Genomic DNA, 44913 nt, shown 5'->3' with positions numbered 1-44913 from the left:
CTTCTTCATTAATACACACCCCTCTCTTTTTCGGTTCTATTTTCCTGGGGCGCGCCGGGGGGGGGGGGCGGGGGGGGGGCCCGCGGGCCCGGCCCCCCGCCGCCGGCCGCGGCGGAGCGGACGCCCGCCGCGGATACTGCCTGACTGCTTACGGCTTACTGCTGCTTTGCTGCTGCGACTTGCGCGGCCACTTCGGCGGCGAAGTCGTCCTGGCGCTTCTCGATGCCTTCGCCGACGACGAACAGCGTGAACTTCTGCACGGCGGAATCCGCCGCCTTCAGCATCTGCTCGATCGACTGCTTGTCGTTCTTCACGAACGTCTGGTTCAGCAGCGACACTTCCTTCAGGTACTTCTGGACGCTACCGTCGACCATCTTCGCGACGATTTCAGCCGGCTTGCCCGATTCCGCAGCCTTCTGCTCGGCCACGCGGCGTTCCGTCTCGATCAGTTCCGCCGGCACGTCAGCCGACGACAGCGCGACCGGCTTCATTGCCGCGATGTGCATCGCGACGTCCTTGCCGACCTGCTCTTCCGCGCCCGTGTACTCGACGATCACGCCGATACGCGCGCCGTGCAGGTACGTTGCGATCTTGTTCGCGGTTTCGAAACGGACGAAACGGCGGATCGAGACGTTCTCGCCGATCTTGCCGATCAGTGCCAGACGGACTGCGTCGACCGTCGAGCCTTCGAGCGGCAGTGCCGACAGCGCAGCCACGTCAGCCGGGTTTTGCGTCGCGACGAGTTCTGCAACCGTCTTCGAGAATGCGAGGAAGTCGTCGTTCTTCGCGACGAAGTCGGTTTCGCAGTTCAGTTCGACCAGCGCGCCTGCGTTGCCGCCGACGAACGATGCGACGACGCCTTCTGCCGTCACGCGCGATGCCGCCTTGCTCGCCTTGTTGCCGAGCTTGACGCGCAGCAGCTCTTCAGCCTTGGCCAGATCGCCGTCAGCTTCCGTCAGCGCCTTCTTGCACTCCATCATCGGTGCGTCGGTCTTTGCGCGCAGTTCTGCCACCATGCTTGCGGTAATTGCCGCCATCATTCGCTCCTTGAGTCTGTATTCACAACGCCGCCCGCTTGGACGCGAACGGCCGAGATTCGTTTCCGGACCCGCGCCGATTCGGCGCGATCAGGCCCGGCGCACAAGCTTAAAAAAAGGGGGCCTGTTGAGAGCCCCCTTTTTGCGCCGGCTCGGGGCCAGTTACGCGTTTTCCTCGACGTACTCGTCGTCGCCGCGTGCGGCCTGGACCACTTCGTTGACCGCGTTCGCACGGCCTTCGAGGATCGCGTCGGCCACGCCTTCAGCGTACAGCGCGACTGCCTTGCTCGAGTCGTCGTTACCCGGGATCACGTAGTCCACACCTTCCGGCGAGTGGTTCGTATCGACCACGGCGATGACCGGCACGCCCAGCTTGTTCGCTTCCGTGACGGCAATCTTGTGGTAGCCGACGTCGATGACGAAGATCGCGTCCGGAATGCCGCCCATGTCCTTCACGCCGCCGATCGACTTCTGCAGCTTGGCGATTTCGCGTTCGAACAGCAGCGCTTCCTTCTTGCTCATCTTCTCGGTTTCGCCCGATTCGACGGCCGCTTCCATGTCCTTCAGGCGCTTGATCGATACCTTCAGCGTCTTGAAGTTGGTCATCATGCCGCCGAGCCAGCGTGCGTTGACGTACGGCATGCCCGCGCGCTGCGCTTCCTGGGCGATCGTGTCACGCGACTGGCGCTTCGTGCCGACGAACAGGATCGTGCCGCGGTTCGCTGCCAGCTGGCGCACGTACTTCTGTGCGTCCGTGAACATCGGCAGCGTCTTTTCGAGGTTGATGATGTGAATCTTGTTGCGGTGACCGAAAATGAACGGAGCCATCTTCGGGTTCCAGAAGCGCGTCTGGTGACCGAAGTGGACACCCGCTTCCAGCATTTGGCGCATCGTGACTGCCATGTAAATTCTCCACGAGGGTTGGGTCTTAAGCCGGCTGCCGTACCGCCGCGCGAACCCGCCCCGAAGGACCTTCGTTCCGCGCGGCCGGCACCCTGGTTGCGCCGGCTTGCGATTCGGCACGTGCGAAAATGCCCGTGCCGCAAGCCTTTCATCGCCATGCCGCCCCAGATCGGGGCATGTTCGGCATTTGGATGTCGACTTAGCCAAAGAGTATAGCACGCCGATTTGTCGGCTCTCAAGTCGCCCGCCACTTTCGCTTGCCGCGCGGCAGCCGGCCGGACAATCCGCGAAAACCCGCATCGGCACCGCCGGCAGGGGCTGCGAGGCCCGCCATAAGGTGCGATAATCCGTCAATTCACCGCATTCCAGGCATACCTCGATGGCTATTACGCTCAAAAACGAACACGACATCGCCGAGATGCGCGTCGCCTGCCGTCTCGCGAGCGAAGTGCTCGACTTCATCACGCCGCACGTCGTCGCGGGCATCACGACCGCCGAACTCGACCGGCTCTGTCACGAATTCATGCTCAACGAGCAGGGCACGATCCCCGCGCCGCTGAATTATCAGCCGCCCGGCTATCCGCCGTACCCGAAGGCCACCTGCATCTCGGTCAACGACGTGATCTGCCACGGCATTCCGGGCGAGAAGGTGATCAAGAACGGCGACGCGCTGAACATCGACATCACCGTGATCAAGAACGGCTACTTCGGCGACACCAGCCGGATGTTCATCGTCGGCGAGGGCTCGATCCTCGCGAAGCGTCTCGTGCAGACCACCTACGAATGCATGTGGCTCGGCATCGACCAGGTCAAGCCCGGTGCGCACCTCGGCGATATCGGCTACGCGATCCAGAAGCACGCGGAAGCGCAGGGCTACAGCGTCGTGCGCGAATACTGCGGCCACGGCATCGGCACGGTGTTCCACGAAGATCCGCAGGTCGTCCACTACGGCCGTCCGGGCACCGGCATCGAGCTGAAGGCCGGGATGATCTTCACGATCGAGCCGATGATCAACGCCGGCAAGCGCGACATTCGCACGATGCCCGACCAGTGGACGGTCAAGACGCGCGACCGCAGCCTGTCCGCGCAATGGGAGCACACGGTGCTCGTCACCGAGACGGGCTACGAGGTGCTGACCGTGTCCGCCGGTACGCCGGCACGCCCGGTGTTCGCACAACCGGCCGCCGCGGTCTGAGCGCCGTCGCGCCAGCCTGCCCTGCCCGCCCCTGACCTGAACGGCCACCCATGAGCGCTCACGCCGCCCCCTCGCCCGAAGCGCTGTCGCGGCGCGCCGAATTCAAGGCCGCCAAGGCCGACATGCTTGAGCGCTTTCGCAGCGCGACGAACGTCGCGTCGCTGATGCACGCGCTGTCGAAGCTCACCGACGAGGCGCTCAAGCGCGTATGGGACGACTGCGGGCTGCCCGCGACGCTCGCGCTCGTCGCCGTCGGCGGCTACGGGCGCGGCGAGCTCGCGCCCCACTCCGACGTCGACATCCTGGTGCTGCTGCCCGATACGCACGACCCGGCGCTCGACGCGCGCATCGAGCGCTTCATCGGGATGGCGTGGGATCTCGGCCTCGAGATCGGCAGCAGCGTGCGCACGGTCGCGCAATGCATCGAGGAAGCATCGCAGGACGTCACCGTGCAGACCTCGCTGCTCGAGGCGCGCCGCATCGTCGGCAGCACCGCGCTGTTCGAGCGCTTCACCGTGCGCTATCACGAGGCACTCGACGCGCGCGCGTTCTTCACCGCGAAGGTGCTCGAGATGCGCCAGCGCCACGCGAAGTTCCAGGACACGCCGTACAGCCTCGAGCCGAACGTGAAGGAAAGCCCCGGCGGGCTGCGCGACCTGCAGACGATCCTGTGGATCGCGCGCGCGGCCGGCTTCGGCAGCAGCTGGCGCGAGCTCGACACGCGCGGGCTCATCACCGAGCGCGAGGCGCGTGAGCTGCGCCGCAACGAAGGATTCCTGAAGACGCTGCGCGCACGGCTGCACGTGATCGCCGGCCGCCGCCAGGACATGCTCGTGTTCGACCTGCAGACGCAGGCCGCCGAGAGCTTCGGCTACCGGCCGACGCAGGCCAAGCGCGCGAGCGAGCAGTTGATGCGCCGCTACTACTGGGCCGCGAAAGCAGTCACGCAGCTCGCGACGATCCTGATCCAGAACATCGAGGCGCAGCTGTTCCCCGCGACGAGCGGCATCACGCGCGTGCTGTCGCCCGATCGCTTCGTCGAGAAGCAGGGCATGCTCGAGATCGTCGACGACGGCGTGTTCGAACGCCACCCCGACGCGATCCTCGAAGCGTTCCTGCTGTACGAAGCGACCCGCGGCGTGAAGGGCCTGTCCGCCCGCACGCTGCGCGCGCTGTACAACTCGCGCGAAATCATGAACAACACGTGGCGGCGCGATCCGCAGAACCGCCGCACGTTCATGCAGATCCTGCAGCAGCCCGAAGGCATCACGCATGCCTTCCGGCTGATGAACCAGACGAGCGTGCTCGGCCGCTACCTGCTGAATTTCCGCCGCATCGTCGGCCAGATGCAGCACGACCTGTATCACGTGTACACGGTCGACCAGCACATCCTGATGGTGTTGCGCAACATCCGCCGCTTCGCGGTGGCCGAGCACGCGCACGAGTACCCGTTCTGCAGCCAGCTGATCGGCAATTTCGAGCGCCCGTGGGTGCTGTATGTCGCCGCGCTGTTCCACGACATCGCGAAGGGCCGCGGCGGCGACCACTCGACGCTCGGGATGGCCGACGCACGGCGTTTCTGCCGCGAGCATGGGATCGCCGGCGACGACGCGGCGCTGATCGTGTGGCTCGTCCAGCATCATTTGACGATGAGCCAGGTCGCGCAGAAGCAGGACACGAGCGATCCGGAGGTGATCAAGCGCTTCGCCGAAGTCGTCGGCAACGAACGGTACCTCACCGCGCTCTACCTGCTGACGGTCGCCGATATCCGCGGCACCAGCCCGAAGGTATGGAACACGTGGAAGGGCAAGCTGCTCGAGGACCTGTACCGCATCACGCTCGCGGTGCTCGGCGGCGCCAAGCCCGACGCGCATTCGGAACTGAAATCGCGGCAGGAGCAGGCGCTGGCGCTGCTGCGCCTCGAGACCGTGCCCGACGACGCCCACCGTGCGCTGTGGGATCAGCTCGACGTCGGCTTCTTCCTGCGTCACGACGCGGCCGACATCGCATGGCAGACGCGCGTGCTGTACCGGCACGTGAACGCCGAGACCGCGATCGTCCGCGCACGGCCGTCGCCGATCGGCGACGCGCTGCAGGTGCTCGTGTACGTGAAGGACCGCCCCGACCTGTTCGCGGGCATCTGCGCGTACTTCGACCGCAACGGGCTATCGGTGCTCGATGCGCGCGTCAGCACGACGCGGCACGGCTATGCGCTCGACAACTTCATCGTCACGCAGACCGAACGCGACGTGCGCTATCGCGACATCGCGAATCTCGTCGAACAGCAGCTCGCGACGCGCCTTGCCGATACCGCGTCGCTGCCGGAGCCGTCCAAGGGTCGCCTGTCGCGGCTGTCCCGGACGTTTCCGATCACACCGCGCGTCGACCTCCGGGCCGACGAGCGCGGCCAGTACTACATCCTGTCCGTGTCCGCCAACGACCGGCCGGGCCTTCTCTATTCGATCGCGCGCGTACTGGCCGAGCATCAGGTCGGCGTCCACGCGGCGCGGATCAATACGCTCGGCGAACGCGTCGAGGACATCTTCCTGCTCGACGGTGCCGGCCTGTCCGACAACCGCCTGCAGATCCAGCTCGAAACCGAATTGCTGCGCGCGATCGCAGTCTGAATGAATCCCAGCGTTTATGCGCACCAAATTAACCGTCAAGAATCCGAAGCCGGCATCGCCGACCCGCGCCCCTGTCCGCTCCGGCAGCCTCGTTGCCCGCAAGGCGGTGCGCCCCGCCGCGCCGCCCGCGGCCGACAAGCCCTCGCGCCCGAAGAAGGCCGCGGCACCGGCAGCCGCCGGCGAACGCGCGTTCAAGCCGCGCGGCGCGGAGGGTCCGGGCGCGGATCGCGCTCCGGCGAAGCGCGCGCCGCGTGACGGCGGTGCCGAGCGCGGCTATCGCAGCGATGCGAAGCCGGGCGGCCGCGCCGAAGGCGGTGCGCGCGCGCCCTATCGCGACAAGGCCGCTGGCGAGGGTGCGAAGCGCAGCTTCGGCGAGCGCCGCGCACCGTCCGATCGCCCGGCGCGTCGCGGCGACGACGATGCACGCCCGCGCCGCGCAGGTGCCGAAGGCGGCGCACGCGCACCGTATCGCGACAAGGCCGCTGGCGAGGGTGCGAAGCGCAGCTTCGGCGAGCGCCGTACCCCGTCCGATCGCCCCGCCCGTCGCGGCGACGACGATGCGCGCCCGCGCCGCGCGGGTGCCGAAGGCGGTGCACGCGCGCCGTATCGCGACAAGGCTGCTGGCGAGGGCGAGAAGCGCAGCTTCGGCGAGCGCCGTACCCCGTCCGACCGCCCGGCGCGTCGCAGCGACGACGATGCCCGTCCGCGCCGCGCAGGTGCCGAAGGCGGTGCACGCGCGCCCTACCGCGACAAGGCCGCTGGCGAGGGTGCGAAGCGCAGCTTCGGCGAGCGCCGTACCCCGTCCGACCGCCCGGCGCGTCGCAGCGACGACGATGCACGTCCGCGCCGTACAGGCACCGAAGGCGGCGCACGTGCCCCCTATCGTGACAAGGCCGCTGGCGAGGGCGCGAAGCGCAGCTTCGGCGAGCGCCGTACCCCGTCCGACCGCCCGGCCCGTCGCGGCGACGACGATGCGCGCCCGCGCCGCGCGGGTGCCGAAGGCGGCGCACGCGCGCCCTATCGCGACAAGGCCGCCGGCTATGGCGAAAAGCGCAGCTTCGGCGAGCGCAGCGGCACCGAGCGCCGCTCGACCGGCACCGCGCCGAAAACCGCACAACCGGTCAAGCGCCGCGCCGCCGACATCGATCACGGGGACGAAACGGGCCTGATGCGCCTGTCGAAGCGCATGTCCGAGCTCGGACTGTGCTCGCGCCGCGAAGCCGACGAATGGATCGAAAAGGGCTGGGTGCTCGTCGACGGCGAACGCATCGATACGCTCGGCACCAAGGTCCGTCCCGACCAGAAGATCGAGATCGACGAGCGTGCGAGCGCCGCGCAGGCCGCGCAAGTGACGATCCTGCTGCACAAGCCGGTCGGCTATGTGTCGGGGCAGGCGGAAGACGGCTACGAGCCCGCGTCGGTGCTGATCACGCGCGCGAACCAGTGGAGCGGCGACCGTTCGCCGGTTCGCTTCTCGCCGCAGCACCTGCACGCGCTCGCGCCGGCCGGCCGGCTCGACATCGATTCGACCGGCCTGCTCGTGCTGACGCAGAACGGCCGGATCGCGAAGCAGCTGATCGGCGAGCAGTCGGACATCGACAAGGAGTATCTGGTACGCGTGCGCTTCGGCGAACGGCTGATCGACATCGATCAGCACTTCCCCGCGGAATCGCTCGCGAAGCTGCGCCACGGCCTCGAACTCGACGGCGTCGCGCTGAAGCCCGCGATGGTGAGCTGGCAGAACGGCGAACAGCTGCGTTTCGTGCTGCGTGAAGGCAAGAAGCGCCAGATCCGCCGGATGTGCGAACTGGTCGGTCTCGACGTGATCGGCCTGAAGCGCGTGCGGATGGGCCGCGTGATGCTCGGCGCGCTGCCGCAAGGGCAATGGCGCTACCTGTCGGCCGACGAGTCGTTCTGACAGCGGGCACGCGCTGCGTGCCACGCAATGCAAAGCCCGCGCAAGCGGGCTTTTTCATTTCCGGTACGACGACGGCGCGCAACATGGCGCACCGCCGCAAGCCGGTCAGTCGTCGGTCGGATCGAGCCCCGGGAACAGCACCTCGGTGAAGCCGAAGCGCGTGAAGTCGGTGATCCGCATCGGATACAGCTTGCCGATCAGGTGGTCGTATTCGTGCTGCACGACCCGCGCGTGAAAGCCTTCGGCGACGCGGTCGAGCTTCGCGCCGAACTGGTCGAAGCCGCTGTAGCGCACCTTCGCATAGCGGCTGACGACGCCGCGCATGCCCGGCACCGACAGGCAGCCTTCCCAGCCCTCTTCCATGTCCGGCGGCATGTACTCGAGCTTCGGGTTGATCAGCACGGTCTCGGGCACGGGCGGTGCGTCCGGATAGCGGTTGTTGCTGCCGAAGCCGAAGATGATGATCTGCAGGTCGATGCCGATCTGCGGCGCGGCAAGTCCCGCGCCGTTCGCGTGATGCATCGTCTCGAACATGTCCGCGACGATCTCGTGCAGTTCGGGGGTATCGAACCGCTCGACCGGCTTGGCGACTTCGAGCAGGCGCGGATCGCCCATCTTCAGGATCTCGCGAATCATGGCGTATTGCCCTCCAGGAGTTGGTGCAGTCCGTCTTCGTCCAGTACGGGGATGCCGAGTTCCTCGGCCTTCACGAGCTTGCTGCCGGCTTCCGCGCCCGCGACCACGTAATCCGTCTTCTTCGATACCGAGCCCGCGACTTTCGCGCCCGCCGCCTCGAGCATCTCCTTCGCCGCGTCGCGCGTGAGCGTCGGCAGCGTGCCCGTCAGCACGACCGTCTTGCCGGCCAGCACACCCTGCGGCGCCTTCGGCGCGGGCGGGCCTTCGGACCACGTGACCTTGCCGGGTGCGCGCAGTTGCTCGATCACGGTGCGGTTGTGCTCTTCCGCGAAAAACTGGTGGAGCGACTCGGCGACGATCGGCCCGACGTCGTTCACTTCGAGCAGCTCCTCGATCGACGCGTCCATGATCGGGTTCAGCGACCCGAAATGCTTCGCGAGATCCTTCGCGGTCGATTCGCCGACATGGCGGATCCCGAGCCCGTAGATGAAGCGCGCGAGCGTCGTGTGCTTCGCCTTCTCGAGCGAGTCGAGCAAATTCTGTGCGGACTTCTCGGCGAACCGGTCGAGTTCCGCGAGCGTCGCGAAACCGAGATTGAACAGGTCGGCCGGCGTGCGCACGAGATTCAGTTCGACGAGCTGATCGATGATCTTCTCGCCGAGCCCGTCGATGTCGAGCGCACGACGCTGCGCGAAGTGCCACAGCGCCTGCTTGCGCTGCGCCGGGCAGAACAGGCCGCCCGTGCAGCGCGCGATCGCCTCGTCCGGCAGACGCTCGATCTTCGAGCCGCATACCGGGCACTCGGTCGGCATCACGAACTCGGCCGCGTCGTCCGGCCGGCGGTCGAGCAACGCACCGACGACCTCGGGGATCACGTCGCCCGCGCGCCGCACGATCACGGTATCGCCGATCCGGATGTCCTTGCGGCGCACTTCGTCCTCGTTGTGCAGCGTCGCGTTGGTCACCGTCGCGCCGCCGACGAACACGGGTTCGAGCCGCGCGACCGGCGTGATCGCGCCCGTGCGGCCGACCTGCACGTCGATCGCGACGAGCTTCGTCAGCGCTTCCTGCGCGGGGAACTTGTGCGCGAGCGCGAAGCGTGGGGCGCGCGACACGAAGCCGAGGCGGTCCTGCTCGTCGCGCCGGTTCACCTTGTAGACGACGCCATCGATATCGTACGGCAGCGACTCGCGCTTCTCGCCGACCTTGCGGAAGAAGCCGAGCAAGCCCTCGGCGCCGTGCACGACCGCGCGCTCGCGATTCACCGGCAGGCCGAGCGACTCGTACCAGTCGAGCAGCGCGCTGTGCGTGTCCGGCGTCGGCATCCCGTCGAGCACGCCGATCCCGTACGCGAAGAACGACAGCGGACGCTGCGCGGTGATCTTCGGATCGAGCTGGCGCAGGCTGCCGGCCGCCGCGTTGCGCGGGTTCGCGAATTCGCGCTGCTCGGCCGCGCGCTGGCGTTCGTTCAGGCGTGCGAAATCGCGCTTGAACATCAGCACCTCGCCGCGTACGTCGAGCACGGCCGGCACGTGCGCGCCCTTCAGCTTCAGCGGGATCGAGCGGATCGTGCGGACGTTCTCCGTCACGTCCTCGCCCGTCGTGCCGTCGCCGCGCGTCGAGGCCTGCACGAACACGCCCTGCTCGTAGCGCAGCGAAATCGCGAGGCCGTCGAACTTCAGCTCGCACGCGTATTCGACCGGGGCCGTCACCGAGCCGGCGAGATCGGTCGTCTTGTCGAGCGCATCGGCGACGCGCTTGTCGAACGCAGCGATGTCCTCGTCCGCGAAGCCGTTGTTCAACGACAGCATCGGTGCGTCATGGACGACCGGCGTGAATCCGTTCGCCACTTCGCCGCCGACGCGCTGCGTCGGCGAATCGGGCGTCACGAGTTCGGGGTGAGCGGTTTCGAGTTGCTGCAGCTCGCCGAACAGCCGATCGTATTCGGCGTCGGGCAGATCCGGCTGGTCGAGCACGTAATAGGCGTAATTCGCCCGCTCGAGTTGGTCGCGCAACCACGCGGCACGCGCGTCGGGCTGGCTGGCTGGCGGTTCGGCTTGGGTTCGGGCCATGCTGGCGGCAGATTCGTTCTGAAAAATCGGATGTGCGATTATCTCAGTTTGACGCTGCGACGGGGGCATGCGATGCGTGCCGCGCAGCCCCGCTGCAGTGCACACAAGCGGCGTGTGTGCACTGCAGCGACGGGCGACGGCACCGAAGACCGCCGCCCGTGAAACGCGTTACTGGCTGAAGAGGCGGCGCGTGACCGGCGAACCGGCCGGGATGCCCGCTTCCTCGAGCTTCGCGTACAGCTTCATCAGTTGCTGGTCGATCGCGACGAGCGTCGATTCCGGCAGCGGCCGGCGCGAATCGTCGACGACCCGCGCACCGATCCGCTCGGACAGCGACTTCGCGTAATCGCACATCAGCCGGAACGGCAGGATGTCCTCTTCGGCGACCGGCACGTCGAGCACCAGCGTGATCATGTTGCCGCCCTTGTACGTGAGGTCGTCGCGCAGGAAGTTCGTGTCGCCGAACTGCAGCATGAACACCGGGTTCTGCTTCGCGTCGAGCTTCACGAAGCGCGTGCCGTCGCGCGACAGCAGCAGCCCGTCCTGGGAAGCGACGGCCTGCACGTAGTTCGCCGACCACGGCGCGCCGTCCGACATCACGTTGATCGACAACTGCGCGTCGCACTGCGCGGCAAAGCCGTCGAGCTCGCGCGCCATCGCGACCGTCTCCATCATGTCGGGGAATTCCGGGGCGCCGTCGATCGCGTCGGCGAACTGCTGGACGCCCGTCACGAACTCCGAGAATTCGAGCTCGTTCAGCGCGCCGCTGCGGTTCGCGAGCTGCGCGGCCGCGCGCAGCTCTTCATAGCGCACGCCGTTCTGCAGCAGCTCCCACTGGCCGCCCTCCGGCTTGCCTTCGATATGCACGGGCTTGCTGCCCGCCCGGCGCAGCCGCTGCGCGGCCGGCAGGATCTTGTCGCCCGGCAGCGGCCCGCCGAGGCGAATCGGCACGATGCAGTCGATCCGGCGGTCGACGATCGCGGGCGGCGCCGACGAGATCGTCGTCGCGGCCGGCAGCACGGGTTCGGCCGGTTCGTGCGAGGTATCGGCGGCCTGCGCTTCCTGCGCGGCGGCGACCGAACCTTCGTCGACGGACTGCTCGGCCGGCTCGGTCGATTCCGACGGCATGTCGACCCCGGTGGCCTCGGCCTGCAGATCGGCCGGCATGTCGGCCGGCGCCGCGCCACTCGCGGCCCCACCGAAGGTCGGCTCGACGCGCGCGGCTTCGGCCGGCGCGCTCGCGGCGGCCGCCGGTGCCGGCGCCGCGGGTTCGCGGCGCACGGGCTGGCGCACCGGCTCGATGAACGGCAGCTCATCGTCGCGCTCGGGGCGATTCATCGCCTCGGCCGCCTCTTCCGGCATCGGGCGCGGCATCCTGCGCCGCACCTTCGCGCCCTGCCACGCGTTGTAGACCACGACGCCGCCCACCACGACGGCGCCCGCGCCGATCAAACCGAGTGTCAACTCGTCCATGCACGCTCCATCAGCAATTCTTGTTCGTCGGACCCGCGAACGGGCGCCCATGCGCCGCGCGAACGCGGTCCGGTTTCGTCAAACGTCAATTCTGGGCAAAGCCCGCGGCGGTTTCCATGTCCACCGCGACGATCCGCGACACGCCCTGCTCCTGCATCGTCACGCCGATCAGTTGCTGCGCCATCTCCATCGCGATCTTGTTGTGCGAGATGAAGAGGAACTGCGTCTTGTCGGACATCGCGCGCACGAGATTCGCGAAACGCTCGGTGTTCGCGTCGTCGAGCGGCGCATCGACCTCGTCGAGCAGACAGAACGGTGCCGGGTTCAGCTGGAACATCGCGAACACCAGTGCGGTGGCGGTCAGCGCCTTCTCGCCGCCCGACAGCAGGTGGATGGTCGCGTTCTTCTTGCCCGGCGGCTGCGCCATCACCTGCACGCCCGCATCGAGGATCTCGTCGCCCGTCATGATCAGCTTCGCCTGGCCGCCGCCGAACAGGCGCGGGAACAGGTCGCTGAAGTGACGGTTGACCTCGTCGAAGGTGCCCTGCAGCAGCGTGCGGGTTTCCTGGTCGATCTTGTGGATCGCATCCTCGAGCGTCGTGATCGCGTCGGTCAGGTCGGCCGACTGCGCATCGAGGAATACCTTGCGCTCGCTCGCGGCCTTCAGTTCGTCGAGCGCGGCCATGTTCACCGGGCCCAGCGCGTTGATCGCGTTGTTCAGGCGCGTGACCTCGCCCTGCAGGTACGCCGGCTTCAGGTCCGGCGTCAGCTTCTCGCGCAGCGCTGCCTCGTCGACCTCGGCCGCCGTGAGCTGCTCGGCAAACTGCTCGACGGACAGGCGTGCGGCCTGCTCCTTCAGCTGCAGTTCGGTGATGCGGTCGCGCAGCGGCTGCAGCGAGCGCTCGGCGACGAGACGCTGCTCGTCCGATGCGCGCAGCTTCGCGGTCAGGTCGTCGAGTTCGATCCGCGCGGCCTGCAGCGCTTCTTCCTTCACGGCGCGAATTTCGAGCGCGTCCTGCAGGCCGGTGTGCGCGGTCTGCTCGTTGATCGTCTCGAGTTCGGCGCGCGCGTCTTCCAGCGACGCGGCAACGCGCTCGCTCTGCTCGTGCGCGACCTGGATGCTGCGCTTGAGCTCGTCGATCCGCGTGACCGCGTTGCGCGCGGCGAAGCGCGCGTCGTTCGCGCCGCGCTCGAGGTCGCGCGCTTCCTGGCGCGCCTGCGTCAGCGATTCGTCGAGCGCCTCGAACGCGAGCTGGTTGTCCTCGAAGCGCGCCTGCAGTTCCGCGAGTTCGCCGTCGAAGCGCTCGAAGTTCGCTTCCGATTCCGCGCGTAGTGCGCGCTGCTCGTCGATCTGCGCGCCGATTTCCTCGAGCTCCTCGCGGATCTGCGTGCTGCGCTGCGTGTAGCGTTCATGCGCCTGCGCGAGCTTCAGCACGTCCATCTGCAGCGCGTGCACGCGCTGCGTCGCGCGCTCGGCCTGCGCACGCACGTCGCCGAGCGCCTGGGTGGCCTGCGTGTGCGCGGCCTCCGCCCGCACGGCGGCCGTGCGGGCCTCGTCGGCGAGCAGCGCCTGCGCGCGCACCTGGCGCGTCAGGTTCTCGATTTCCTGCTGGCGGGCCAGCATCCCGGCCTGCTCCGAATCGGCCGCGTACAACTGCACACCGACACGCGTGACGATGTGGCCGGCCTTGACCACGAACGCGCCGCCTGCCGGCAGTTGCGCGCGCGCCGCGAGCGCCTGCGCGACGTCGTCGGCGACGTACACGTTGCCGAGCCAGTCGTTCAGCACCGCACGGATGCCCGCATCGTCGATGCGCACGAGCGACAGCACCGGGCGCAGCCCGGCCGCGGCGGCCGGCGGCTCACCGGCCGCGGGCGGCGCGTAGAACGCGAGCTTCGCGGGCGGCGCATCGGTCGCGAACGCCTTCACCCAGTCGAGATTCGACACTTCGAGCGCGGCAAGGCGCTCGCGCAGCACGGCCTCGAGCGCCGCTTCCCAGCCCGGTTCGACATGCAGCTTCTTCCACAGGCGCGGCAGCGCGCCGAGCTCGTGCTTGTCGAGCCACGGCTGGATCTTGCCTTCGGTCTGCACGTTCTCCTGCAGCTGCCTGAGTGCGGCGAGCCGCGCCTCGAGCTGGTGGATCTGCGCGCTTTCCGCCTGCACGCGCTCCTGCGCGGCACGGCGTTCGCCGTCGAGGCGCGGCAGCGCTTCCTGCGCATCGGCGAGACGCGCCTGTGCCTCGGCGAGGACCTCTTCCTGCTCGGCGAGCTGCATGCGCAGCTCCTCGAGCTGCGCCTCGTCCGGTGCGTCGAGCCCGCCCGCCTCGGACTTCAGGCGCTCATGGCGCTGCTGAAGCTGCTGGAGCTGCTGGTCGGCATTGCGCTGGTGCGCGGCCTCGAGCTTCAGCGACTGTTCCGTCTGCGCGATCCGCGCGCGCTCGTCGTTGAGCTGCGCCTGCGCATCGCGCCATTTCGCTTCGAGCGCCGGCAGCGCATCGTGTTTCGCGGCCGCGTTGTCTTCAGCGAGCGCGGCCTTCTCGTCGGCCATCGCGCGCGCCTCTTCGGCTTCCTCGAGCTCGTCCTGCGCCTTCTCGGCCTGCGCGCGCCATTGCTCACGCTGCGCGTTCAACGCGGCGATCTGCGCCTGCACCCGGTTGCGCGACTCGACGATGAACTTGATCTCGGCCTCGAGGCGGCTCACTTCGGCGTTCGCCTCGTAGAGCGCGCCCTGCGCGCCCTGCATCGCGTCGCTCGCCGAGTAATGCGCGACCCGCAGCGTCTCGAGCTGCGACTCGACCTCGCGCAGCCTGGCCGTCTGCGCCTCGAGGTCGATCTGCGCCTGCTCGATCGCGCGCTGCTGCTTCTGCTGCTCGCCCGCGGCCTCGTTCTTGCGCAGCAGCCACAACAGGCGCTGCTTCTCCTCGCCGTCGGCGACGAGCGCCTTGTACCTGGTCGCGACGACGGCCTGCGCCTCGAGCTTCTCGAGGTTCGCGCCGAGCTCGCGGACGATGTCCTCGACGCGCGTCAGGTTCTCGCGCGTGTCGTGCAGGCGGTTCTCGGTCTCGCGGCGGCGTTCCTTGTACTTCGACACGCCCGCGGCTTCCTCGAGGAACACGCGCAGCTCTTCCGGCTTCGCCTCGATGATCCGCGCGATCATGCCCTGCCCGATGATCGCGTACGCACGCGGGCCGAGGCCCGTGCCGAGGAAGATGTCCTGGATGTCGCGGCGGCGCGCCGGCAGGTTGTTGATGTAGTAGCTCGACGTGCCGTCGCGCGTCAGCACGCGCTTCACGGCGATCTCGCCGTACTGGCCCCACTGCCCGGCCGCGCGGCCGTCGGAGTTGTCGAAGATCAGCTCCACGCTTGCCCGGCTGCCGGGCTTGCGGGCGGTCGAGCCGTTGAAGATCACGTCCTGCATCGACTCGCCGCGCAGCTCGGACGCGCGCGACTCGCCGAGCACCCAGCGCACGGCATCGATGATGTTGGACTTGCCGCACCCGTTCGGGCCCACCACGCCGACAAGCTGGCCCGGAACCTGGAAATGCGTGGGATCGACAAAGGATTTGAAGCCAGCGAGTTTGATCGAGCTCAGACGCACGGCGGTATCGGATGTGAAGAAGGTGTGAAACGGACGGGGCCGCGACGCGCGGGGCCGGACGGCCCGTGCGCGCGATGCGCCCCGGAATTCAAAAGCGGGGCCGCGCGCATCCAGCGTTGGGCCCCGCAAACGGCTTCCATCATACCATCGCGCGTGCGCCGTCCCGCCCGCCGCCGGGTTTGCCCGATGCCGGCGCGGCACGATGGACCCGGCTCGACAGCAGCGTCGCCAGCACGATGCACGCACCGCCCGCCCATTCGCGCGCGCTCGGCAGTTCGTTCGCGAACACCCACGCGGACAGCGCGGTGATCACGATCTCGAACAGCATGATGATCGACGCGCGGTTCGCCGGCACGCGCGCGAGCCCGTATTGCACGAGCAGGTTATTCGCGGCCATCGTCATGCCGATCGCGACGATGATCAGTGCGGCCATGCCGAGCTGGCCGCCCGCCGGCGCGGCAGGCAGCCCCTCGAACAGCGACGCGGTCGCGCCGAACACCGCCGCGCCGCCGAACAGCGTCGCGGTGCGCATCTCGGCGCGCATCTGCGGCAACTCGCGGCTCGCCTTGATCACGAGCACGTTGCTCATCGCGAAACTGAGCCCGGCCGCGAGCCCGGCCCATTCGGCCGGGTTGGCCGGCAGCGGCACGCCGAGCTTCGGCGACCACAGCATCAGCATCGCGCCGCCGATCGACAGCGCCGCGAGCCCCGCGCCTGCCCAGGTCAGCCGCTCGCGCAGCAGGAAATGCGCGTAGATGGCGGTCCATGCCGGGGTCAGGTAGAACAGCAGCATCACGCGCAGCACTTCGCCGTGGATCGTGCCCCATACGAAGCCGAGGTTGGTCACGCCGGCCGTGATCGCGATGCCCGGCAGCACCCAGTGCCAGCGCAGCGTCGCGATCGTGCGGTGCCGCACGACGATCACGAGCAGGAACGCGACCGCGCTCGTCAGCGCGCTCGCCAGCGTGCCGGTGAGACCGAGCGATGCGAGGATCCGCAGCGGATACCAGATCAGGCCCCATACCGAGGCGCCGATCAGGATGGCCAGCGTCGGCAGGCTGCCGCGTACCGCGTTATTCATTTGCTTCGATACCCTTTATTCGACCGGCCCGGCCGCCGTTCCGGCGGGCCGTGACCGCATTGCGTCACGTTATAATCGTCCGCTGCGACCCGCGCGCCGTCGGCGCCCGCTCGCAGCCGCGCGGCACCTGCGCCGCCCTTTTCGCTCCAACCGGCCGCGATGGCCGCTTCGCCCGTGAACCCTCGACTCGACTCGCTCCAGCCCTATCCCTTCGAAAAGCTGCGCGCCCTGTTCAAGGACGTGACGCCCTCCGCCGGCCTGAAACCGATCAGCTTCGGCATCGGCGAGCCCAAGCACCCGACTCCGGCGCTGATCCGCGACGCCGTGGTGGCCGCGCTCGACGGCCTCGCGTCGTACCCGGCCACCGCCGGCTCGGACGCGCTGCGCACGTCGATCGCGCACTGGCTCGAACGCCGCTACGGGCTGTCGGCGATCGACCCGGCCAGCCAGGTGCTGCCCGTGTCGGGGTCGCGCGAGGCGCTGTTCTCGCTCGCGCAGACGGTGATCGACGCGCGCCCGGGCGCGGACGGCAAGAAGGCGATCGTACTCTGTCCGAATCCTTTCTATCAAATTTACGAAGGCGCGGCGCTCCTGGCCGGTGCCGAACCCTATTTCGCGAACAGCGACCCGGCGCGCAACTTCGCGTGCGACTACGCGGCCGTGCCCGATGAAGTCTGGGCGCGCACCCAGCTGCTGTACGTGTGCTCGCCGGGCAACCCGACGGGCGCCGTGCTGACGCTCGACGACTGGCGCGAACTGTTCGCGCTGTCCGACCGCCACGGATTCGTGATCGCGTCCGACGAGTGCTATTCGGAAATCTATTTCGACGAAGCGGCGCCGCCGCTCGGCGGCCTCGAGGCTGCGCACCGCCTCGGCCGCGGCTTCGAACGCCTCGTGATGCTGTCGAGCCTGTCGAAGCGCTCGAACGTGCCGGGCATGCGCTCGGGCTTCGTCGCCGGCGACGCCGCGCTGCTGAAGAAATTCCTGCTGTACCGCACGTACCACGGCGCGGCGCTGTCGCCGGTCTGGCAGCACGCGAGCATCGCCGCGTGGAACGACGAGGCGCACGTGCGCGAGAACCGCGCGCTGTACCTGCAGAAGTTCAACACGGTCACGCCGATGCTGGCCGACGTGATCGACGTGAAGCTGCCCGACGCCGCGTTCTACCTGTGGGCCAACGTCGCGCGCACCGGCCTGTCGGACACCGAGTTCGCCCGCCGCCTGTACGCCGACTATAATGTGACGGTTCTGCCCGGCTCGTACCTGGCGCGCGACGCGCACGGCACGAATCCGGGCCGCGATTTCATCCGGATCGCGCTCGTCGCGGGCACCCCCGAATGCGTCGAGGGCGCGCAACGCATCGTCGATTTCTGCCGGGCTCTCGCGCGGTAAGACGTCCATCCCGATCAATTCCATTCATCTCCTGCGAAAACGAACATGTCGCAACAACTTCAGCAAATCATCGATACCGCCTGGGACAACCGCGCCGAGCTGTCGCCGAAGGCCGCGCCCGCCGACGTCCGCGAAGCCGTCGCGCACGCGATCGAGCAGCTCGACAAAGGCGCGCTGCGCGTTGCCGAGAAGATCGACGGCAACTGGACCGTGCACCAGTGGCTGAAGAAGGCCGTGCTGCTGTCGTTCCGCCTGGAGGACAACGCCCCGATGCCCGCCGGCGGCTACTCGCAGTTCTACGACAAGGTGCCGTCGAAGTTCGCGAACTACACGGCTGAAGACTTCGCCGCGGGCGGCTTCCGCGTCGTGCCGCCGGCCATCGCGCGCCGCGGCTCGTTCATCGCGAAGAACGTCGTGCTGATGCCGTCGTACACCAACATCGGCGCGTACGTCGACGAAGGCACGATGGTCGACACGTGGGCCACGGTCGGTTCGTGCGCGCAGATCGGCAAGAACGTGCACCTGTCGGGTGGCGTCGGCATCGGCGGCGTGCTCGAGCCGCTGCAGGCGAACCCGGTCATCATCGAAGACAACTGCTTCATCGGCGCGCGCTCGGAAGTCGTCGAAGGCGTGATCGTCGAGGAGAACTCGGTGATCTCGATGGGCGTGTACCTCGGCCAGAGCACCAAGATCTACGATCGCGAAACGGGCGAAGTCAGCTACGGCCGCATCCCGGCCGGCTCGGTCGTCGTCGCCGGCAACCTGCCGTCGAAGGACGGCTCGCACAGCCTGTACTGCGCCGTGATCGTGAAGAAGGTCGACGCGAAGACCCGCGCGAAGGTCGGCCTGAACGAGCTGCTGCGAGGCGACTGATGGCCAAGCCGCGCACCGTGGTCGTCTACGGCATTCCGAACTGCGACACCGTGAAGAAGGCCCGCGTGTGGCTCGACGATCACGGCGTCGAGTTCGAGTTTCACGACTTCAAGAAGCTCGGCGTCAGCACACCGCTCGTCGAGGACTGGCTGAAGGACGTGTCGCTCGACGCGCTCGTGAACAAGCGCGGCACGACGTGGCGCGGCCTGGACGACGCCATGAAGGCGGCCGCGGAAACGAAGTCCGGCGCGGTCGCGCTGATGATCCACAAGCCGTCGGTCATCAAGCGTCCCGTGCTCGTCGTCAACGGCCGCGTGAAATCGCTCGGCTTCGTGGCCGACCAGTACGCGGCGCTGTTTGCCGCCTAGGGCCGCCCGCGCTGCGCCCGCGGGCGCAGCCCGACGTCTCGTCGCTGCCGGCCACCGCGCCGGCATTTTTTATCGAAAGTGGTCCGAACCATGTCCGCCACCCTAGCCCTTACCGAACAGCTGATCGCCCGCGCATCCGTCACGCCCGACGACCAGCATTGCCAGCAGATCATGACCGAGCGCCTCGTCGCGCTCGGCTTCGAATGCGAGACCATCGCGTCGCACGGCGTGACCAACCTGTGGGCCGTCAAGCGCGGCGCCGACGGCCGCGACGGCAAGCTGCTCGCATTCGCGGGCCACACCGACGTCGTGCCGACCGGTCCGCTCGAGCAGTGGACCTCGCCGCCGTTCATTCCCGCGCATCGCGACGGCAAGCTGTACGGCCGCGGCGCGGCCGACATGAAGACGTCGCTCGCGGCGTTCGTCGTCGCCTCCGAGGAATTCGTCGCGGCCCACCCCGGCCACCGCGGCGCGATCGCGTTCCTGATCACGAGCGACGAGGAAGGCCCGGCCACCGACGGCACCGTGAAGGTCGTCGAGTTGCTCGAAGCGCGCGGCGAACGCCTCGACTACTGCATCGTCGGCGAGCCCACCTCGACCGCCGAACTCGGCGACGTCGTGAAGAACGGCCGCCGCGGCTCGATGTCGGGCGAACTGATCGTCAAGGGCGTGCAGGGCCACATCGCTTACCCGCACCTCGCGAAGAACCCGATCCACCTGCTCGCGCCGGCACTTGCCGAGCTCGCCGCCGAACAGTGGGACGAAGGCAACGAATACTTCCCGCCGACCACCTGGCAGGTGTCGAACCTGCACGCGGGCACCGGCGCGACCAACGTGATTCCCGGCCACGCGGACCTGATGTTCAACTTCCGCTTTTCGACGGCGAGCACCGTCGAGGGCCTGCAGGCACGCGTGCATGCGATCCTCGACAAGCACGGCCTCGAATACACGCTGAAGTGGTCGGTGAGCGGCCTGCCGTTCCTCACGCCGCGCGGCGACCTGTCGAACGCGCTGGAGAACGCGATCCGCGCCGAGACCGGCCTCACGACCGAGCTGTCGACGACGGGCGGCACGTCCGACGGGCGCTTCATCGCGCGCATCTGCCCGCAGGTGATCGAGTTCGGCCCGCCGAACGGCAGCATCCACAAGATCGACGAGCACATCGACGTGCGCTTCGTCGACCCGCTGAAGAACGTGTACCGCCGCGTGCTCGAACAACTGATCGCCTGATGGAGCCTCGCATGACGACACCTTTTGCAACTGTTCGCGACCTGCTGCGCTATGCGGTCTCGCGCTTCTCGAAGGCGAAGCTCGCATTCGGCCATGGCTCGGACAACGCGTACGACGAAGCCGCCTACCTCGTGCTGCACACGCTCGACCTGCCGCTCGACACGCTCGAGCCGTTCCTCGATGCCCGCCTGCTGCCCGACGAAATCGCGGCCGTGCTCGCGGTGATCGAACGGCGCGCGACGGACCGCGTGCCGGCCGCGTACCTCACGCACGAAGCGTGGATGCACGGCCACCGCTTCTACGTCGACGAGCGCGTGATCGTGCCGCGCTCGTTCATCGGCGAGCTGCTCGACGACGGGCTGCAGCCGTATGTCGCCGACCCCGAGCAGGTCGGCGCAGTACTCGAGCTGTGCACCGGTTCGGGCTGCCTCGCGATCCTCGCGGCCAGCGCGTTCCCGAATGCCGAGATCGACGCGGTCGACCTGTCCGACAAGGCGCTCGAAGTCGCCGAGATCAACGTGCGCGACTACGGCCTCGACGATCGCATCACACTGCATCACGGCGACCTCTACGCGCCGCTGCCCGCGTTCCGCGCGGAACCCGACACGCGCTACGACGTGATCCTGACGAACCCGCCGTACGTGAACGCAACGTCGATGGCGGCGCTGCCGCCCGAGTACCGGCACGAGCCGGAGATGGCGCTCGCGGGCGGCGACGACGGGATGGACATCGTGCGGCGAATCATCGCGGAAGCGCACAAGTGGCTGCACGACGACGGCGTACTCGTGGTCGAGATCGGCAACGAGCGCGAGCACGTCGAAGCCGCGTTCGGCGGCCTCGAGCTCACGTGGCTGCCCACCAGCGCGGGCGACGACACCGTGTTCCTGATCCAGGCGTCGGACCTGCCGCGCAAGGCCTGACGGCGCGCCGCGACCGAACCGTGCGGCACGGCACACCGCTGTCCCGCACGGTTGGGTAAGATGCGCGTAGCGGCTGTCGCGCCGCACGACTTCAGGAGTCCGTCACGCGCCTATGACCCTCGACTGGCTACATCTCGGCACCCTGATCCTGGCCATCCATGTGCTCGGGATCATCGCGGCGTGTCACGCGATCATGAACACGCGAACGTCGCAAGGCGCGATCGCGTGGGCCGTGTCGCTCGCCGCGATGCCGTACCTGACGCTCATCCCCTACCTGTTCCTCGGCCGCAGCAAGTTCTCCGGCTACGTCGACGCGCGGCGCCACGAGATGGAAGCGTTACGCACGCACACGCCGCGCGCGCGGTGGCTCGATGCGGACGCAACCGACGGCCCGGCCGCCGATGCGATCGGCCGGGCCGCCGTGCTCGCGCTCACGCGGCTCGGCGGGATGCCGTTCGTCGGCGGCAATGCGGTGCGCACGCTCGTCAACGGCGAGGCGACCTTCTCGGCGATCCTGTCGGCGATCGACGCCGCGCGCGATTACGTGGTCGTCCAGTTCTTCATCGTGCGCGACGACGCGCTCGGCCAGATGCTGCTCGACGCGCTGCTCGCACGCGCGGCGGCCGGCGTGCGCTGCTACCTGCTGTACGACAGCATCGGCAGCTTCGACCTGCCGCACGGCTACGTCGACACGCTGCGCCGCGGCGGCGTCGAGGTCCATCCGTTCGCCACCCACCGCAAGTTCGTCAACCGCTTCCAGCTCAACTTCCGCAACCATCGCAAGATCGTCGTCGTCGACGGCAATCGCGCGTTCGTCGGCGGACACAACGTCGGCGTCGAGTATCTCGGCGCGAACCCGCGCCTGTCGCCGTGGCGCGACACCCATATCGAGATCCGCGGCCCGGTGGTCGCGAGCATTCAGTACGTGTTCGCCGAAGACTGGCACTGGGCCACGCAGACGCTGCCGCCGCCCGCCGCGCCGCCGGAGGCACTGCCCGACGACGCGATGCATTGCCTCGCCGTGCCGATGGGGCCGGCCGACAAGCAGGAAACCGGCTCGCTGTTCTTCGTCGAGGCGATCAACGCCGCGCGCGAACGGGTCTGGATCACGACGCCGTACCTCGTGCCCGACGAAGCGGTGATCGCCGCGCTGAAGCTCGCGGTGATGCGCGGCGTCGACGTGCGCATCCTGATCCCGAGCCGGCGCGACCACTACGTCGTGTTCGAGGCGTCGAAGCTGTATGCGCGCGATCTCGTCGACGCAGGCGTCAAGGTGTTCCGCTACCGGCCCGGCTTCCTGCACCAGAAGGTCGTGCTGATCGACCGCATCGCCGCCGCGATCGGCAGCGCAAATCTCGACAACCGCTCGTTCCGGCTGAACTTCGAAATCATGGTGCTGACCGTCGATCGCACGTTCGCCGGCGAGGTCGAGGCGATGCTCGATGCCGATTTCGCGCAGGCCTACGAGGTCGATGCGAACGAGTATCGGCACTCGCCCGCGTGGCGGCGCATCGCGATGCACGTCGCGCGCCTGTTCGCGCCGATCCTGTAGCGCTCGCGCGAACGCCGCCCGCGCGCCGCCCGCATGGCGGCGCACGCTCTCGCACCGTTCGGCCCGCCGCCGCGGTTGTGACCGGTTCGGTCCGGACGGCCGCTCGCCACTTCACGGCGTTACAGCAGCTTGTCGATATCCGCGGCGATTTCCTCGGGCTTCGTCGACGGCGCATAGCGCTTGACGATCCGCCCGTCGCGGTCGACCAGGAACTTCGTGAAGTTCCACTTGATCGCCTTGAGACCGAGGATGCCGGGTGCCTCGTCGGTCAGGTAGCGGTACAGCGGATGCGCGTGGTCGCCCTTCACGTCGATCTTCGCGAACATCGGGAACGTAACGCCGTAGTTGCGCTCGCAGAACGCGCCGATCTGCGTGGCGTCACCCGGCTCCTGCTTGCCGAACTGGTTGCACGGAAAGCCGAGCACGAAGAAGCCGCGCGCCGCGTACTGCTCGTACAGCTTCTGCAGGCCCGCATACTGCGGCGTGAAGCCGCACTCGCTCGCGGTATTGACGATCAGCAGCACCTTGCCGCGATACGCATCGAGCGACGCCGGCTCACCGGCGAGCGTCTCGGCGCTGAAGGAATACAGGGTGGACATCGGGCACTCCTTTTACGAAACCGGATCGACGTGGAGTCTAGGCGAAATCGCGCCGCTGCGACACCGGCCGTTCGGCCGATATCCGGAGCGACGCGCGCGCAGTCTAGAATAGCGGTTTTGGTCAGTCATTCCCGCCGTGATCCGTTTCAATCAGTTCAGCCTTGCGCGCGGCACCAAGCCGCTGTTCGAGTCGGCCTCGTTCGTGCTCAATCCCGGCGAGAAGGCCGGCCTGATCGGCGCGAACGGCGCCGGCAAATCGACGATGTTCTCGGTCCTGCGCGGCGAGTTGCATTCCGACGCCGGCGATTTCTCGATGCCGCCGTCGTGGCGGATCGCCCACGTGTCTCAGGAAACGCCCGCGGTCGACCGTTCGGCGCTCGACTACACGCTCGACGGCGACACCGCGCTGCGCGAGATCGAAGCGCGCATCGCCGCCGCCTCGGCCGCGCATGACGGCGCGGCCGAAGCCGACGCGCACGCGGCGTTCGCCGACGCCGACGGCTATACCGCACCGGCGCGCGCCGAAGCGCTGCTGCTCGGCCTCGGCTTCACGCTCGCGCAGACGCGCGAGTCGGTCGCCAGCTTCTCCGGCGGCTGGCGCATGCGCCTGAACCTCGCGCAGGCGCTGATGTGCCGCTCCGACCTGCTGCTGCTCGACGAACCGACCAACCACCTCGACCTCGACGCAATCGTCTGGCTCGAGGACTGGCTGCACCGCTACGCCGGCACGCTCGTCGTGATCTCGCACGACCGCGAATTCCTCGACTCGATCTGCAACGTCACGCTGCACCTGGAAAATCGCCAGGTGAAGCGCTACGGCGGCAATTACTCGCAGTTCGAGGTACTGCGTGCGCAGCAACTGGCGCTGCAGCAAAACGCATACGAAAAGCAGCAGAAGACGATCGAGCACCTGCAGAGCTTCGTCGACCGCTTCAAGGCGAAGGCGACCAAGGCCAAGCAGGCGCAGAGCCGGATGAAGGCGCTCGAGAAGATGGAACTGATCGCGCCCGCGCACATCGCGTCGCCGTTCACGTTCGAATTCCGCACGCCCGACGCCGCGCCGAACCCGATGATGGTGATGGAAGACGTCCGCTGCGGCTACCATGCCGACGACGGCACCGACATCCCGATCGTCGAGCGCGTCGCGCTGTCGATCCAGAACGGCCAGCGCATCGGCCTGCTCGGCGCGAACGGCCAGGGCAAGTCGACACTGATCAAGACGCTGGCCGGCACGCTCGCGCCGCTGTCGGGCCACGTGCGCGACGGCAAGGGGCTGACGATCGGCTATTTCGCGCAGCACCAGCTCGAAACGCTGCGCGAAGACGATTCGCCGCTCGCGCATCTCGCACGGCTCGCACCGGATACGCGCGAGCAGGAACTGCGCGACTTCCTCGGCGGCTTCAATTTCTCGGGCGACATGGCGACGAGCCCGGTCGGCCCGTTCTCCGGCGGCGAGAAGGCACGGCTTGCGCTCGCGCTGATCATCTGGCAGAAGCCGAACCTGCTGCTGCTCGACGAACCGACCAACCACCTCGACCTCGAAACGCGTCACGCGCTGACGATGGCGCTCGCGCAGTTCGAAGGCACGCTGATCCTCGTTTCGCACGACCGCCACCTGCTGCGCGCAACCACCGACCAGTTCATGCTGGTCGCGAAGCACCGTCTGCAGCCGTTCGACGGCGACCTCGACGACTACCGCGACTGGCTGCTGCAGCACGCCGCCGAGCAGCGCGCGGCCGCGAAGGCCGACAGCGCGGCCGCGGCGGGCGCGGATCCGGGCATCAACCGCAAGGATCAGAAGCGCCAGGCGGCCGAGGAGCGCCAGCGCCTGTCGCAACTGAAGAAGCCGCTGCAGAACCGCATCACGAAGCTCGAAAAGGAAATGGAAACGCTGCACGCGGAGAAGGCACGCCTCGACACGTTCGTCTCCGATCCGGCGAGCTACGAGGCCGCGCGCAAGACGGAACTGACCGAGGCGATCCGCAAGCTCGGTGAGGTCAATACCCGGCTCGAGACGGTCGAGGCCGACTGGCTCGCCGTCCAGGAAGAGCTCGAGCAGATCGGCTGAACGCGGCCCGGGCGCCACCAGCCGGTCGCTTGATCGGCAGCGCGGCATCCGCGGGGGCGTGAACGTGCCGCGACCCCGCCTGCCGTGCCAGGCCTGGAAACGACAAGGCCGGGCGCCCTGGCCCGGCCTCTTTGTCGTGGATTCGGCTGTCGTTTTCAGGTCGGCCGTATGCCAAACCCGACTTCTGTTCAACGCCGCGGCAACGTATCGCGCGGCATCTGCTCGTCATCGCTCATCAGGTGACGGCGCCCTTCGGTCGGCCGGCGGATCGCCGCGGCGACCTCCGCTTCCGTCACGTCCTCGGACACGACCCGGCGCGCGAGACGCCCTTCGTCGTCGATCCACTCGACGATCCGGCATCCGCCGCCCCACGGCTGGACGATCGGCTCCGATACGCGGCATCCGCGCAGGTTGTAAAGGCGTCCGCTCGGCGCTTCCCCATACTGTTTCAACATAGGTTCCCTTCGCATTGCGCGGTTCGACAACCCGGCAAAGGATAGGGAAAAGCGATGTCCGGCGGGTTACAGAAGCCTACATATTCTTTACAGCGAATTACGCGACACATCGCGGCCGGCCGGCACGCACGGCGCCGGCCACGCCCGGTCATTCGAGATCGCGCACGCGGTCGATCGCCTGCTCGATCCGCTCGACGGCCATCACATTCAGCCCTTCGATCGGCTGCTTCGGCGCATTCGCCTTCGGGATCAGCGCGGCGGTGAAACCGAGCTTCGCCGCCTCGCGCAGCCGCTCCTGCCCGCGCGGGGACGGCCGGATCTCGCCTGCCAGCCCCACTTCGCCGAACACGATCAGGCCCTTCGGCAGCGCCTTGTTGCGCATCGACGAATGGATCGCGAGCAGCACCGCGAGGTCGGCGGCCGGCTCGGTGATCTTCACGCCGCCCACCGCGTTCAGGAACACGTCCTGGTCGAAACACGCGATGCCCGCGTGCCGGTGCAGAACAGCGAGCAGCATCGCCAGCCGGTTCTGCTCGAGGCCGACCGCGAGCCGGCGCGGGTTCGGCACGTGCGCCGTGTCGACGAGTGCCTGGACTTCGACGAGCAGCGGGCGCGTGCCCTCCTGCGTGACGAGCACGCAGGAGCCCGGCACGACCTGCTCGTGCTGCGACAGGAACAGCGCGGACGGGTTCGCGACGCCGCGCAGCCCGCGCTCGGTCATCGCGAACACGCCGAGCTCGTTGACCGCGCCGAAGCGGTTCTTGAACGCGCGCACGAGCCGGAACGACGAATGGGTGTCGCCCTCGAAGTACAGCACCGTGTCGACGATGTGCTCGAGCACGCGCGGGCCCGCGAGGTTGCCCTCCTTCGTCACGTGTCCGACCATGATGATCGCGGTGCCGGACTGCTTCGCGATGCGCGTGAGCTGCGCCGCGCATTCGCGCACCTGCGCGACCGAGCCGGGCGCCGACGTCAGCGCTTCCGAATAGACGGTCTGGATCGAGTCGATGACGGCGACGTCCGGGCGTTCCGCGTCGATCGCGGCCTGGATCTTCTCGAGCTGGATCTCCGCGAGCAGCTTGAGCTCGGCCGCCGGCGCGCCGCCATCGAGCAGCGCGAGCCGTTGCGCGCGCAACGCGATCTGCGCGGCCGATTCCTCACCGCTGATATAGAGTGCGCGCCGCTCGTTCGCGATGTCCGCGAGCGACTGCAGCAGCAGCGTCGACTTGCCGATGCCCGGATCGCCGCCGATCAGCACGACGCCTCCCGGCACCAGCCCGCCGCCCAGCACGCGATCGAATTCGCCGATGCCGGTGGAGAAGCGCGGCACGTCGGCCGCCTCGATGTCGACGAGCCGCTGCACCGGCGCCCGCTTCGCGAGCGACTGGAAGCGATGGGCGGCCGGCGACTCGGCGACCGATTCGACGAGGGTGTTCCAGGCCTGGCACGACGGGCATTGCCCCTGCCACTTCGGGGTTTGTCCGCCGCACTCGCTGCAGACGTAGACGGTTTTCTGTTTGGCCACGCGAACTGCCCTTATTCCGCGCGCACCGGTACGCGGCCAGCGACCGCGCACATCAGTTCATAGCCGATGGTCCCGCAATGGCGCGCGACGTCGTCGATCGGCAGCGCGGTGCCCCACAGCTCGACCCGCGCGCCGACACCGGCCTGCGGGCACGGGGTCAGGTCGACGGTAATCATGTCCATCGACACGCGCCCGACGATCCGCGTGCGGATCCCGTCGACGATCACCGGCGTGCCTTCGGGCGCGACGCGCGGATAACCGTCCGCGTAGCCGCACGCGACGACGCCGATGCGCATCTGCGTTTGCGCGGAGAACGTCGAGCCATAGCCGATCGCCTGCCCCTTCGCGATCGTCTGAACCGCGATCAGCTCGGACGCGAGCGTCATCGCGGGCTTCAGCCCCGAGTCGGCGATATCGGCCGACAGCCCCGACGGCGACGCGCCGTACAGCATGATCCCCGGCCGCACCCAGTCGAAGTGGGTATCCGGATGCCACAGCACGGCCGCCGAATTCGCGACGCTGCGCGCCCCGGCGATGTTTTCCGCGCCGCGCTCGAATGTCGCGAGCTGGTCGGCGACGCCGCGCGCGTTGTCGGCGTCCGAAAAATGGGTCATCAAGGTGATCTGGCCGATGCCGTGGCACGCGCGGGCACGCTCCCACGCGGCGCGATATTTTTCCGGCGTGTAACCGAGCCGGTTCATCCCGCTGTTCATCTTGAGCTGCACGTTGACGGGCTTCGACAGCCGCGCCGTCTCCAGCATCCGCATCTGTTCGTCGTTGTGGACGGTGGTCGTCAGGCTGTAGCGGTCGATCACGTCGATGTCGGTCGAACGGAAGAAACCTTCGAGCAGCAGGATCGGGCCGGCCCAGCCGAGCTCGCGCAACTTCACGGCCTCGTCGAGGTCGAGCAGGCCGAAGCCGTCGGTGCCGCGCAGGCCCGGAAACGCACGCGCGAGACCGTGGCCGTACGCGTTGGCCTTGACGACCGCCCAGACCTTGGACGGGCCGGCAAACCGGCGGACGACGGAGAGATTGTTCGCGAGAGCGGCGGTATGGATGGTGGCGGAGATCGGGCGCGGCATGGGAAATTTACGTAAAGACGCTTGCGAATCATCAGCTTACCGCGCCTTTTGAGCACTGAAGCCGACAATTTGCGGAACGATCGGGGAATCTTGCTAGTCCGAACTGGCGTATTTTCATGTTATAAAGCCGTGCGCACAACCCATTTCGAACGGAATAAGCCGATCGCATACTAGGCGGCCTACGCGGCCCTGCCGCAGCGACGAAAGCATCGCATCAGATGAAAAAAGGTTTTTACACCATCATGGCCGCGCAGTTTTTCTCGTCGTTGGCCGACAATGCGCTTCTCATCGCCGCCATCGCCCTGCTGAAAGACCTCCACGCCCCCAACTGGATGACACCGCTGCTCAAGCTGTTCTTCGTGTTGTCCTATGTGGTGCTGGCGGCTTATGTCGGTGCGTTCGCCGATTCGCGTCCGAAGGGGCGCGTGATGTTCATCACCAACTCGATCAAGGTGGTCGGCTGCCTGATCATGCTGTTCGGCGCCCACCCGCTGATCGCGTACGGGATCGTCGGGTTCGGCGCCGCGGCCTACTCGCCCGCGAAATACGGCATTCTGACCGAGTTGCTGCCGGCCGACCGGCTCGTCGCCGCGAACGGCTGGATCGAAGGCACGACTGTCAGCTCGATCATCCTCGGCACCGTGCTCGGCGGTGCGCTGATCAGCCCGCACATCGCGTCGCACGTGATCGCGCACACGCCCGCCTGGATCAGCACGCCCGCCGAAGCAGCGATGGCGATCATCATGGCAATCTACGTGATCGCCGCCATCTTCAACCTGCGGATTCCCGATACCGGCGCGCGCTACCCGAAGCAGGAGCGCGGCCCGGTCAAGCTCCTCACCGATTTCGCCGACTGTTTCATGGTGCTCTGGCGCGACAAGCTCGGCCAGATCTCGCTCGCGGTCACGACGCTGTTCTGGGGCGCGGGCGCGACGCTGCAGTTCATCGTGCTGAAGTGGGCCGAAGTCTCGCTCAACATGTCGCTGTCCGAAGGCGCGATCCTGCAGGCCGTGGTGGCGGTCGGCGTCGCGGGCGGCGCGATCGCCGCCGCCGCGCGAATCCCGCTGAAGAAGTCGCTCACTGTCCTGCCCGTCGGCATCATCATGGGCATCGCGGTCATGCTGATGGCGTTCTACACGCGCGACCTGTTCCCGTCGCACTGGGCCGTGCACTTCGGCCACCTGCGCATGCCGGTGTACCTGATCGTCGCGTACATCTTCCTGGTCTGCGTCGGCGCGCTGTCGGGCTATTTCGTGGTTCCGATGAACGCGCTGCTGCAGCATCGCGGTCACGTGCTGCTGTCGGCCGGCCACTCGATCGCGGTGCAGAACTTCAACGAGAACCTGTCGGTGCTCGTGATGCTGTGCCTGTATGCGGTGCTGGTCTGGCTCGACGTGCCGGTCGGCGTCGTGATCGTGCTGTTCGGCACGTTCGTCTGCCTGACGATGTGGCTCGTGATGCGCCGCCACCAGGCGAACCAGCGTCAGTTCGACTCGGTCGCGCTGATCGGCGAATCGCGGCACTGACGCTACACTTCCGGTTTCCGTCCGTCGGCGCCGGTCTTCGCACCGGCGCCTTGCCATCATGACGCACCCGATACCCAACGTCCTGACGATCGCCGGCTCCGACTCGGGCGGCGGCGCAGGTATCCAGGCCGACCTCAAGACCTTCTCCGCGCTCGGCGCGTACGGCGCGAGCGTGATCACCGCGCTGACCGCGCAGAACACGCGCGGCGTGAGCGGCGTGCACGCGCCGGACGCCGCGTTCGTGACCGCGCAGCTCGACGCGGTGTTCGACGACATCCGCATCGACGCGGTCAAGATCGGCATGCTCGCGAACGCGGCGATCGTGCACGCGGTGGCCGACGCGCTGCGGCGTTACGCGCCGCGCTTCGTCGTGCTCGATACGGTGATGATTTCGAAGAGTTCGCACGCGCTGCTCGCGCCCGACGCCGTCGATGCGCTGCGCGACGCGCTGCTGCCGCTCGCGACCGTCGTCACGCCGAACCTGCCGGAAGCGGCCGCCCTGCTCGGCGATACGCCCGCGACGACCGAAGACGACATGGTCCGGCAGGGCCACGCGCTGCTGCAGACCGGCGCGCACGCCGTGCTGATGAAAGGCGGCCACCTGCCCGACGCGGCAGCGAGCCCCGACTGGCTCGTCGATGCGACGCATACGGTGCGGTTCGACGGCACCCGCGTGCCGGCCAGCAACACGCACGGCACGGGCTGCACGCTGTCGTCGGCGATCGCCGCGCTACTGCCGCAGCAGCCCGATCTCGACAGCGCGGTACGCGAAGCGAAGGTCTACCTGACCGGCGCGATCGCCGCGAGCGGCCGGCTCGACGTCGGCCACGGCGTCGGCCCGGTCCATCACTTCCATCGCTGGTGGTAAACGCCGGCTGACGCGGCGTCAGTGGTCCTGCGCGGCAAACGCCTGCGCGCGCGCCGGCCAGTCGTCCGGCACGATGAAGCCGCGCGCCATCTCCCGCCATACGCCGCCGGCGTCCTGTCGATGGACGCCGATCAGCGCGGGCGCCTGGCGCGCCGTCAATACAGAGGGCAGCGCAAGCGAATGCGCCAGCGGTTCGGGCGCGGCATCGGCCGCCATCCGCCGCGGCGCGAGCCATGCGAGGCGCGCCAGCACGCTCCACGCCGCACCGTCGGGTTGCGCGGCCGCCCAGGCCGGCCACTGCGCATGCGTGAGCCAGAAGCCGCGCGGATGATCGGCCGCGATTTCCGCGGAGACCGGCGGCAGCGGCACGCCGTGCGGATAGAACAGCCAGCCCTTGATGAACATTTGCGCATCGGACGGCGCACCGTAGCCGAGCAGCGCAAACCCGTGGCGATCGCTCAGCCGCAGCTGATGCTCGAGCAGCCGGCTGCGCTTGCGATCGAGGCGGTCGACGAGATTCGGACCAACGAAGTCCGCGAGCGATGCGCCGCCCTGCACCGGCGCGCACAGGTAGCACTTCACCGCGAGTTCCCAGTGCAGGCGCTGCCCGCCCGGAGCATCGACGAGGAAATCGACCTCGCCAAGCGTCTTGCCGTTGCTGCGCAGCGGCAGGTTGGCGGCGACGAGCCGCAGCGACGGCCCGTGCGTGAGGAAATATTCGAGCAGGCATTCGGCATAACGGCCGAGCCGCACGGGCCGCAGCCCGTCGAGCGCGCGGTGCAGCGGCTCGGGCGCGGCATCGAGCGCGACGAGCCATGCTTCGACGGCCACCCGCTCGACCGCATCCGACCACGGGTGCGCGAGCGGTGCGCCGGGCGCCGCGGTGAGCAGGCTCGGGCTCGCGAGGAGCCAGCCCAGATCGCGGACCGCGGCATCGCGCAGCGTATCGACGAACGCGAGCGCCGCGCCGCGCGTCATTGTCCGGCCGGCCCGTTCGCGTCGGCGTCTCCGGCCCGCTGGAACGTATCGCGCGCCAGGCACAGGTCGGCCCACGCCTTCGACTTGTCCTGCAGGCTGCGCAGCAGGTACGCAGGGTGGTAGGTGACGATCACCGGCACGCTTTCGTACGTGTGCACGCGACCGCGCAGCGATGCGATGCTCGCGTCCGTCTTCAGCAGCGTCTGCGCGGCGAAGCGGCCGAGCGCGACGATCAGCTTCGGCTTCACGAGCGCGACCTGGCGCTGCAGGTACGGCTCGCAGCGCGCGACCTCGTCGGGTTCCGGATTGCGGTTGCCGGGCGGCCGGCACTTGATCACGTTCGCGATGTAGACGTTGTCGCCGCGTTTGAGCGCCAGCGACTGCAGCATGTTGTCGAGCAGCTTGCCGGCCTGGCCGACGAACGGCTCGCCCTGCTTGTCCTCGTTCTCGCCCGGCGCTTCGCCGATCAGCATCCAGTCCGCTTCACGATCGCCGACACCGAACACGGTATTGGTGCGCTTCTCGCAGAGGCGGCAGCTCGTGCACTCGGCGACGCGAGCGGCGAGCGTATCCCAGTCGAGCATCGCCACCGGCGTCGCGGCAGGACGCGATTCGGCCGGTGGCAGCGGATCGCCGGGCGGCGCCGCGTCGAACCAGGCGAAATCGTCTTCGGCGACCGGCGGCATGTCGTCCGCGGCGGCCGGCGCGGGCTTGACGGACGCACGATCGTCGTCGATCGCGGCACGCGGCGCTCCACCCGCTTCGCCGGCCCGAGCCGCATCGCGGGTTCCGCCGACCGGCGGCGTATCGTCACGTGCGAGCGCGCGCGTCGCGGACGGCTGCGCGTCACGAGGCTGCTCCACCACCGGCCGCGGCGCTGCCGCGACGGTTGCGGCCGCAACGGCGGACACGTCGTCCGCCGCGCCGGAAGCCGCAGCAGGCGCGGCGTCCTCCTCAGCGCTTTCCGCGCGCTGCCCGCGCCGCACCCAGATCTGCGCGAGACCCATTTCCTCGAGCGCTGCTTCAGCCCACGCCATGCACGTCCCCTTCGTCCTTGTTCAGCGTCAGACGCATCACGATCGCGTCCTCCCGGCTGCGATGCCGCGCCGGATAGTAGTTCTTGCGCCGGCCGATCGTCACGAAGCCGAAGCGCTCGTACAGATGGATCGCGCGCTGATTGGACGGCCGCACCTCGAGCAGCACGCCGTCGAGCCGCTCCGCGCGCGAGATCCGCACGGCTTCGCGCAGCAGCGCGAGGCCCGCGCCCGACTGCTGGGCGGCCGGGGCGACACACAGGTTCAGCAGGTGCATCTCGTCGATCACCGGCATCAGCACGCTATAGCCGACGAGCGCGCCCGTCACGTGCCGCAGGCATACGCCGAAATAGCCGTTGCGCAGCGAATCCTCGAAGTTGCCGCGGCTCCACGGGAATTCGTACGCGACCTGCTCGATCGCGACGACCTCGTCGAGATCGGTGTCGGTCATCGGCGACAAATAGCGGTCGCTCAACAGTACGCCCGTCATCCTTTCGTTCCGCCCGTCTGCGCCGCGCGCGCAGCGAGGCGCTCGGCGGTGGTCTGCGCGACCTTGTCGCGCACGTACTCCGGCGCGGCCTGGTCGGCCGGCACCGTACGGCCGGCGCGGAACGCCCGCAGCGCGGCATGCGCGACCGCCAGCGCATGCGGCAGCGCGTCGCCGTCGATCACGGCTGCCGCGGCGGCGGCCGGCAACAGCGCGCCGAACGCGGCAGCCGCGTTGCCCGCGAGCGTAAACGGCACGTCGGGCACGCCGACGGCGCCCGGCGCATCGAGCGACGCCGGATGCAGCGTGCGCCAGTCGCCCGCCTGGTCGTCCCACGCGAAGTCGGCCCAGTACGCTTCGTCCATCCGCGCATCGAGCGCGGCCAGCACGCGCGTCGTGCCGGGCGCGCGCAGCCGCGCGTGCTCGGCGCACGCGAGCAGCGTGCTGACCGGCACGACCGGCAGCCCGCGCCCGAACGCGAGCCCCTGGGTAATGCCGGTCGCGGTACGCAGGCCGGTGAACGAGCCGGGGCCCGCACCGAACGCGATCGCGTCGCAGTCGGCGAACGAAAGGCCGGATTCGGTGAAGAGCTCCTGGATGGCCGGCAGCACGCGCGTGCTCGACACGGCGCCCGTCAGTTCGTGGCGGACCCAGGCTTGGGAGTGGGAAACGGCGTCATCGGCCTGAGCCGAGCGCAGCAGCGCGACCGAGCAATATTCGGTCGACGTATCGATGGCGAGGAGCACTGTTTGCGTCATGGCCGACATTGTAATGCGGCGCCCCGCTCCCACGGGCGATCGAACCCGATCGCGGTGCGCGCGCCGCGCCACCGGCGGTTTGGAAGGATCGCTCGACCCCGCGCAGCGTTGCGCTTGTTAAGATCGGCCGACTTGAAACCCTTACGGAGACACACGATGAGCGAACTCACCGCCCAATTCGACCAGGCCCAGGTCGACGTCAAGCAACTGACCGAGCGACCGGGCAACCTGACCCTGCTGCGCCTGTACGCGCTCTTCAAGCAAGCGACGGACGGCGACGCGCACGGCGACAAGCCGGGCTTCACCGACATCGTCGGCAAGTACAAGTACGACGCGTGGGATGCGCTGAAAGGCACGTCGCAGGATGCGGCGAAGCAGCAGTACATCGAGCTCGTCGAATCGCTGAAGAACGGCACGGCGTCCTGACCTGCCCCTCCAGCCGCAATAGGCAATCAAATCAGTGGCGCAGCGCAGCAAATTTCTTTATAATGCGGCCTGCGTCACCTCCGCGCTCGGCTCGCAAGCCGTTCCGGCCCGACGCCTCGTAGCGTTAAGCTCCAATCCGGTTTAGAACCTGTCCCCTCCTGCTTCGACCCTCGCGGTCGTCACTTATCAGGCTGGCGGCCCCGCTCCAGAAGCGCGCCGCACCCAAAACAGCTTCTAATGCCTCATCCGCCGACGGTTCGGCGGATTGCACCCGTTTCCCGATTTGCTCGCTGAATCCGACGACTTGGGTATGCGCGATTGGCGCCGACGTTTCACCCACTGTGTTTCAAGGATTGTTATGACTTCGAGCATCAACACCAGCCCGCTCAACGCGATCGCCGACCAGGCGCTCGGTCTCGACGCCGCCGCACCGGCCGCAGTCGAACCGGCGTCGGACGAGCCGACTTTCGCGTCGCTCGGGCTGTCGCCGGAGATCGTCTCCGCGCTGCAGGCCGCCGGCTACGCCAAGCCGACGCCGGTCCAGCAGCGCGCGATTCCGGCCGGCATCGCCGGTCGGGACCTGCTGGTATCGAGCCCGACCGGTTCGGGCAAGACGGCCGCATTCATGCTGCCCGCGATCGAACGTTTCGCGCAGCTCCAGAAGACGCAGGCGCAGCAACCGCGTGCGCCGCGTGACCCGAACCAGGGCGACCGCCGTGCGCGCCGCCCGCAGCCCGTCGCCCGCCCGGGCCTGCTCGTGCTGACGCCGACCCGTGAACTCGCGATGCAGGTCACCACGGCCGCGTCGACCTACGGCAAGCACCTGAAGCGCCTGCGCACCGTCAGCATCCTCGGCGGCGTCGCCTACGGCCAGCAGCTGATGCTGCTCGCGAAGAACCCCGAGATCCTGGTCGCCACGCCCGGCCGCCTGCTCGACCACCTCGAGCGCGGCCGCATCGACCTGTCCGAGCTGAAGATGCTCGTGCTCGACGAAGCCGACCGCATGCTCGACATGGGCTTCATCGACGACATCGAGACGATCGTCGCCGCGACGCCCGAGTCGCGCCAGACGATGCTGTTCTCGGCCACGCTCGACGGCAAGATCGGTTCGCTGACGAGCCGCCTGCTGAAGGATCCGGAGCGCATCGAGATCCAGCAGCGCCTCGAATCGCGCGCGAACATCGCGCAGACCGTGCACTACGTCGACGACCGCGATCACAAGGATCGCCTGCTCGATCATCTGCTGCGCGACGACGCACTCGACCAGGCAATCATCTTCACGGCGACCAAGATCGACGCCGACCAGCTCGCCGGCCGTCTCGCCGATGCGGGCTTCGAGTCGGCGGCACTGCACGGCGACCTGCCGCAGGGCGCGCGCAACCGCACGATCCGTGCGCTGCGCGAGCGCCGCGTGCGCGTGCTGGTCGCGACCGACGTCGCGGCCCGCGGCATCGACATCCCGGGCATCACGCACGTGTTCAACTACGACCTGCCGAAGTTCGCGGAAGACTACGTGCACCGTATCGGCCGCACGGGCCGGGCCGGCCGTTCGGGCACCGCGGTGAGCCTCGTGCACCACGCCGAACAGGGCGCGCTCAAGCGCATCGAGCGCTTCGTGCGCTCGCCGCTGCCGGTCAACGTGATCGAAGGCTTCGAGCCGCGCAAGGCGCCCCCGCGCAACGATCGCGGCACCGGCGGCCGCGGCCGTCCGGGCGGCGGTAACGGCGGTCGTCGTTTCGGCGGCAAGCCGGGCGGCGGTTACGGCGGCAACGGCCGCAGCTACGGCGGCGGCAATGGCGGCGGCTGGAGCGGCAAGCCGGGCGGCAGCCGCGACGGCGGCGGCCCGCGTCGCGACGGCCAGCGCAGCAGCGGCCCGCGCCGCGGCAACTCGGCGTCGTAAGCACGCCCGGGCGGCCCTCCGGCCGCCCCGCCCATCCGGCAAACCGGCGCACCCGCGCCGGTTTTTTTTCGTCCCGCACCAAATTTCACGATGCGGAAAATTTTTTTGCGTCGTAAAAAATCATGCTGCGCGGCACAACCTTGTGATTGCGAGATGGGAAAAATTGTTTCTTATTGTGAAATAAGATCCACAACCAATTGATTAATAAAGATTAAAAAGTTTCAAACTTCCTGATACAGCCCCTGTTTCATCGCGATCGGTTTGCCTAGACTCTTATACAAGACTTCACGAAACGGCACGCGTCCCGCCCCGCTTCGAGAACAGCATCACCATCGTCCGGTTCGACCCATCAGGCAACACACCGCATCAAGGAGCTCATCATGTCGCGACATCAACAGGCACAGGAACTGCAAAAGCAATGGGAAACCGATCCGCGCTGGAAGGGCATCAAGCGCGGCTACACGGCTGAGGACGTGGTTCGCCTGCGCGGCTCGATCGTCGTCGAGCACACGCTGGCCAAGCGCGGCGCGGAAAAGCTGTGGCACCTCATCAACGAAGAGCCGTTCGTCAACGCGCTCGGTGCGCTGACCGGCAACCAGGCAATGCAGCAGGTGAAGGCCGGCCTCAAGGCGATCTACCTGTCGGGCTGGCAAGTGGCCGGCGACGCGAACGTCGCGGGCGAAATGTACCCGGACCAGTCGCTGTACCCGGCGAACTCGGTGCCGCTCGTCGTCAAGCGCATCAACAACACGCTGACGCGTGCCGACCAGATCCAGTGGTCGGAAGGCAAGAACCCGGGCGACGAAGGCTACGTCGATTTCTTCGCGCCGATCGTCGCGGACGCGGAAGCCGGCTTCGGCGGCGTGCTGAACGCATTCGAACTGATGAAGGCGATGATCGAGGCGGGCGCATCGGGCGTCCACTTCGAGGACCAGCTCGCGTCGGTGAAGAAGTGCGGCCACATGGGCGGCAAGGTGCTCGTGCCGACGCGTGAAGCCGTCGCGAAACTGTCGGCGGCGCGCCTCGCGGCCGACGTGATGGGCACGCCGACCGTGCTGGTCGCGCGGACCGACGCGGAAGCGGCGGACCTGATCACGTCCGACATCGACGACAACGACAAGCCGTTCCTGACGGGCGAGCGTACGGTCGAAGGCTTCTTCCGCACGAAGCCGGGTATCGAGCAGGCGATCTCGCGCGGCCTCGCGTACGCACCGTACGCCGACCTGGTCTGGTGCGAAACGGGCAAGCCGGATCTCGAGTATGCGAAGAAGTTCGCGGAGGCGATCCACAAGCAGTTCCCGGGCAAGATGCTGTCGTACAACTGCTCGCCGTCGTTCAACTGGAAGAAGAACCTCGACGACGCGACGATCGCGAAGTTCCAGAAGGAACTCGGCGCGATGGGCTACAAGTTCCAGTTCATCACGCTGGCCGGCTTCCATGCGCTGAACTACTCGATGTTCAACCTCGCGCACGGCTATGCCCGCACGCAGATGAGCGCGTTCGTCGAACTGCAGCAGGCCGAGTTCGCGGCGGCCGACAAGGGCTTCACGGCCGTCAAGCACCAGCGCGAAGTCGGCACCGGCTACTTCGACGCGGTGACGCAGACGGTCGAGCGCGAAGCATCGACGACCGCGCTGCACGGCTCGACCGAAGACGAACAGTTCTTCGACGGCAAGAAGGTCGCGTAACGCGCGCCGGCGGCACGGAACAATAATCAGGGAGGAGACGGCAGGCGCGCGGTGATCCGCGCGACCCGCCGCGCGGCCTGCGGCCGCCAGCCATGACGCGCGCCGGCTTCGTCCGGCGCGCCTTTTTTCAGCGGTGCTGCCGAGCTGCCGCTCGCGCGGCCAGGGACAACGTCGCCGCTACCGATAGACGATCACCGGAATTTTCGTATGGGTCAGCACGCGCTGCGTTTCGCTGCCGATCAGCAGGCTGCCGAGCCCGCGGCGTCCGTGCGACGCCATGAAGATCACGTCGCAGCCGCCGCGTTCCGCCGCTTCGATGATGCCGAGGTACGGCGACGGATGCACGCTCGTCCAGCTGTCGCAGACGACGCCGGCCGCCTTCGCGGCCGCCTGCACCTCGTCGAGGTGTGCTCGCGCCTCACGCTCGCTGCGCGCCCGGAAATCGGCGGGCGGCTCGATGATCACTTCGGAAAACGGCGAGTACGGATACTGCGGCAGGCACGCATAGGCCGTGACCTGCGCGCCGACCGCACGCGCCAGATCGATCGCGCCGTCGATTGCCTTCTGCGACAGTTCGGAACCGTCGGTTGGAACGAGGATGTGCCGGAACATCGCGCCCTCCTGCGTCAGACGCACCGCGCGCGCCGCGAACCCATGCGAGCCGGCCCCGGCGCGTCGCGCATGCCAGTTTCGATTGTAGTGCGCGAAACCGGGCGACCGGCGCCGTCAGCGGGTTCGCCCTCATATCGGAAACGCGCGGGCGGGCGCGCCCTACTCGCCCCAATACCCCGGCCGCTCGTACGTATGTTTCAGGTAATCGAGAAACAGCCGCACGCGCAGCGGCAGGTGGCGGCGCTGCGGAAACACCGCGTGGATGCCGATCGGCGGCGCGGCGAACGCATCGAGCACGCTGACAAGGCGGCCCGCCGCGATGTCGTCGCCGACCTCCCACCACGATCGCCATGCCAGGCCGTAGCCGGCAAGGCACCACTCGTGCAGCACCGCACCGTCCGAGCATTCCATCGTGCCGTTCACGCGAATCGACACGACCTTGCCGTCTTCCTGGAACGCCCAGCCGCGCTGCTGGTTCGCATTCGCGGCAAGGGCGAGGCAGTTGTGGCGTGCGAGTTCGGCGAGTGTGGCAGGCGTGCCGCGCCGCTCGAGATACGCCGGAGACGCGACGCACACGCGCCGGTTCTCGCCGAGTTTCAGCGACACCAGCGACGAATCGGGCAGTTCGCCGAGCCGCACCGCGCAATCGAACCCTTCGTTGACGAGGTCGACCATCCGGTCGGACAGGTCGAGCGTGACCGATACGTCCGGATGCGCGCCGCTGAACTCGGGCACGAGCGGCGCGACGTGGCGCCGCCCGAAGCCGGCCGGCGCGGAAATGCGCAGGTGGCCGCTCGCCTTCACACCGCCGGCGGACACGCTCGCCTCCGCGTTCTGCATGTCGTTGATGATCCGCTGGCAGTCCTCGAGGAAGGCCGAGCCCTCGAAGGTCAGCGTGAGCTTGCGCGTCGTGCGCACCAGCAGCTTGACGCCGAGCCGCTCCTCGAGCGCGTCGAGGCGGCGGCCGATGATCGCCGGCGCGACGCCTTCCGCGTGAGCGGCCGCCGACAGGCTGCCCTTCGCCGCGACCGCGGCGAACGTTTCGATCTGTTTGAACCGGTCCATGACTCGAAAGAACGACGTTCCCGCCCTTCAAATAGCTTAAGCGGCTCAAGATTAGGTATATGAAAGTAAAAGATCAAGTGATGATTAGCGTCTTTTTTAGTACATGTGATCACGAATAGAATCGACCCGACCTCTGAAACTGGAGCGCAAGGCTATGTCGGCCACAACGACACTCTCCTCTCCCGACGCCATCCTCTTCGACGCATTCGGCACGTTGTTCGACGTGCATGCGGTCGTGGCCGCGGCAGAGCAGATGTTTCCCGGTCACGGGGACCGCTTGTCGCAGCTGTGGCGACGCAAGCAAATCGAATATTCGCAGTTGCGCACGCTCGCCGATCCGGCCGGCGCCCGCTATCGCCCGTTTCGCGACATCACGCTCGACGCGCTGCGGTTCGCCGCACGCGTACTCGGCCTCGCGCTGAACAGCGCGGCCGAGAAGCGGCTGATGGACGAATACGCGTGCCTGTCCACCTATCCCGACACGGTGCCCGCGCTGCGCAAGCTGCGCGCGCTCGAGCCGCGCCCGCCGCTCGCGATCCTGTCGAACGGCAACCCGCAGATGCTCGACATCGCGATCAAGAGCGCCGGCATGTCCGGCCTGTTCGATCGCGTGCTGTCGGCCGACACCGTGCGCGCGTACAAGCCGAGTCCTGCCGTCTATGCACTCGGCACCGCCGCGTTCGGCGCGAACCCGCGCGACATCGTGTTCGTGTCGTCGAACGCCTGGGACGTCGCGGGGGCCGCCTGGTTCGGCTACACGACGTTCTGGCTCAACCGCACGGGCGCGCCCGCCGAGGAACTCGGCGTGCCACCCGACGGCACCGGCAGCGGCATGGCCGATCTGCTCGCATTCCTCGCCACCCCGGCTCCGTCCGGCAGACCCGCAAACCGCGCGCGCCCCGGCCCGGGCGCATGACGTTCGCGGCGCTGCCGCCTTCCTCTTTCACCGAAACCGCAACTGACCGACCAAGGAGATGAGACTCATGAGCACCCCGATCACGCTGCCGCAAGGCATGGCGATCACCGGCGACATCAAGCCGGGTTACGAAGCGATCCTGACACCGGAAGCGCTCGCACTCGTCGCGGCGCTGCACCGCACGTTCGAGCCGCGCCGCCAGGTGCTGCTGCAAGCCCGTGTCGAGCGCACCAAGCGCCTCGACGCCGGCCAACGCCCCGATTTCCTGGCCGATACGAAGGCGATCCGCGAAGGCGACTGGAAGGTCGCGCCGCTGCCGGCCGACCTGCAATGCCGCCGCGTCGAGATCACCGGCCCCGTCGAGCGCAAGATGATCATCAACGCGCTGAACTCCGGCGCCGACTCGTACATGACGGACTTCGAGGATTCGAACGCGCCGAGCTGGACGAACCAGATCGACGGCCAGATCAACCTGAAGGACGCCGTGCGCCGCACGATCTCGCTCGAGCAGAACGGCAAGTCGTACCAGCTGAACGACAAGGTCGCGACGCTGATCGTGCGTCCGCGCGGCTGGCACCTCGATGAGAAGCACGTGACGGTCGACGGCCAGCGCGTGTCGGGCGGCATCTTCGATTTCGCGCTGTTCCTGTTCCACAACGCGAAGGAACTGATCGCGCGCGGCTCGGGCCCGTACTTCTACCTGCCGAAGATGGAAAGCCATCTCGAGGCGCGCCTGTGGAACGACATCTTCGTCGCGGCGCAGGAAGCGGTCGGCGTGCCGCGCGGCACGATCCGCGCGACGGTGCTGATCGAGACGATCCTCGCCGCGTTCGAGATGGACGAGATCCTGTACGAGCTGCGCGAACACAGCTCGGGCCTGAACGCCGGCCGCTGGGACTACATCTTCTCGGCGATCAAGAAGTTCAAGAACGATCGCGACTTCTGCCTGGCCGACCGCTCGAAGATCACGATGACGGTGCCGTTCATGCGTGCGTACGCGCTGCTGCTGCTGAAGACCTGCCACAAGCGCAACGCGCCGGCGATCGGCGGGATGAGCGCGCTGATTCCGATCAAGAACGATCCGGAAGCGAACGACAAGGCGATGGGCGGCGTGCGCTCGGACAAGCAGCGCGACGCAACCGACGGCTACGACGGCGGCTGGGTCGCGCACCCGGGCCTCGTGCCGATCGCGATGGAAGAATTCGTCAAGGTGCTCGGCGACAAGCCGAACCAGATCGCGAAGCAGCGCGACGACGTGCAGATCGAAGGCAAGAACCTGCTCGACTTCCAGCCTGAGGCGCCGATCACCGAAGCCGGCCTGCGCAACAACATCAACGTCGGCATCCACTATCTCGGCGCCTGGCTCGACGGCAACGGCTGCGTGCCGATCCACAACCTGATGGAAGACGCGGCCACCGCCGAAATCTCCCGCTCGCAGGTGTGGCAGTGGATCCGCTCGCCGAAGGGCGTGCTCGACGACGGCCGCAAGGTTACCGCGGAACTCGTGCGCGCATTCGCGCAGGCGGAGCTCGACAACGTGAAGCGTTCGGTCGGCGGCAACACGCAGCCGTACGAGCGTGCCGCGGCGATCTTCGAACAGATGTCGACGTCGGAAGGCTTCACCGAATTCCTGACGCTGCCGCTGTACGAGGAAATCTGACGACGCGGGCCGGGTCCTGCCAGACCGGGTCGCCCCCGTCCTGCCCGCCGCCGGTCGCACGACCCGGCGGCATGAAAAAAAGCGCCCCGCGGGGCGCTTTTTCCTTTGCGGCGCGGCGGCTTGCCACGCGGGCGCTCAGGCGGCTTCCCGCTCGCGCCGGTGCTGAACCCAGTCGCCCGACGCGATGCGCGGACGGTCGGCTGCCGCGTGCGCGGCGACCGGATAGTAGACGCACGCGTACGTACGGCCGCCGAGTTCGACGGTCACCGGCTCCTGCCGGAACAGCGTGTCGACGCCTGGATAGACGCGCTCGATCTCGTCGAGCACGGGCACCAGCTGCTCGTCGATCTCGTAGACGTCGCCCCACACGAGCGACTGGCCGGCCGCCCCGGCGACCATGCCCGGGTAGGTGCCGAAATCATACAGTTCGCCCGGCAGCGCGGCCGCACCGAGCAGCGTCGGCGCGGCGATCCCGTGCCGCGCGGCCGCATGGCCGATGTCGTTGGCCTCTCCCGCTCTCAACGTGCCGTAGACGAATACGTAGCGCATCGTGGTTCTCCTCTTCGATTCAGGTGTTGCCGTGCCGGGCCGTCGCGGCCGCGCCGCGGGCACCGGCGTCCGTTGGCGCCGCTCGCGCGGAAACGCGCCCGCACGGGTAGACCGCGATCGCGGCCCGATGGTTCTTTTCGGCACGACGCGCTGTGCAGGCCAGAGCCCAGGCTTGCTGCCTGGCCGGAATGCGCACGGGCCCCATACAAAGTTCATTTGAACGGTGCATTATCGGCCGAAAAACCGCCGCATGCGCCCGCGCGGCGCCTTCTAAAATAACGGCATCGCCGCCGCGCCGACCGAATCGTCCATGAATCCGCCTGCCCAAGCCGACGCATCGAACCCCTACGACGTCATCGACATCCCGCCCGAGTTCGCGCCGACCCGCGTCCATCCGATGCGCGTCCGGGCGCGGCAGGTGGATGCCGGCCGCCGGATCCCGCTGCATACGCATGCATGGGCGCAGCTCGCGTATGCGTCGCGCGGCGTGCTGCGCGTCGCGACGACCGGGACGACGTGGATGGTGCCGCCGTCCCGCGCGATCTGGGTGCCGCCGCACATCACGCACGAGGTCGTGATCGTCGAGGAGGCGTATTTGCGCACGCTGTATATCGACGAGTCGATCGTGCCGGACGGGCTCGACGCATGCCGGGTGGTCGAGGTGACGGGCTTGCTGCGCGAACTGATCGTCGCGCTCGACGCGCGCGACCTGAGCGACGCACGCGAGCGGCTGTTGTGCGGGCTCGTGCTCGACGAGCTGAGCCGCGCCGAACCGCTGCCGCTCGCAGTGCCGATGCCCGACGAGAAGCGGCTGCGCATGCTGTGCGAGTCGGTGCTCGCGCAACCGGCGCATGCGGAATCGCTCGAACACTGGGCGAGCGAGGTCGGCGCGAGCACGCGCACGATTTCGCGGCTCTTCAAGCAGGAACTGGGCGTGAGTTTTTCGCAGTGGCGACAGCAGGCGCTGCTCGCGCGCGCGATCCCGCTGTTGAACCAGGGGCGTCCGCTGTCGCATATCGCGCGCGAGCTCGGCTACCAGAGCCAGAGTGCGTTTTCAGCGATGTTCCGGCGCGCGTTCGGAGAAAGCCCGCGCGCATTCATGCTGCGCGGCTACGAGCACCGCGGCGCGGAAGACCGCATCGCGGCGGACGATGCCCCCGATGACGACGCGATCGGCGCCGCCCGCTGACCGTCGCCGCGTCGTTACACGCTCAGACCGGACGCACCATGTGACGGATCGAGCCGAGCTGCGCCAGCCTCGGCCCGGTGACGCTGTAGCCCATCCGCTGGTAGAGCCGCGCGGCCGGATTGTCGACGAACACGCGCAACTGCAGTTCGTGCAGCCCACGGGCGCGTGCCCAGCGATGCGACATGTCGAGCATGTAGGTGCCGGCGCCCTGCCCGCGATGACCGGCTGCGATCTGCACGTCTCGAATGTGCAGCGAATCGCCCTCCTCGGTCACGCGCAGCACGCCGATGCGCTCGCCGTCGGCTTCGAGGATGAAGTTTTCGGATTCGCGCCAGCTCGCATAGAACAGGTCGCTGCGCCAGACAAGTCCGTGGCGCTTGTAATAGCCGCCCATGTTGCCGTGCGTCAGCGCCTCGGCGAACGGAAAATCGCCAGGCTCCGCGGGCCGGAGCTGATACAGCAATCGCAGGTCGGTCGGATCGAGCATCGCGCAGGGGTCAAGAACGCATTCCGCCACGATAGCGCAGTCTCGGGCGGATGCAATCGCGAATTTCTCGTAGCGGCGCGACCGGCGGAGCGCAGCCCTTCGAGTCCCGCCGGAAGCCGCGCAGGCGGCTTCCTCCACTCCGCAGTCACGCGCCCGCAAGCGGGCG

The 44913-nt window shown here is 68.0% G+C and carries 37 protein-coding genes; 18 read left to right on the top strand and 19 right to left on the bottom strand.

Annotated features, from left to right (window positions below; genetic code table 11):
- Positions 1–155: 155 nt before the first annotated feature.
- Both tsf and rpsB read right to left on the bottom strand, forming a co-directional pair.
- A complete protein-coding gene (gene tsf / locus DIE22_RS35010) occupies positions 156–1037 on the bottom strand; it encodes a translation elongation factor Ts (RefSeq protein ID WP_124501689.1) in 882 nt (293 codons plus the stop codon).
- A gap of 162 nt (positions 1038–1199) precedes the next feature.
- Positions 1200–1940 carry a 30S ribosomal protein S2 gene (rpsB, locus tag DIE22_RS35005; protein WP_006758564.1) on the bottom strand — a complete coding sequence of 247 codons (741 nt, stop codon included), beginning with the start codon at positions 1938–1940 and terminating at the stop codon, positions 1200–1202.
- Between the two features lie 379 nt (positions 1941–2319).
- Here rpsB and map point away from each other — a divergent pair, with 379 nt between their 5' ends.
- Genes map through DIE22_RS34985 form a run of 3 tightly spaced genes read left to right on the top strand, consistent with a single transcriptional unit; the run spans position 2320 to position 7680 of the window.
- Positions 2320–3135 (top strand): type I methionyl aminopeptidase, encoded by an 816-nt coding sequence (gene map / locus DIE22_RS34995; RefSeq protein WP_021159103.1) that lies wholly within the window; start codon positions 2320–2322, stop codon positions 3133–3135.
- 50 nt (positions 3136–3185) lie between these two features.
- Positions 3186–5762 carry a [protein-PII] uridylyltransferase gene (locus tag DIE22_RS34990; RefSeq protein ID WP_124501687.1) on the top strand — a complete coding sequence of 859 codons (2577 nt, stop codon included), beginning with the start codon at positions 3186–3188 and terminating at the stop codon, positions 5760–5762.
- A 16-nt stretch (positions 5763–5778) separates the two neighbouring features.
- Positions 5779–7680 (top strand): pseudouridine synthase, encoded by a 1902-nt coding sequence (locus DIE22_RS34985; RefSeq protein WP_124607246.1) that lies wholly within the window; start codon positions 5779–5781, stop codon positions 7678–7680.
- Between the two features lie 105 nt (positions 7681–7785).
- Here the strand turns inward: DIE22_RS34985 and def are convergent, their stop codons facing one another.
- The 5 genes from def to DIE22_RS34960 all read right to left on the bottom strand — a co-directional run bounded on the left by def (position 7786) and on the right by DIE22_RS34960 (position 16540).
- A complete protein-coding gene (def, locus tag DIE22_RS34980; RefSeq protein ID WP_124501685.1) occupies positions 7786–8316 on the bottom strand; it encodes a peptide deformylase in 531 nt (176 codons plus the stop codon).
- Complete coding sequence (ligA, locus tag DIE22_RS34975) at positions 8313–10388, bottom strand: NAD-dependent DNA ligase LigA (RefSeq protein ID WP_124607245.1); 2076 nt, start codon at positions 10386–10388, stop codon at positions 8313–8315. Before ligA ends, def begins: the two co-directional genes overlap by 4 nt.
- A gap of 168 nt (positions 10389–10556) precedes the next feature.
- On the bottom strand, positions 10557–11861 hold the full coding sequence (locus DIE22_RS34970) for a cell division protein ZipA C-terminal FtsZ-binding domain-containing protein (RefSeq protein WP_124501683.1): 1305 nt from the start codon (positions 11859–11861) through the stop codon (positions 10557–10559).
- Between the two features lie 85 nt (positions 11862–11946).
- Positions 11947–15459 (bottom strand): chromosome segregation protein SMC, encoded by a 3513-nt coding sequence (smc, locus tag DIE22_RS34965; protein ID WP_124501682.1) that lies wholly within the window; start codon positions 15457–15459, stop codon positions 11947–11949.
- A 139-nt stretch (positions 15460–15598) separates the two neighbouring features.
- A complete protein-coding gene (locus DIE22_RS34960) occupies positions 15599–16540 on the bottom strand; it encodes a DMT family transporter (protein WP_124501681.1) in 942 nt (313 codons plus the stop codon).
- 159 nt (positions 16541–16699) lie between these two features.
- On the opposite strand from DIE22_RS34960, the gene dapC reads away from it, so the two are divergent.
- From dapC to cls, 6 genes are all read left to right on the top strand, one after another.
- Complete coding sequence (dapC, locus tag DIE22_RS34955) at positions 16700–17932, top strand: succinyldiaminopimelate transaminase (RefSeq protein WP_124501680.1); 1233 nt, start codon at positions 16700–16702, stop codon at positions 17930–17932.
- 45 nt (positions 17933–17977) lie between these two features.
- Positions 17978–18805, top strand: a complete 828-nt coding sequence (dapD, locus tag DIE22_RS34950; protein ID WP_014896723.1) for a 2,3,4,5-tetrahydropyridine-2,6-dicarboxylate N-succinyltransferase — start codon at positions 17978–17980, stop codon at positions 18803–18805.
- Positions 18805–19173, top strand: a complete 369-nt coding sequence (locus tag DIE22_RS34945) for an ArsC family reductase (protein WP_124501679.1) — start codon at positions 18805–18807, stop codon at positions 19171–19173. The genes dapD and DIE22_RS34945 overlap by 1 nt, the downstream gene beginning before the upstream one ends.
- Before the next feature lie 90 nt (positions 19174–19263).
- Positions 19264–20403, top strand: a complete 1140-nt coding sequence (gene dapE / locus DIE22_RS34940; protein ID WP_124501678.1) for a succinyl-diaminopimelate desuccinylase — start codon at positions 19264–19266, stop codon at positions 20401–20403.
- An 11-nt stretch (positions 20404–20414) separates the two neighbouring features.
- A complete protein-coding gene (gene prmB, locus DIE22_RS34935; RefSeq protein ID WP_124501677.1) occupies positions 20415–21323 on the top strand; it encodes a 50S ribosomal protein L3 N(5)-glutamine methyltransferase in 909 nt (302 codons plus the stop codon).
- A 112-nt stretch (positions 21324–21435) separates the two neighbouring features.
- Positions 21436–22875, top strand: coding sequence for a cardiolipin synthase (cls, locus tag DIE22_RS34930; protein ID WP_124501676.1), 1440 nt, complete (start codon positions 21436–21438; stop codon positions 22873–22875).
- 119 nt (positions 22876–22994) lie between these two features.
- On the opposite strand, the gene DIE22_RS34925 is transcribed toward cls, so the two are convergent.
- Positions 22995–23474 (bottom strand): glutathione peroxidase, encoded by a 480-nt coding sequence (locus DIE22_RS34925; RefSeq protein WP_124501675.1) that lies wholly within the window; start codon positions 23472–23474, stop codon positions 22995–22997.
- Positions 23475–23610: 136 nt separating this feature from the next.
- Between DIE22_RS34925 and DIE22_RS34920 the strand changes: the two genes are divergently transcribed.
- Positions 23611–25542 carry an ATP-binding cassette domain-containing protein gene (locus DIE22_RS34920; RefSeq protein WP_124501674.1) on the top strand — a complete coding sequence of 644 codons (1932 nt, stop codon included), beginning with the start codon at positions 23611–23613 and terminating at the stop codon, positions 25540–25542.
- Positions 25543–25730: 188 nt separating this feature from the next.
- On the opposite strand, the gene DIE22_RS34915 is transcribed toward DIE22_RS34920, so the two are convergent.
- The 3 genes from DIE22_RS34915 to alr form a co-directional block, all read right to left on the bottom strand.
- Positions 25731–25997 carry a DUF2866 domain-containing protein gene (locus DIE22_RS34915; protein ID WP_124501673.1) on the bottom strand — a complete coding sequence of 89 codons (267 nt, stop codon included), beginning with the start codon at positions 25995–25997 and terminating at the stop codon, positions 25731–25733.
- Positions 25998–26145: 148 nt separating this feature from the next.
- Positions 26146–27522 carry a DNA repair protein RadA gene (gene radA / locus DIE22_RS34910; protein WP_124501672.1) on the bottom strand — a complete coding sequence of 459 codons (1377 nt, stop codon included), beginning with the start codon at positions 27520–27522 and terminating at the stop codon, positions 26146–26148.
- Between the two features lie 11 nt (positions 27523–27533).
- Positions 27534–28604, bottom strand: a complete 1071-nt coding sequence (gene alr, locus DIE22_RS34905; protein ID WP_124501671.1) for an alanine racemase — start codon at positions 28602–28604, stop codon at positions 27534–27536.
- 218 nt (positions 28605–28822) lie between these two features.
- Here alr and lplT point away from each other — a divergent pair, with 218 nt between their 5' ends.
- Complete coding sequence (lplT, locus tag DIE22_RS34900) at positions 28823–30130, top strand: lysophospholipid transporter LplT (RefSeq protein ID WP_124501670.1); 1308 nt, start codon at positions 28823–28825, stop codon at positions 30128–30130.
- A gap of 58 nt (positions 30131–30188) precedes the next feature.
- The gene (gene thiD / locus DIE22_RS34895) at positions 30189–30998 is read left to right on the top strand and encodes a bifunctional hydroxymethylpyrimidine kinase/phosphomethylpyrimidine kinase (protein ID WP_124501669.1); all 810 of its coding nucleotides are present in this window, start codon (positions 30189–30191) and stop codon (positions 30996–30998) included.
- Between the two features lie 18 nt (positions 30999–31016).
- Here thiD and DIE22_RS34890 read toward each other — a convergent pair whose 3' ends face one another.
- From DIE22_RS34890 to tsaB, 4 genes are read right to left on the bottom strand one after another with little or no spacing between them, the layout of a single operon-like run.
- On the bottom strand, positions 31017–31976 hold the full coding sequence (locus DIE22_RS34890; protein WP_124501668.1) for a DUF1853 family protein: 960 nt from the start codon (positions 31974–31976) through the stop codon (positions 31017–31019).
- The gene (locus DIE22_RS34885) at positions 31973–33013 is read right to left on the bottom strand and encodes a uracil-DNA glycosylase (protein WP_124501667.1); all 1041 of its coding nucleotides are present in this window, start codon (positions 33011–33013) and stop codon (positions 31973–31975) included. The genes DIE22_RS34890 and DIE22_RS34885 overlap by 4 nt, the downstream gene beginning before the upstream one ends.
- On the bottom strand, positions 33000–33500 hold the full coding sequence (gene rimI / locus DIE22_RS34880) for a ribosomal protein S18-alanine N-acetyltransferase (RefSeq protein ID WP_124501666.1): 501 nt from the start codon (positions 33498–33500) through the stop codon (positions 33000–33002). The genes DIE22_RS34885 and rimI overlap by 14 nt, the downstream gene beginning before the upstream one ends.
- A complete protein-coding gene (gene tsaB / locus DIE22_RS34875) occupies positions 33497–34264 on the bottom strand; it encodes a tRNA (adenosine(37)-N6)-threonylcarbamoyltransferase complex dimerization subunit type 1 TsaB (RefSeq protein WP_124501665.1) in 768 nt (255 codons plus the stop codon). Before tsaB ends, rimI begins: the two co-directional genes overlap by 4 nt.
- Positions 34265–34411: 147 nt before the next feature.
- Between tsaB and DIE22_RS34870 the strand changes: the two genes are divergently transcribed.
- The 3 genes from DIE22_RS34870 (at position 34412) to aceA (ending at position 38269) form a co-directional block, all read left to right on the top strand.
- The gene (locus DIE22_RS34870) at positions 34412–34681 is read left to right on the top strand and encodes an acyl-CoA-binding protein (protein WP_096507307.1); all 270 of its coding nucleotides are present in this window, start codon (positions 34412–34414) and stop codon (positions 34679–34681) included.
- A 358-nt stretch (positions 34682–35039) separates the two neighbouring features.
- Positions 35040–36581: a DEAD/DEAH box helicase gene (locus DIE22_RS34865; protein WP_124501664.1), complete on the top strand. Its 1542-nt coding sequence runs from the start codon at positions 35040–35042 to the stop codon at positions 36579–36581.
- A 380-nt stretch (positions 36582–36961) separates the two neighbouring features.
- Positions 36962–38269 carry an isocitrate lyase gene (gene aceA, locus DIE22_RS34860; protein WP_124501663.1) on the top strand — a complete coding sequence of 436 codons (1308 nt, stop codon included), beginning with the start codon at positions 36962–36964 and terminating at the stop codon, positions 38267–38269.
- A 177-nt stretch (positions 38270–38446) separates the two neighbouring features.
- On the opposite strand, the gene DIE22_RS34855 is transcribed toward aceA, so the two are convergent.
- Together DIE22_RS34855 and DIE22_RS34850 are read right to left on the bottom strand one after the other, a co-directional pair.
- Positions 38447–38881 (bottom strand): universal stress protein, encoded by a 435-nt coding sequence (locus DIE22_RS34855; RefSeq protein WP_006755353.1) that lies wholly within the window; start codon positions 38879–38881, stop codon positions 38447–38449.
- A 159-nt stretch (positions 38882–39040) separates the two neighbouring features.
- On the bottom strand, positions 39041–39946 hold the full coding sequence (locus tag DIE22_RS34850; RefSeq protein ID WP_124501662.1) for a LysR family transcriptional regulator: 906 nt from the start codon (positions 39944–39946) through the stop codon (positions 39041–39043).
- 154 nt (positions 39947–40100) lie between these two features.
- On the opposite strand from DIE22_RS34850, the gene DIE22_RS34845 reads away from it, so the two are divergent.
- A complete protein-coding gene (locus DIE22_RS34845; protein ID WP_124501661.1) occupies positions 40101–40862 on the top strand; it encodes a haloacid dehalogenase type II in 762 nt (253 codons plus the stop codon).
- Between the two features lie 67 nt (positions 40863–40929).
- A complete protein-coding gene (gene aceB, locus DIE22_RS34840) occupies positions 40930–42522 on the top strand; it encodes a malate synthase A (RefSeq protein WP_124607244.1) in 1593 nt (530 codons plus the stop codon).
- Between the two features lie 135 nt (positions 42523–42657).
- Here aceB and DIE22_RS34835 read toward each other — a convergent pair whose 3' ends face one another.
- Positions 42658–43071, bottom strand: a complete 414-nt coding sequence (locus tag DIE22_RS34835) for a gamma-glutamylcyclotransferase (RefSeq protein WP_124607243.1) — start codon at positions 43069–43071, stop codon at positions 42658–42660.
- Positions 43072–43381: 310 nt separating this feature from the next.
- Between DIE22_RS34835 and DIE22_RS34830 the strand changes: the two genes are divergently transcribed.
- On the top strand, positions 43382–44260 hold the full coding sequence (locus tag DIE22_RS34830) for a helix-turn-helix domain-containing protein (RefSeq protein WP_124607242.1): 879 nt from the start codon (positions 43382–43384) through the stop codon (positions 44258–44260).
- Positions 44261–44282: 22 nt separating this feature from the next.
- On the opposite strand, the gene DIE22_RS34825 is transcribed toward DIE22_RS34830, so the two are convergent.
- On the bottom strand, positions 44283–44747 hold the full coding sequence (locus DIE22_RS34825) for a GNAT family N-acetyltransferase (RefSeq protein ID WP_124501657.1): 465 nt from the start codon (positions 44745–44747) through the stop codon (positions 44283–44285).
- Between the last annotated feature and the right edge of the window lie 166 nt (positions 44748–44913).

It is taken from the genome of Burkholderia sp. Bp9142, assembly GCF_003853415.1.
In the GTDB taxonomy this organism is placed as follows: domain Bacteria; phylum Pseudomonadota; class Gammaproteobacteria; order Burkholderiales; family Burkholderiaceae; genus Burkholderia.
Note: the sequence above shows the minus strand (reverse complement) of the source record. Positions and strands in the feature narration are given on the sequence as shown.

Excerpts from the sequence above, each read along its gene's own strand:
- map (WP_021159103.1), top strand. The coding sequence starts at position 2,320 with ATGGCTATTACGCTCAAAAACGAACACGACATCGCCGAGATGCGCGTC.
- DIE22_RS34970 (WP_124501683.1), bottom strand. The coding sequence starts at position 11,861 with ATGGACGAGTTGACACTCGGTTTGATCGGCGCGGGCGCCGTCGTGGTG.
- lplT (WP_124501670.1), top strand. The coding sequence starts at position 28,823 with ATGAAAAAAGGTTTTTACACCATCATGGCCGCGCAGTTTTTCTCGTCG.
- ligA (WP_124607245.1), bottom strand. The coding sequence starts at position 10,388 with ATGGCCCGAACCCAAGCCGAACCGCCAGCCAGCCAGCCCGACGCGCGT.
- thiD (WP_124501669.1), top strand. The coding sequence starts at position 30,189 with ATGACGCACCCGATACCCAACGTCCTGACGATCGCCGGCTCCGACTCG.
- def (WP_124501685.1), bottom strand. The coding sequence starts at position 8,316 with ATGATTCGCGAGATCCTGAAGATGGGCGATCCGCGCCTGCTCGAAGTC.
- DIE22_RS34990 (WP_124501687.1), top strand. The coding sequence starts at position 3,186 with ATGAGCGCTCACGCCGCCCCCTCGCCCGAAGCGCTGTCGCGGCGCGCC.
- DIE22_RS34855 (WP_006755353.1), bottom strand. The coding sequence starts at position 38,881 with ATGTTCCGGCACATCCTCGTTCCAACCGACGGTTCCGAACTGTCGCAG.
- dapD (WP_014896723.1), top strand. The coding sequence starts at position 17,978 with ATGTCGCAACAACTTCAGCAAATCATCGATACCGCCTGGGACAACCGC.
- cls (WP_124501676.1), top strand. The coding sequence starts at position 21,436 with ATGACCCTCGACTGGCTACATCTCGGCACCCTGATCCTGGCCATCCAT.
- alr (WP_124501671.1), bottom strand. The coding sequence starts at position 28,604 with ATGCCGCGCCCGATCTCCGCCACCATCCATACCGCCGCTCTCGCGAAC.
- DIE22_RS34850 (WP_124501662.1), bottom strand. The coding sequence starts at position 39,946 with ATGGACCGGTTCAAACAGATCGAAACGTTCGCCGCGGTCGCGGCGAAG.
- rimI (WP_124501666.1), bottom strand. The coding sequence starts at position 33,500 with ATGACGGGCGTACTGTTGAGCGACCGCTATTTGTCGCCGATGACCGAC.
- tsf (WP_124501689.1), bottom strand. The coding sequence starts at position 1,037 with ATGGCGGCAATTACCGCAAGCATGGTGGCAGAACTGCGCGCAAAGACC.
- dapC (WP_124501680.1), top strand. The coding sequence starts at position 16,700 with ATGGCCGCTTCGCCCGTGAACCCTCGACTCGACTCGCTCCAGCCCTAT.
- aceB (WP_124607244.1), top strand. The coding sequence starts at position 40,930 with ATGAGCACCCCGATCACGCTGCCGCAAGGCATGGCGATCACCGGCGAC.
- tsaB (WP_124501665.1), bottom strand. The coding sequence starts at position 34,264 with ATGTCGGCCATGACGCAAACAGTGCTCCTCGCCATCGATACGTCGACC.
- DIE22_RS34890 (WP_124501668.1), bottom strand. The coding sequence starts at position 31,976 with ATGACGCGCGGCGCGGCGCTCGCGTTCGTCGATACGCTGCGCGATGCC.
- DIE22_RS34915 (WP_124501673.1), bottom strand. The coding sequence starts at position 25,997 with ATGTTGAAACAGTATGGGGAAGCGCCGAGCGGACGCCTTTACAACCTG.
- DIE22_RS34830 (WP_124607242.1), top strand. The coding sequence starts at position 43,382 with ATGAATCCGCCTGCCCAAGCCGACGCATCGAACCCCTACGACGTCATC.
- aceA (WP_124501663.1), top strand. The coding sequence starts at position 36,962 with ATGTCGCGACATCAACAGGCACAGGAACTGCAAAAGCAATGGGAAACC.
- DIE22_RS34825 (WP_124501657.1), bottom strand. The coding sequence starts at position 44,747 with ATGCTCGATCCGACCGACCTGCGATTGCTGTATCAGCTCCGGCCCGCG.
- DIE22_RS34885 (WP_124501667.1), bottom strand. The coding sequence starts at position 33,013 with ATGGCGTGGGCTGAAGCAGCGCTCGAGGAAATGGGTCTCGCGCAGATC.
- prmB (WP_124501677.1), top strand. The coding sequence starts at position 20,415 with ATGACGACACCTTTTGCAACTGTTCGCGACCTGCTGCGCTATGCGGTC.
- DIE22_RS34960 (WP_124501681.1), bottom strand. The coding sequence starts at position 16,540 with ATGAATAACGCGGTACGCGGCAGCCTGCCGACGCTGGCCATCCTGATC.
- DIE22_RS34925 (WP_124501675.1), bottom strand. The coding sequence starts at position 23,474 with ATGTCCACCCTGTATTCCTTCAGCGCCGAGACGCTCGCCGGTGAGCCG.
- rpsB (WP_006758564.1), bottom strand. The coding sequence starts at position 1,940 with ATGGCAGTCACGATGCGCCAAATGCTGGAAGCGGGTGTCCACTTCGGT.
- dapE (WP_124501678.1), top strand. The coding sequence starts at position 19,264 with ATGTCCGCCACCCTAGCCCTTACCGAACAGCTGATCGCCCGCGCATCC.
- DIE22_RS34985 (WP_124607246.1), top strand. The coding sequence starts at position 5,779 with ATGCGCACCAAATTAACCGTCAAGAATCCGAAGCCGGCATCGCCGACC.
- DIE22_RS34945 (WP_124501679.1), top strand. The coding sequence starts at position 18,805 with ATGGCCAAGCCGCGCACCGTGGTCGTCTACGGCATTCCGAACTGCGAC.
- DIE22_RS34835 (WP_124607243.1), bottom strand. The coding sequence starts at position 43,071 with ATGCGCTACGTATTCGTCTACGGCACGTTGAGAGCGGGAGAGGCCAAC.
- DIE22_RS34865 (WP_124501664.1), top strand. The coding sequence starts at position 35,040 with ATGACTTCGAGCATCAACACCAGCCCGCTCAACGCGATCGCCGACCAG.
- DIE22_RS34870 (WP_096507307.1), top strand. The coding sequence starts at position 34,412 with ATGAGCGAACTCACCGCCCAATTCGACCAGGCCCAGGTCGACGTCAAG.
- DIE22_RS34845 (WP_124501661.1), top strand. The coding sequence starts at position 40,101 with ATGTCGGCCACAACGACACTCTCCTCTCCCGACGCCATCCTCTTCGAC.